The organism is Nesterenkonia rhizosphaerae (assembly GCF_039544555.1).
Taxonomy (GTDB): domain Bacteria; phylum Actinomycetota; class Actinomycetes; order Actinomycetales; family Micrococcaceae; genus Nesterenkonia; species Nesterenkonia rhizosphaerae.
In genome coordinates this window covers 227,426-285,096 of the sequence record NZ_BAABLW010000001.1, presented here as the reverse complement: position 1 = coordinate 285,096, position 57,671 = coordinate 227,426, and the positions used below count along the sequence as shown (strand labels likewise).

Below are 57,671 nucleotides of genomic sequence, written 5' to 3'. Positions count from 1 at the left end.
GGTGGCGCTCAGACCAGCGAGCCGCGCAGCTCGCCCAGCGTCAGCTCGATCAGCGCTTGGGCAGCTGGGCGGGGCCGGACGTCGCGGGGCCAGGCAATGTGGACCGCGATAGTCGGCGTCGGTGGGTAGATCTCGCGAGTCTGCAGGGGGCGCCCCTCGTTGCTGACATTGTGCGTGAACCGCTGCGCCAGCAAGGTGTAGCCCATCCCGCGTGCCACAAGGGACCGAGTCAGCTCCACATCGTTGGTCCTGAATCGGGTTCGCGGACGCACCGAGGCGGCGGCGAAGACCTCCAGGGTGTGCTCACGGCTGGGCGGGACGTCGAAGAGGATATGGTCCCGCTGCGCCACATCGCTGAGCCTCACCGTGCCTTCGGGGTCCCCCTGACGGGTCGGCGGAGCCTCGTCCTCGGCGAACATGGCGTATACCGAGCGCCGGACGACCAGCCGGGAGTCCAGCTCCTCGTGCAGACCCATGTCGTAGAGCAACGCGACGTCGATCTCTCCGCGTAGCGCCGCGGTCTGCAGCTGGTTCTGATCCCCCACGATGAACTTGGGGCGGATACCAGGATGCGTACGCTCCAGGCCTTGCAGCACAGGGGGCAGCACGCTGGGCGCCAGGGTAACGTAACAACCGATGATGACCTCGCCGGTCAGCTCATGATCACCGTCGGAGGATGCCACCATCTCCAATCCGTTGGCCTCGTGCAGCAGTGCCGAGGCGCTCCTGGCGAAGCGCCGTCCGGCCGCTGTGAGGGTCACTCCGTGGGAGCGGCGTCGGACTGTCAGCTGCACTCCCACCGCGCGCTCCAGCTCGGTCAGCGCTCCCGCCACCGCAGACGGGCTCGAGACCAGCTCCTGGGCGGCACCGCTGATGGTCCCGGAGCGAGCGACGGCTTCGAAGACCTCCAGCTGGCGCAGTGTGAACCGAGGCATGTCGTCCTTTCCGCGAAAGGAGCCTCACCGACTCCTCACTGTGAGCATCATGCCATGTGATCTGCATCATAGGTGTTCTGAGTTGAGTGTGCCGGAGGGGTGTGCGGAGCGCCGAGGCACTCTGCGCACCCCTGTAGCGAGCCCCGCTTACTCAGCCCTGGGCTCAGCGGCTGATCACGTGCGGTTGGCAGACCTCCTTTAGGCCCTCCACCCCGAACTCCACGCCGAACCCGGACTCGCGGGCGCCTCCGAAGGGGATCCGGGGATCCACTGCACCGTGCTTATTGATCCAGGTGGTGCCGGCCACCAGACGGGAGGCGACTTCCTCTGCACGGTCCGGATCGGAGGACCACACGGAGGAGCCCAGCGCCTCATTCAGGGAGTTTGCCCATTCGACGGCCTGATCGAGGTCGGTGTACTTCACAATCGGCAGTACTGGGCCGAACTGCTCCTCCACCACCAACGGGTTCTGCGGATCGATGTCGGCCACCAGCGTGGCGGGGTAGAAGAACCCGGGTGCCTGCCGGTCTGGGTCGCCGCCGATCAGCACCCGCGCCCCGGACTCCTTCGCCGCGGTGACCAGGCGGTCCACCACCTCCCACTGGGCGCGGTTCTGCAGGGGACCCAGCAGATTCTCCTCATCGAGGCCCACACCCATGGGTGTGCTGCGGGCTACCTCCAGCAGGGCGTCGCAGACCTCATCGTAGAGGGACTCTGGGACGTAGAGGCGCTTCATCGCCGCGCAGGTCTGACCGGTGTTGATAAACGCGCCCCAGAAGAGGTCTCCGGCGATGGCCTGCGGGTCTGCGTCGTCCAGCACAATGCCTGCATCGTTGCCGCCGAGCTCCATGGTCATGCGCTTCACGGTGTCGGCTGCTGCCTTAATGATCTTCTTGCCGGTTTCGGTGGAGCCGGTGAACATGATCTTGGCGACGTCGGGATGGCGGCTGAGCTGATCGCCCACATCACCGCGTCCGGGAACCGCGATGAGAACATCTGCTGGCAGTGCGGTGTTGAGCACCTCGGTGAGCGCCAGCACGCTCAGCGGCGTGTAGCCGCTGGGCTTGATCACCACTGTGTTGCCCATGCGCAGCGAGGGCGCGATCTGCCACACCGAGATCATCATGGGCCAGTTCCACGGCCCGATGGCGCCCACCACGCCCAGCGGGCGCCAGTGGAGCACGCTGCGGCCGGACTCGTCGTCGACAAGCACCTCCGGATCCAGCTGGAAGTCAGCGGTGGTCCGCAGCCACGCAGCACACGCTCCCACCTCGAACCTTGCGTTGGGCCCGTTCAGGGGCTTGCCCTGCTCCCGGGAGAGCAACTGCGCTAACTCCTCAGCGTGGGCCTCCACCGCATCTGCAGCAGCATGCAGGGCCTGGCTCCGCTCCTGCGAGCTCAGCGCCGCCCATGCCGGCTGAGCGGACTTGGCCCGGACGACGGCGGCGTGAAGGTCCTCCGGTCCGGCCTGCGGGGTGATCCCCACGAGCTCGCCGGTGGCAGGATCAAAGATCTCCCGGCCGCCTTCAGCGGGCTGGATCCGGCTCAGCAGGTCTGCAGCCTGAGTGGTCCCGGTTTGAGTGGTCCCAAATTGGGTGGTCATCGTCCGACTCCTTGGAGATGTGTGATGTGTATCTCTTCAAGAGTCGTTCAGGTCAGCTTCCCCGGCTTGGCCGGCGGTGCACAGATGTTTGCACGGTGTGCAGGCGTGCCGCACACTGTGCCGTCAGCCCGTATCTGTGCTGTCAGGCAGGTTCCGCCAGCTGGTCCAGGCCTGTGGCGATGCGGCCCTGCTCGGTCATCCAGGCCCGTAGGCAATGGCGCACCACGCTCCACTGCCGCGACGGCTGCGCCACCGGGGTATGGAGAACATGTTCCACCTGATAGCCGGTGGTGAGCACCAGCAGTGTGTCAGCGATGTCATCGGCCGGGGTGCCCGGCAGCAACTCGCCGGAGGCCGCAGCCTCCGTCAGCATCCCCGTGATGGTCTGGTGCCATTGGCGCTCGATGCTCAGCTGCGATTCACGCAGCTGCGGCCTCCCTGGAACACGCCCCCAGAACCCCAGCGCCACATAGGCCTCATCGTGGGTGGTCTTGGACTGAGGGAAGAGCTCCTCCAGCATGGCGATCAGGGCCGCCAGCCCGCTGCGGTCCCCGATCTTGGCCTTGATGCGGGCGTTGGTGTTGGCGAACGATTGCTGAAACGCGCGCAGCAGGACTTCGTCGAAGCCATCGAAGTAGTGCCACAGGGCGCCGGAGGCCACGCCGAGCTCTGCCGCCAGAGCCCGGGAGGACGCCTTCTCAAAGCCGTCCCGGCCGACCAACTGAAGATAGGTGTCGACGATCTCACGGCGACGTTCCTCACGGTCCACAATCTTCGGCATGCGATTAATTCTCTCTCACTGACAGTTGGCCGAGGCTCCGTCGCCTGAGGTCAGAGCGGCAGCGCCAGATCCTGCGGCCAGATCATCCATGCAACGGCTGCTGCACATGCGGCACTTGTCCCCAGGAAGACCAGCAGCCATGCCGGGGCCGGAAGCGGGAGCCCCCGCCACGCCCGGGCGGCCTGGGAGGCATCTGTGCCGGTCACGGCGGCGCGGGCTCGGGGGTCACCGCCCCATGCACGCATATGCACCCGGGCCACATCCAAACTGCCGCGCAGGCCTGCCGCAGCATAAAAAGCGCCCAGCCCCACCACCGTGTAGACGACGACCTCGGGCTGGTTCCACCACCACACCGCGCCAGCGGCGGCGACTGCCAGCAGGCAGGAGAAGATTCCCACCAGATTGCGGGAGAGCAGCAGCGCCAGCACAAGCACCCCTTGGAAGACCGTCAGGGCGGCACCAGCATGGCCGGCTGAGGCCAGCCAGACCAGCAGCACCGCCAGCAGACCCGGTGCCGGATAGCCGGCGAGGAAAGTCAGCAGCAGTCCGGGCCCCTGGCCTTTGCCGCGCGAGACAGTGACACCGGAAGTATCAGAGTGCAGCCGGATGCCGGACACCCGTCGGCCCACCAACCAAGCGGCAAAGACATGCCCCATCTCATGGATGATGGTGGATGCCTGCCGGGCCACCCGCCACACCGCAGGCACCGCAGCCACCAGCACCACGGCAGCGGCCAGTGCTGCCAGCACCAGCGGATCCGGCTCCGCGGCTACCTGCCAGCGCTGGCTGACGGCCTCAAATACGTCGGCGGTGCGCAGGGTTAGCCCCAGCTCAGCCTTCAATGGTGGCCAGCGCTTGGCCAGCCTTTACGCCAGTGCCGGGCTCTACCTTCAGGCCCTTGATCTTTCCGGCCTTATGCGCGGTGATGGGCTGCTCCATCTTCATTGCCTCCAGCACCACCACCAGGTCACCCTCGGCCACGGTCTGCCCGTTCTTGGCTGCAACCTTCACCACGGTGCCCTGCATAGGAGAGGTCAGGGAATCGCCAGAAGCCGCAGCTGCCGCCGTCGTGCGCTTCTTGCGGCGCTTCTTCTGACCTGTGCTTGGGTTGGCGAGAGTGCCGGCTGCCAGCGAAGCGGGAACGGTGACAGTCAGCCGTTTGCCGTTGACCTCCACCACAACTTCTTCACGCGCTGCGGCTTCGGGTCCTGCCGGGTGGGCCGTCAGTGCGTTATACGGCGGAATGTCGTTGCTGAATTCAGTTTCGATCCACCGGGTGTGCACGGAGAACTCAGGGGTCTTCGGACCCGTGCTGGTGAGCTCCGGGGCGAAGGCAGGATCCTCCACCACCTTCTGGTGGAAGGGCAGCACGGTGGGCATTCCCTCCACGCGCATCTCAGCCAGCGCACGCTTAGCGCGCTGCAGCGCTTCACGGCGGTCGGCGCCGGTGACAATCAGCTTGGCAACCATTGAATCGAAGGCACCGGAGATGGTCTCCCCGGCACGCACACCGGAATCCACACGCACACCCGGCCCGGTTGGCAGGTCAAAACGCTCAAGGGTGCCAGGCGCTGGCATGAAGTTCCGGCCGGCGTCCTCGCCGTTGATCCTGAACTCGAAACTGTGGCCGCGCAGCTCGGGATCGTCATAGCCGAGCTTCTCACCGCGGGCAATGCGGAACTGCTCCCGGACCAGATCGATGCCGGTGACCTCCTCGGTGACCGGATGCTCCACCTGCAGTCGGGTGTTGACCTCCAGGAAGCTGATAGTGCCGTCCTGGCCGATCAGGAACTCACAGGTGCCCGCGCCGGTGTAGCCGGCCTCCTTCAGGATGGCCTTCGACGCCCGGTACAGCTGACGGACCTGCGCGCGGCTCAGATAGGGGGCCGGGGCCTCCTCCACGAGCTTCTGGTTACGCCGCTGCAGTGAGCAGTCACGGGTGGAGACCACGACGACGTTGCCGTGTGCATCTGCCAGGCACTGGGTTTCCACGTGGCGTGGACGGTCCAGGAACTTCTCGATGAAGCACTCTCCGCGGCCGAAGGCGGCAGTGGCTTCTCGCACCGCGGATTCGTAGAGCTCCACGATCTCGTCATACTCACGCACTACTTTGATGCCGCGTCCACCGCCGCCATAGGCCGCCTTGATAGCCAGGGGCAGGCCCTGCTTCTCAGCGAATCTCAGGACCTCTTTGGCGTCCTTGACTGGCTGTTTCGTGCCCGGGGCCAGAGGAGCGCCCACCTTCTCGGCCAGCTGGCGGGCGGAGACCTTATCTCCGAGGGTCTCAATAGCCGCCGGGCTGGGGCCGATCCACACCAGGCCAGCGTCGATGACCGCGCGAGCGAAGTCCGCATTCTCGGAGAGGAACCCGTAGCCGGGGTGCACAGCGTCTGCGCCGGTGGCTGCGGCGGCTTCCAGCAGCTTATCGATGACCAGGTAGCTCTCAGCGGCGGTCTGCCCACCCAAGGCGAAGGCCTCATCGGCCAGTCCCACATGGACGGCGTCGCGGTCGGGTTCGGCGTACACAGCCACCGTGCGCAGGCCCTCATCCCTGGCGGCGCGGATCACGCGTACAGCGATCTCACCGCGGTTGGCGATCAGCACCTTTGAAAACTCGGTCATCTCTTCTCTCCTTCGCGTTCGGTGGCGCAGTCTGACGGTTTTTCTTTGCGAAGCGGGGCGCAGATACCGTCAAACTGCGCCACCGAACAAAGCGGTTCTAGGCTTGGCTGCCCTCTGGTGCGGCTCGATAGGTACTGAGGTCATGGCCCAGCCGCTGCAGGAGCCGACCCAAGGCAGCGGGGGAGACCCCGATGACAGCGTCGCGGTCGCCGTCGACTCTCTCAATGAACTCCGCAGCCCCGCCCTCCAGCGTGAAAGCTCCCGCGCAGTGCAGGGGCTCACCGGATTCGCAGTAACTGCGGATCTGCTCATCAGTGGGAGTGCCGAAATGCACGGTGGAGGAGACGGTCTCTGCGGCTGCTTCCAGATCGCGAGTGGAGTCTGGCACTGAGCCGAGTATCGCCTCCATCCCGCCACTCATCCACCGGCCCAGCTTCTGGGCCGGGCGTTCAGTGGATTCGACCAGCCAATGCCCGGTGTGCAGGACTCCGGCCTTGCCGCGCATCTGCTGCCAGCGCTCCACAGCGATATCCACCTCATAGGGCTTCCCATACGCGGTGCCGTCCAGCTCGAAGACCGAATCGCAGCCGAGCACCAGGGCACCACGGGCCTGCGGGCGGGAAGCGACATCCTCCGCCTTGGCCTGGGCCAGCAGCTGAGCCTCCTCCGCGGGAGTCAGTGGCCCGGAGACTTCCTCGGCCTGCTCCACGAGCATCCGCTCGTCAACCTCGGAAACCACCACCTCAAACTGGATGCCGGCCTGAGTCAGGATCTCACGGCGACTGGGTGAAGCCGAGGCCAATATCAGCCGCGGCGCGCTGCTGGACCGCGGACCACGATGACGCTGCCGGCTCATCGCAGACCTCCCGCGGCCAGTCTCCAGGAGCTGCCACCGGGGCGCCCCCAGAGACCATGATGATCCTGGGCCAGGCGGCGGTGCCGCTGAAGAGTCCGATCAGAAGGACCAGCCGCTCCGGCGTCGTCATCAGCGCGGGCCGCCTGGGCGGCACGAAGCTGTGTGATCACAGCAACGACGGCGGCGGTCTCCTCCGCTGTCAGCTCAGTGCCTACAATGTCAAGGACAGCGGCATCAGCGGTGACCTGTTCTGGGCTTTCGGATAAGGCTGTGCCGGTGGCGGTCCCCACAACCGACTCGGCCGTCCGCGTGGCGGCATCAAACAGCGCACTCACAGCGGAATGTTCCCATGCTCGGTGCTGGTTCCGCCGGCGCGTGCACGCCGCGCTCGGCTCTCGGCCGCGTAGCCGCGGCCATCACGCCTGAAGACGTTAACAGCGTAGTACTTAGTCATCGGTCTCATAGCGGAATGTTCCCGTGCTTCTTGGCGGGCAGAGCCTCGCGCTTGTGGTGGGTGGCGCGCAGGGCCTGAGTGATATGCCAGCGCGTCTCCGCCGGCTCGATCACTGCGTCGATATAACCCAGCTCGGCGGCCTGATACGGGTTCAGCAGGGCTGCCTCATAATCAGCGATCAGCTCTGCGCGGCGGGCCTCGACGTCGCCACCGTCCTTCTCCACCGCCGCCAGATCCCGCCGGTAGAGGATGTTCACTGCTCCCTGAGCGCCCATGACCCCGATCTGAGCGGTGGGCCAGGCCAGGTTCACATCGGCGCCCAGCTTCTTGGAGCCCATCACAATGTAGGCGCCGCCGAAGGCCTTACGCGTAATCACCGTGACCTTCGGGACGGTGGCTTCAGCGTAGGCGTAGAGCAGCTTGGCCCCGCGCCGAATGATGCCGCCGAACTCCTGATCAGTGCCGGGCAGGAAGCCGGGGACATCCACCAGAGTCAGAATGGGGATATTGAAGGCATCGCAGAAGCGCACAAACCGAGCAGCCTTCTCCGAGGCCGAAATGTCCAGGGTCCCGGCGAACTGGCTGGGCTGGTTGGCCACCACGCCCACACTGCGGCCTTCAACCCGGCCGAAGCCGATGATGATGTTCGGAGCGTAGAGGGACTGCAGCTCCAGGAAATGCCCGTCATCGAGAAGCTGCTCGATGAGCACCTTCATGTCATAGGGAGCCGAAGCTGAGTCCGGGATCAGCTGATTGAGCGCCTCATCCTCGAGCTCGATCTTCGGGCGAGCCTCAGCCGGCTCCACCGGGGCTTCGGCAAGGTTGTTCAGCGGCAGGAACTCCAAGAGCTCCTTGGCGAACTCAATGGCATCCTCTTCATCTGATGCCATATAGCTGGCGGTACCGGTGGTGGTGGAGTGCGAGCGTGCACCACCGAGGGTCTCCATATCCACATCCTCACCGGTCACGGACTTGATCACATCCGGTCCGGTGATGAACATGTGCGAGGTCTTATCCACCATGATGATGAAGTCGGTCAGCGCCGGAGAATACGCAGCACCGCCGGCTGAAGGACCCATGATCAGGGTGATCTGCGGGATTACGCCGGAAGAGTGGACGTTATTGCGGAAGATATCAGCGAACATGGCAAGCGAGGCCACGCCCTCCTGAATGCGCGCGCCGCCGCCGTCGTTGATGCCAATCACTGGGCAGCCGTTGCGTGCGGCGAACTCCTGGACCTTGACGATCTTCTCGCCGTTGACCGCCGAGAGCGAACCGCCAAAAACAGTGAAGTCCTGGGAGTACACCGCCACCAGCCGGCCGTCGACGGTGCCGTAGCCGGAGACCAGCCCGTCACCGAGCAGTTTTTTCTTCTCCATCCCGAAGGCATGGGTGCGGTGAACCGCCAGAGCGTCGAACTCCACGAACGAGTCCTCATCCAGAAGCATCTCGATACGTTCGCGGGCGGTGTGCTTTCCGCGGTTGTGCTGCTTCTCTACGGCGGCTTCCCCAGCGGGGGCCAGGGTCTCATCACGACGACGCCGGAACTCGGCGAGCTTGCCAGCGGTGGTGGTCATGTCAGCGTCTGAGCTCATAGGTTCTTCAGCGGCACTTTCTCGCGTGGACGTCATCGGACACGGTGAAGTCGCCAGATTCTCACGATTCTGGAGGAACTCCACAAACTGAGCGTCAGTCTAATGAGGCTTCATCGCAGATCGGATGTAGAAACCCTACAAGGAGCGCAGCTGCGGGCGTGAAGACCTCCCCTTACTGACCAGTAGCGTGCGCATAGAGTAGGGACTATGACGCAGACCACTTCACCGCAGGGCCACTCAGCCTCAGAAGCAACGCTGTCAGGACGGACCGTGCTGATCTCCGGAGGCAGCCGCGGCATCGGCCATTCCATCGCCGTGAGGCTCGCCCGTGCCGGTGCCAATCTGGTGCTGCTGGCCAAAACTGACACCCCGCACCCGAAGCTGGAAGGCACCGTCCACACAGCTGTGGCAGACGTCGAGGCCGCCGGAGGGCAGGGACTGGCGGTGGTGGGGGATATTCGCCACGACGAAGATGTTGAAGCCGCCGTGACCGCAGCTGTGGAACGTTTCGGCGGAATCGACGTCGTCATCAATAATGCTTCCGCCATTGATCTGCGGCCCACTGAGGCACTGGATATGAAGCGCTATGACCTGATGCAGGACATCAACGCCAGGGGCAGTTTCGCGCTCTCCAAGGCGGCCATCCCGCATCTGCGAACCAGCGCATCCCAAGAGGGCTGGACTCCGAGGATCCTGACTCTGTCCCCACCGCTGAACCTGGACCCGAAATGGTTTGGCCGGCACCTGGGCTACACCATGAGCAAGTATGCGATGTCCATGACTACTCTCGGGCTGGCCGCGGAGCTTGGGCCTGAGGGGATCACCGTGAACTCGCTGTGGCCGGCCACCCTCATTGAAACGGCAGCCATCGCGAACCTTCCGGGCGGGGAGAAGATGCTGGCTGGGAGCCGCAAGCCCCAGATCATGGCCGATGCTGCTTATGCGCTGATCAGCGGCAGTGCGGACTTTGGTGGGGAGCTCTCCAGTCCATTCCTGACCGATGAGCAGGTGCTTGCCGCTGCAGGTATTACCGATCTCAGCTCCTATGCGGTGACCCCGGGTACCGAGCTGGTTCCGGATATCTTCCTATAGATGACCCATTACCTGGCACCCTTGGACGCGCACCGGCTGAACCAGCAGCTGGTGCGCCCCGGCCTGGTCTCGCGTCTGGTCCGGCACGAATCCGCCACTTCCACCAACGCTGAACTGGTGGCCGCGGCGCAGGCGCCGGACTTCGCTGCGCGCTGGCCGCATTTCGCTGTGCTCACGACAGAAGAACAAACCGGCGGGCGCGGCAGACTGGGTCGCAGCTGGGCCTCACCCAAGGGTGCTTCGCTGTCCACCTCCGTGGTCCTGCGCAGCACTCTTCCACGGCAGCAGTGGCATTGGTTGACCATGCTGGCTGGGCGGGCATTGGTGCGAACACTGCGGGAGCTCGGACTGGATGCGGAACTGAAATGGCCCAATGATGTCCACGTCCAGGGACGCAAGATCGCCGGGTTACTGGCAGTAGTGCCTCCCGGGGACCCCCAGGCACTAGTGCTGGGAGCCGGTATCAATGTGCTGCTGACCCAGGAGGAACTGCCGACGACGACGGCGACCTCGGTGCTGCTGGAACTGCAGCGGGCCTGGATGCCAGCTCCCGATCTGGGCACCTCGCAAGGGGTGGCCGAAGCTGCCACCCTGCGCACCCAGGTGCTCTGCAGCTGGCTTCAGCACACCCACGATCTCTACTCACAGGCGCACAGTGCTGGAGACATCGCAGCAGTGCGGGAGGCCATTGTCGAAGCCATCAGCACTGTGGGGCAGCAGGTGCGCCTGGAGCTTCCCGACGGTACCGGGGTTCGCGGCACCGCGGTCGGGATCCAGCAGGACGGCGCATTGGTGGTTGAGGTGACCAGCCGCCGTCGCAGTGTCCTGGATCCGGAAGCCGGGGGAGGCGATGAGCAGCTGTGGGAGCAGGTGCCCGCCAGTGTGGAGGAATTCACTGCTGGCGATGTCGTTCACCTTCGTCCGCTTCAATGACTGGACCCATGATGCGCTCACCAGGCCTGCAGACCAGGCGAGCGCAGCCTGGCGAGGTTTCAGTAGACTAGAAAGCTGAGCCCGAGAATCTGACCCGGGAGGTGCCGGCTCGTGCTGTTGAAGCTGGTTGACGGTGAGCAAGTGGTGGTGCGTACGCGCGCCCATCATCGGGCCCTGCTGCCTGCGGTGATCAACCTATTGGTGACCATCGGGCTGATGAGTTTCCTGCTCGGTTATGTCTCACGCCCCACCCAACCGGCCTTTATTGAGCACTACCGCCACATCCTGGTTTTCCTGATCTGGGCGGCGGGTCTGATCTCCCTGGCCTTCGGGTCGCTTAAACCAGCGCTGGTGTGGCTGAACCGCTTCACCTACCTGACCACAGAACGCGTGGTGCAGAAGAACCTGATCGGGGCTGCACAGGCCACTGTGGTGCCGCTGGCGCTGCTCTCTCAGGCGGAACTGCGCATCTCGAGTATGCAGGGTATGTCAGGGGCGGGGGACTTGCTGCTCATTCACGGCGCCTATGGCCAGCACCAGCGAACCAGATTGAAGGACATGCCTGACGCTGAACGGTTCAACACGCTTATTGCTGAGCAGCTGACCGAGTATCGACGCCGGGCTGCCCGTGCTGCCTACGCTGCTGGCCCGCAGCCCTATGCCGCGCCCGGGGATGTGTATGGATCCGCGTTCGGACGCTGAGCCGGGGCCTGGGTCCGGGCCCGATCAAGCCGCTGAGCAGTCGGACCAGGCGGAGAGCACCGATGACAAGCGTCACGGAAGTGAGGCCTGGGAGCGAGCCCGCCGTCGCGGCTTCGGGGGAATCGGTGACTATATGGCCGATGAGACCCAGGAGATCCCCCGCCCCGGTGACGAGGGCGGTTACACCTCTGAGGAACTCGCCGCGGCTCGCTCTGATTGGACAGACTTTCCTTCCATCGCCTCCGGGACAGTCGCGCGCGCAGACACCTTGCCGGCCGCGCCGCCGCAGGCCACTGAAGAGGCCCGGGCCTTCGCTGCCGAGCACCCAGGGATGGAGCTGGACTCCGCTTCGGCCGAGCGTCACCCGCATACTGCGGCGATTCCGATTCCGACGATGGAGCAGCGCGAATGGCACCGGAACATCCGGCAGCTGGAGCGCCGGCTCCTGGGTGCTGAGCGCACTCTGACATACCGCGAGATGGCCTCCCGCATGGGGGTGTCCACGCATTCAGCCCGCAAACTCTGGCGTGCCCTGGGATTTCCCAACCTGGAGGACGATGTCACTGCCTTCACCGAGGCAGATGCGCAGGCGCTGGCCACCATGGTTGGTCTGGTGCGCGAGGGCTACCTGAATGAGGAGACAGCGATCTCACTGACCCGCTCGGTGGGACAGATGACTGACCGCATGGTGGTCTGGCAGATCGAGGCCCTGGTGGAGGACAAAATCACCAATGAGGGGTACGACGACGCCGAGGCCCGCAGTCACGTGGTGGAATCACTGCCGCAGCTCATTGAACCGCTGCAGCAGCTGATGGGCTACGCCTGGCGGCGTCAGCTCTCCGCGGCCCTGCAGCGACTCACCGTCCGTGTGGAGTCCGGGCTTGCCGCGGTCAGCCGTGGGCGCGATGCGGGGGGCTCCGATGCGCCGCTGCCACTGGCCCGGGCAGTGGGCTTTGCCGACTTGGTCTCCTATACCTCGCTCTCGCGCCAGATGAGCGAGCGCACCTTGGCGCAGATGGTGCAGCGTTTTGAGTCCAAATGTGCGGAGATCATCTCCATCGGTGGTGGCCGGCTGGTCAAGACCGTGGGAGATGAGGTGCTCTACAACGCCGAAACCCCTGAGGCCGGTGCGGAGATTGCGCTGGCACTTGCTGAGACCATTGCGGCAGATGACGTGCTGCCGCAGGCCAGGGTTTCTGTGGTGTGGGGCCGAGTGCTCTCCCGGATGGGTGATATCTACGGGCCCACCGTGAACCTGGCGGCGCGGCTGACGTCGCTGGCTGATCCGGGCACCATCCTGGTGGATGCTGATACAGCTGCGGCCCTGGAACGCAGTGAGGATTACCTTCTGGTGCCCCAGCCGCCGCGGATTGTGCGCGGCTTCGGAGAAGTCGCCCCCAGCATGCTGCTACGGGCCAGCGGCACCGGCATTGTGCTGGATCAAAGCTGAACAGTGAGTAACCAACAGTGAGTCACTGCGGTGCATTCTCAGTCACTGCCGTGCATTGAGGACGAAGATCTCATGCACACCGGTGAGTTCGCATTCTTCGATGAGCTGCTGCGGCAGCACCTCGGCTAGTTGCAGGGAACCGCCGCCCACACTGAACGGTTTATCCAGAGCCATGAAGCCGCCGTCGGGAAGTTCCACGCCGTGCTCAGTGGGGACAGCACCGTAGGGAAATCTGATCGCCGTTCGTTCTTGGGTGCCGTCGTGCTCTGAGAGCAGGCATCCGGACGGGCCGGCAGTGAGGGTCCCGGAGACCAAAGCATCCATTTCAACCGGGTAGGTGGGGGCAGCGGCCGCCGCGATGATCGCGTGGGTCCCGTCAGTCAGCAGCGCAGTGTCGTCCTCGAACGCCGTGGTGCTCAGATGCGCAGAAGCGGCGGCGGGCTCGCCAGGGTCTGCGGCGGAGGTGCCACAGGCAAGAAGCGGTGCGGCTGCAATCACCAGAACCAGGGCAAGTCCTGATGCTCTGATCACGAGACCTCCAAGAACCGTTCGGTGCAGGAGGGGGTGCTCCACTGCTTACAGCAGAGTTCACCGCACCCGCCCAACGTCGTCAAGATCACGTTTCCATATCATCCGTGCAAAGATGGTGACGTGGTCTCCAGCGCGCATACTCCCGATTCGCCGGACGAACCGTATGTCGATTACGGATACGGTTCGCATGTAGGCCTGCGCCGCCAGCTCAATGAAGACTCTTACGTCGTCACTGACACGCTGTTCGCAGTAGCTGACGGGATGGGCGGTCATGAGGCTGGCGAGGTCGCCTCCTCGCTTGCCGTTCAGGCGCTGGCCGAGGGCTGGGAGGCCGCCGGCGGGCAGGTCACCGAGCGGGATATCCAGCATTACCTCGATGACGCCGACCGACGCATCCGGGAAGCCACAGACTCCAAAGCTGGAACCACGCTCTCCGGGGCCGTGGTGATCCCCGCCCCCAGCGGGGAGGGGCAGGGCCAATGGCAGTGGCTGGTCTTCAACATCGGAGATTCGCGCACCTACCTGCTCCATGACGGCGCACTCATCCGGCTGACCCGGGACCACTCCCAGGTGCAGGAACTCTTTGACTCCGGCATGATCACCGCCGAAGAGATCCACACCCACCCCAACCGCAATGTCATCACCCGCGCCCTGGGTGCCGGTGAGGTATGGGCAGCGGATTTCTTCACTGCCACCATCACCCCTGGTCAGCGCCTGCTGATCTGTTCAGATGGACTTACCGGCGAACTGACTGATGATGAGATCGCGGCAATCCTCAATGCCGGGCGTAACGCCCAGGAGACCGTGGACTGGTTGATTCACCAGTCCCTGCGCGCCGGGGGCCGCGATAATGTCACCGTCGTTCTAGTGGACGTCAAGGGCGACTGAGCCCCCGGGCGTTCAGCCCGCACTAGACTGAGTCTTTGAGAACCCCACCCCCTACCCAAGGGAGCTGCATGTCTGAGATCTCGCGCGCCGACGTCGAGCATCTTGCCAAACTGGCCCATATCGCCATGACCGAGGCTGAGCTGGAGAAGATGGCCGGCGAGCTGGCCGTCATCGTCGATTCAGTGAAAACCGTCCAGGGAGCAGCCGGCGACGACGTCCCGGCCACCAGCCACCCGCTGCCGCTGACCAATGTCTTCCGTGAAGACGTAGTCGGTGAGGTCTTCACCTCCGAGCAGTCGCTGAGCAATGCCCCCGACGCCGAAGACGGACGCTTCAAAGTCCCGGCAATCCTGGATGAGGAGTAAGAGATGACGACGACGCCCCATAGCCTCATTCGCCTGAGCGCGGCAGAAATGGCCGCGAAACTGCGTGCCGGTGAGATCACCTCGGTGAAGCTCACCCAGGCGCACCTGGATCGCATCACTGAGGTCGACGGCCAGATCAACGCTTTCCTGCATGTCTCCGCTGAAGAAGCGCTGGCTACTGCCGCTGAGGTAGACGCCATCCGCACAGCCGGTGGAGATGAAGCTGAGAATCTGCACCCGCTGGCCGGTGTGCCGATCGCCATCAAGGACCTGATCGTCACCAAGGGACAGCCCACCACGGCAGGCTCCAAGATGCTGCAGGGTTGGATGAGCCCCTACGACGCCACGGTGATCACCAAGATCCGTGCCGCTAAGCTGCCGATCCTGGGCAAGACCAACCTGGATGAGTTCGCCATGGGTTCATCCACTGAGCACTCTGCCTATGGTCCTACCCGCAACCCCTGGGATACCTCGCGTATCCCGGGTGGTTCCGGTGGCGGTTCCGCTGCAGCGGTGGCCGCCTTTGAGGCACCGCTGGCGCTGGGTACTGATACCGGCGGTTCCATCCGCCAGCCCGGCGCGGTCACCGGCACTGTCGGCACCAAGCCCACGTACGGCTCCGTATCGCGCTACGGTGCGATCGCCATGGCCTCCTCATTGGATCAGATCGGTCCGGTGACGCGCACGGTGGAGGACGCTGCGCTGCTGCACGAGCTGATCGCTGGCCACGATCCCAAGGACTCCACCTCCTTGAACGAACCCGTGCCCGCCTTTGCGCAGGCTGCCGCGGATACCGATGTCGCTGGTCTGCGTATCGGCGTCATCAAGCAGCTTCAGGGCGAGGGTTATCAGTCCGGTGTGCTCGAGCGTTTTAATGAGTCGCTCCAGAAGCTGCGCCAGGCCGGAGCAGAGATCGTGGAAGTGGATTGCCCCAGCTTTGACTACGCGCTGGGCGCCTACTACCTGATCATGCCCTCTGAGGCATCCTCGAACCTGGCGAAGTTCGACGGCGTGCGCTACGGCACCCGTGTGGTGCCTGAGGATGGCTCGCTCACTATCGAGCGCGTCATGGGTGCCACTCGAGCCGCAGGCTTCGGTGAGGAGGTCAAGCGCCGCATCATCTTGGGTACATACGCGCTCTCAGCAGGCTACTACGACGCCTACTACGGCTCGGCTCAGAAGATCCGCACCCTGATTCAGCGTGACTTCGACGCCGCATTCGAGAAGGCCGATGTGCTGATCTCCCCGACGGCGCCTACCGTGGCGTTCCCGCTGGGCGAGAAGCTTGATGACCCGCTGGCCATGTACCTCAATGACGTGGCAACCATCCCGGCGAACCTGGCAGGTGTTCCCGGCATTTCGGTCCCGGGTGGCCTCTCTGAGGGGCTGCCGGTGGGCATCCAGTTCCTTGCTCCGGTGCGCGAGGATGCTCGTATCTACCGTGCAGGTGCGGCACTGGAGAAGCTGCTGCAGGAGGACGCCGAGCCGCTGTGGGCTCGCATCCCGGACTTGGAGGGAGCCAAGTGAATCAGACACTGACTGAACCCGCACCGCTGAGCTTTGACGAGGCGCTGGAGCGCTTCGAGCCGGTCATGGGCTTTGAGGTCCACGTGGAGCTGAACACCAAGACCAAGATGTTCTCCTCGGCGCCGAATGCCTTTGGTGATGAGCCCAACACCAATGTCAACGAGGTGGACCTGGGTCTGCCCGGCACTTTGCCGGTGGTCAATAAGACTGCCGTGGAGTACGCCATCAAGCTGGGCCTGGCGCTGAACTGCTCCATTGCGGAGACCTGCCGCTTCGCCCGCAAGCAGTACTTCTACCCGGATACCCCGAAGAACTGGCAGACCTCCCAGTACGACGAGCCCATCGCCTTCGATGGCTACCTGGATGTGGAGCTCGACGACGGCGAGATCTTCCGCGTGGAGATCGAGCGGGCGCATATGGAAGAGGACGCCGGCAAACTGACCCACGCCGGTGGTTCCGGGCGTATTCAGGGTGCGGACTACTCGCTGGTGGATTATAACCGTGCGGGTGTGCCGCTCATTGAGATCGTCACCAAACCCATTACTGGTGCCGGCGAGCGCGCCCCGGAGATCGCCCGGGCCTATGTGACCGCTGTCCGCGACATCGTGAAGGCTCTGGGCATCTCCGATGCCCGTATGGAGCGCGGCAATGTCCGTTGCGATGCCAATGTCTCCCTCATGGAGAAGGGGGCCGGGAAGTTCGGTACCCGCTCGGAGACGAAGAACGTCAACTCCCTGCGCGCAGTGGAGCACGCTGTGCACTACGAGATCCGCCGACACGCGGGCATTCTGGCTGCCGGTGGTTCCATCGTGCAGGAGACCCGGCACTGGAAGGAGGACACCCGCACCACGTCCTCCGGACGGCCGAAATCCGATGCTGATGACTACCGGTACTTCCCGGAGCCGGACCTGCTGCCGATCGTCACCGATCAGGAGTGGATCGAGCGGCTGCGCGCTGAGCTGCCGGAGCCGCCGGCGGAGCGCCGTCGTCGTCTGCGTGAGGCCTGGGGCTACTCGGATAAGGAATTCCGCGACGTGCTCGCGGCGGGTCTGATGGACCAGATCGAGGAGACTGTCGCCTCGGGCGCTTCACCGGCAGTGGCTCGCAAGTGGTGGATGGGCGAGATCTCCCGGGTGGCCAATGCCCGTGAGGTGGAGCCGGCCGCACTCGGCGTGGAGCCAGCGACCATCGTGGAGCTGAACAAGCTGATCGAGGAGGGTCGTATCAATGACAAGATCGCCCGCCAGGTACTGGAGTACCACCTCGACGGCGAGGGCGCTCCGAGCAAGATTGTTGCTGACCGCGGCCTTGAAGTGGTCTCCGACGACGGCGCGCTGACTGCCGCAGTGGAGAAGGCCATGGCAGAGAACCCGGATGTGGTGGAGAAGGTCGCTGCGGGCAAACTTAAGGCCATCGGGGCTCTCATCGGGCCGGTGATGAAAGAAACTCGCGGCCAGGCGGATGCCGGTAAGGTCCGCGAGATCGTGCTGAACAAACTCGGCATCGAGGGCTGACCCGCCTCCAGTCGCCAGCTGATTAAGCGCCCGTCCCTTCCCTGACCAGGGGAAAGGGCGGGCGCTTTGCTGTCTTTGAACGCAAGTCCATGATGTGGATGCTCTAGCGCAATTTTCCGGAGTCTGGAAACATGACTGTTACATTTTCATTGCGTGGCGCAAAGCGATCGAAACAGACTAGGCGTAGATTATTGCGCAATCGGGGTCTACCCCGGCTGCAATGAGTATGCAATTACTCGCATCGGAACATCCACACGAGGGGATGAACAACATGAGTCCACTGGGACTGTTAGCTGCTGCGGAGGCCGAAGAAGAGGTCTCCGGTATTCAGCAGTTCGCTGACACTATCGATGAAGCTTTCGGTGAAGCCACCGGCTTCTTCGTGAACCTGATCTTCGGTACACAGGTCACCATTCCACTGGGTAACCCCTTCCCGGAGGACTCAGTTCTCTGGGACGGTTCTCTGGTGGTGCTGTGGGCGATCGTGGCCGCCATCGGTTTCACCATTTACTTCAAGGCCGTACAGTTCCGCGGCTTCAAGGTCGCCCTTGAGGTGGTCCGCGGCAAGTGGTCCCGCAAGGATGATCCCGGTGAGGTCAATCACTTCCAGGCACTGACCGCGGCGGTTTCCGGCACGGTGGGCCTGGGCAATATTGCAGGTGTGGCAGCAGCTGTCTCGCTTGGCGGTCCCGGCGCGACCTTCTGGATGATTCTGGCGGGCCTCTTCGGCATGTGCACCAAGTTCGTCGAATGTACTCTGGGCGTTCGCTACCGCGAGATCGACCCGGTGACCGGCGAGGTCCACGGTGGTCCCTTCAAGTATCTGCCGGTGGCTTTCCGCCGTCTTGGGCGTATCCCGGTGGCGATCATCACCGGTGTCTTCGCGATCTCTGTGATGCTCTTCGGCATCATCGGCGGCGGCATGTTCCAGGCCAACTCGGCCTTCTCCGGCGTTCAGGACGCAGTGGCCACTGTGGTTGGCAACGAGGACACCTTCCTGCACTCCGAGGTGGGTTCCCTGGTCTTCGGCATCATCTTTGCTGGTCTGGTCGCGCTGGTGATCATCGGCGGCATCAAGTCCATCGGCCGCGTGACCGGTGCTCTGGTGCCGGCCATGGCGATCGTCTACGTGGTGTCCTGCTTGATCGTGATCATCGCCAATATCGGCAATATCGGTCCGGCCTTCAGCGCGATCATCGTGGGCGCATTCTCCCCTGAGGGTGTGGCCGGTGGTGTGATCGGTGTCATCATCATCGGTGTCCAGCGCGCAGCCTTCTCCAACGAGGCCGGCATCGGTTCGGCTCCGATCGCTCACTCCGCAGTGAAGACCCGCCGCCCGGTTTCTGAAGGCTTCGTGGCAGCACTGGAGCCCTTCATCGATACCGTGGTCATCTGCACGATGACTGCTCTGGTCATCATCTTCGCCTGGGAGCCCACCTGGAATGAAGCAGTCGAGGCTCACTCCGCAGCTCCGATCGGCCTGACCTTCGGCGCCTTTGACGAGTTCTTCAGCGGCTTCTCTGTGATCCTGGCGATCGCTGTGTTCCTGTTCGCCTTCTCCACGCTGATTACCTGGAGCTACTACGGCATCCAGGCCTGGCGGCATCTGTTCGGCCAGTCCCAGACCTCTGACACTATCTTCCGTGTAATTGTCCTGGTGTTCATCGTGATCGGCTGCCTGGTCTCCTTCGGCAACATCATTGACTTTGCCGACTCGGCACTGTTCTTGTGCATCTTCATCAACGTCATCGGCCTGGTTGTTCTGGCTCCGGTGGTGAAGAAGGAGATGGAGCAGTACTTCGCAGATCGCAAGGCTGGTCGTCTGATGGATGACCCGGAGTACATCGAAGGTCCCGAGGACATGGTGACCGTCTCGAAGTCCCAGGTGCAGGACACCGCAGGGGTTTAAACCAGAACCTACTGATTAACCGAGCTGGAACCTGCCGAATAGCGGAAAATCCGCGCTATTTGGCAGGTTCCAGCTCTATTAGGACCGCGCGATTGCGCCGCGGGCAGCGAGCAGCTGCGCCAGCCGGCGAATCAGCAACCCGAAATTCTGGCGAAGGTCAACGCGGTTGACCATAATGACGGTCCACCCAGCTGCTTCAAAGGCGGCATTGCGCCGCTGATCCGCCGCCTGCTGTTCTGGGGTGAAGTGGTGGACGCCCTCATACTGCAGGGCAATCTTCACCTCCGGATAGCCGAGATCTGCGGTATACCGGCAGCCCGGCCAGGCCGATACCTGTAGGACCGGCTCGGGAAGCCCCATATCAATAATTGCTAGTCGCAGCTGGGTCTCCGGTGCCGAATCGGCACCTACCCGGATAAGCCTCAGTGCTTCCCTCGCCGCCGGGACACCTGGCGTGTGGGGATGGGCGCTGACGAAATCCCGTAGCGCATTGATGCTGGTCCAGGGAAGTCCCCGGGGCTCATAGGCCTTCTTGGGGATCCGGACTAATTGGTCCCCGGCAGCGTTAAGGGCCGGTACGGGAATAATGACCGCCAGTTCTAGGAACGTCCTCTCAGGGGAGGAGACCTGGATCCCATCGAGGTCGATGACTTCGGTGTCACCGACTTTCATAGGCCGGTGCACGACGGCGTTGGGTAGTTTCGCTAGCGACGTGCTGTACAAAGCGCTGATATGAATTGGCGAAGGTCCGACCAGCTTTCTCTCGCCGGTGGGAAGGTGATAGAGACCGGCCGCGGTGGTATGCGAATACCAGGTACCGGGAACCATCCGCTGGAATGACCGGAGCTGGTCAGTGTCCTCCTCGGGGGAGAGGACCGGGGCCTGCAGACACCGATACACTCCGCGACTGATGCGCTCAATGTCTGGGGCCCTCAGCCGGCGGTCAGAGATCCCTAAAGCGCGGGCTTCCTGGCGGGTGAAGGTCTTGCCGAGCAGTGGGGGCGGTAACGGGCGGCGAATGCGCATAGCTACAGCCAATAAGAAAAAGCAGCAGTTCCGTGGTTGTAAGACCGACGCTGTGGAGTCCGAGCGGGTTACCGCGAAAGCCGCTGAACCGGGGAAAACTCCCCTCCCCGCCCGTTGACCGTGCTGAAACCTGCCGAATGGCGGCAATACCTCACTATTCGGCAGGTTTCAGCCCTATCAGAGGCCGGTGGGGGTGGGCAGTAGCTGGCTGTGCTCCATGCCCAGGTGGCCCACCACGCACCAGTCGGGGGCCTCTGCGCTATTGGCGGCCGCCGGGCGGCGCACTGGGACACCAGCTTCCTCAGCGATCACCGCAGCTGCCGCCCAATCGTGCTCCCAGATGCCGTACTCGGCGTAGGCATCCAGGGTGCCATCGGCCACCATGCAAATATCCAGTGCCGCGGCACCGAGTCGGCGAAGATTGCCGAAGCCGGTCAGCATATCTGCCACAGTGGCGGTCTGCTGCTCGCGGCGGGCCGGGTCATAGCCGAAGCCGGTGGCCAGCAGTCCCGCGTGCGGATCCCCGGTGGGCCCGACCAGCCGCACCGGCTCATTGGTTCCGCGCGAGGTGAAGGATCCGTGGCCCTTCACGCCCCACCAGATGCGGTTCAGCGCAGGGGCATTGACCACGCCCACCAGCCACGTGCCGTCAGGACCCTGCAGTCCAACGGAGGTGCCGTAATAGGCGATACCGCGCACGAAGTTGGTGGTGCCATCCAGCGGATCGATGGACCATCGGTAGCCGCTGGGATTATCCACCTCGGTGGTGCCGTATTCCTCGCCAGAGATGGTGTCCTGAGGCCGACGGCGGCTGATTGCTTCGCGCACGGCCTCCTCGGCCCTGCGATCGAAGTCAGTGACCAGGTCGGATTCTGATGATTTGGTCTTCACTCCGGACTGGTCTTCGGTCAGCACTGTGCCGGTGGGAGCAACCTCGTCACGTTCTGCCAGTACGGCAGCGCCCGCGGCAGCGGCCTCCTGGGCGATCTCCAGCAGTTCAGTGATTCGTGCTTCAGTCATTGTGATACTCCCTCAGGACCTTTTTCCAGCAGTGCAACGAACTCGTCCTCATCCAGTACCGGAACGCCCAGCGTCTCAGCCTTGGTGAGTTTGGAACCGGCATTCTCACCGGCCACCACATAATCGGTCTTCTTCGAGACTGAGCCGGAGGCCCGACCGCCGCGACTGATGATGGCTTCTTTGGATTCATCCCGGGAGAAGTTCTCCAAAGAGCCGGTGACCACAACGGTCAGCCCCTCCAAGGTGCGGGGGGTGGACTCATCCACCTCGTCTTCCATCCGCACTCCGGCCGCGGCCCAGCTCTCCAGAATCTGACAGTGCCAGTCCACGCTGAACCATTCGCGGATGGAGGCGGCAATCGTTGGGCCTACACCGTCGATCCCCGCCAGCTCCTCCTCGCTGGCCGCCCGAATCTTCTGCATCGATCCATAGGCGCTGGCCAGAGCGCGTGAGGCGGTGGGGCCCACGTGTCGGATGGACAGGGCCACCAGCACCCGCCACAGGGGTTGCTCTTTGGCTTTCTCCAGCTCGGAGAACAGCTTGACCGTGTTCTCGCGCGGCTTGGAGGCTTCCTTCAGCTCACCTTTGACGTACTGCGGTTTGGTCCAGAAATACAGCACGGGGGCGAATCGGCCAGTGCCTTCGAACTTGCCGGTCTCGGGGCTCTTCTCCAGCACCTCACGCCACCGGTACACGCCTTTGAGGTCTTCAGGGGTTATGTCGAACAGCGAGGCCTCATTGCGCAGCACCGGTTTCTGCGCCAGCGGCTGGCCCTCGTCGTCGTACTCCACCGTAGCCCCGGATTCTGCAGTCTTGTCCACGTCGATGAGTTCCTTGGGCGGGCGCACCTCTTCCGGGTCCGGATTGGTCAGCGCGAGTCCGGCTTCTTCACCCAGGGCCTCGATGTCCAATGCCCCGCGCGAACCGACATGGATGACTCGTTCGGCCAGCTGGGCCGGGCAAGTCTGAGCATTGGGGCAGCGGTAATCGACGTCGCCCTCTTTGGCCGGTGCCAGCTCGGCACCGCAGGCCGGGCAATGACTGGGGAACACGAACTCTTTCAGCTTGCCGGACTCTTTCTCGCGCTTCTCCCGTTCGGCAAGTACCGGCCCCAGTACCTCAGGGATCACGTCCCCGGCTTTGCGGACCAGCACGCGGTCGCCGATCATCAGGTTCTTCAGCTTCACCACGTCCTGGTTGTGCAGGGTGGCTTTGGAGACCTCGGAGCCGGCCACCTTCACCGGCTCCAGAACCGCAAACGGTGTGACGCGGCCGGTGCGGCCCACCTGCACGCGGATGTCCAGGAGTTCGGTGGATTTCTCCTCCGGCGGGTACTTATAGGCCGCAGCCCAGCGCGGTACCCGGGAGGTATGTCCCAGGGCTCGCTGCAGGTCAAAGCTGTCCACCTTGATGACCACGCCGTCGATCTCGTGGACCAGGCTGTGCCGGTTCTTCAGATGCTCATCGAGATAGTCATCGATCTGCTCATAGCTTTCCAGCAGCTGGGTATAGGGGCTCACCGGCAGGCCCCAGGCCGCCAGCTGGTCATAGACCTCGTGCTGGGAAGTCAGGGTGATGCCCTCCCGGGCGCCGATGCCGTGCACGAACATGGACAGCGGGCGCTCAGCGGTTTTGGCGGGATCCTTCTGTCGCAGGGAGCCAGCGGCGGCATTGCGCGGATTGGCCAACGGTGCCTTGCCCTGTGCAGTCAGCTGCTCGTTGAAGGCGTGAAAGTCGGCGGTGGGCATGAAGATCTCGCCGCGGACTTCCAGCTCCGCCGGATGATTCTCACCGCTGAGCTGCTGCGGAATATCCCCGATGGTGAGCACATTGTGTGTCACGTCTTCACCGGTGATGCCGTCGCCGCGGGTCGCAGCTCGCACCAGTTTGCCCTCGCGGTAGAGCAGATTGATGGCCAGACCGTCGATCTTCACCTCAGCGAGCCATTTCAGCCCCTGCGAGACGGCCTCGGGCCGCAGTTGGGTCAGGCTCGCCATCGCGCGGTCGTACCAGGTGCGCAGCTCGCTGCGGGAGAACAGGTCTTCCAGTGAGTAGAGCCGCTGTATGTGTTTGACCGGGGAAAATGCTTCCGAGACCTCGCCGCCTACCTCCTGGGTGGGGGAGTCGGCAGCGACCAGCTCTGGGTGCTCGGCTTCGATCTGCTGCAGACGCTCGTAGAGTTCGTCGAACTCCGCATCCGAGATCAGCGGCTGGTCCTCCTGGTAGTAGGCGATCCGGTGTTTGCGGACCTCTTCTACCAGCTGCGCGTACTCTTCACGCAGGTCACGGCCAGGTGTGGCGTCCTCGTTTTGGCCGGTTGCCGGCGCTGTTTCCTCAGGCACTGTTTCGCTCACTGCTCCAGTCTAGTAGCGGCCGCTGATGTGGAACCTGAGCGGAGTCAGGGTGAGCACGTCGTCAGCTCAGCACCTCAGGGCTCCCTCACGAGGTCGCCCCGCCGGCCGCCGACAGGCGGTTCCGGCGGGGCATACGGTCCCAGCCCCTGCGGAGCAGGTGCCTGCAGGGACCCTAGGGGTTGACGTCCATCTGGTCCACGGGGGCCTCGTAGCGCAGAATGGCCGCGGCATGATCGGTGATGCTGGTGCCCACCAGGGCGACCGCGGCATCCACGCTCGCGGCAGCGTACAGCAGCTGCTCTTCATCGTCTGCCTGCTGGTCATAGCGCAGCAGCAGGGTATCGATGGCGCCGAGCTGGGCCGCCCGGCGGATATCTTCTGCGCCTTCCACAGTGAGGTTGCCGGCCTTGGACTCCTGATAACGATCTGTCTGTGTCCGGGCTTTCTCGATGGTCAGTGTTCGGGCCAGGGCCTCCAGATCCTCCTGGAGGGCGCGCTCGCCACCTTCATCAGCGGATCCGGAGGGGATGCCTCCGCCGGATTCCACCTCCCGGGCGATGCCCTGCAAGTCAGCAGGCAACTGTTCATGCAGCAGCTTCCGGCCCTGAGTCTCTCCGGCGAGCACCAGTACGTCTGGTTTCCAGGACTTGGCGGCCTTGGTCACGGAGACGACGACGTCGCGGATATTCTGCTTGGCGGCTTCATCCGCAGTGTTCTGGATCTGCCGGTGTGAGAGCGCATTGCCGCGCGGTTTGTGCACAGATTCCACGGCGCTGCCTTCCACAGAACTCTCCGGTCCGGTCTCATGGACTTCCGAGGAGGTCATGACCACCCGGCGCAGCACAGCACCTTCCTGATCAGCGATGGCCACCAGCATCCGCAGTGACCGCGCACGTTCCCGGATGTAGTTTCCCAGCTGGGGCAGAGGGCCGACGACGGCGAGATCGCCCGCTCCGTGGGCGGCGTCGAAGTTCTCTTCCAGCAGCAGACCCTCCCGGTTGGCCACCAGGACACGGCCTTCGGACTGCACTGCCTGGGCTTTGCCCGCAGAGAGCGCTTGGTCTAGGGCGTCAATGGCTTGATCGTCGGCTCCGGCGTCGGCGAGTTGGCTGCGCAGCTGGTCCCAGCGCAGCCGGACCTGCTGTTCGGCGTCGGCACCGGCTTCACCGGCTTGGAGGTACACGGTGGCGAAGGGCCCCTCGGCGTCATAGATGTGACGTAGATCGGCGAGCTGCATGGTGGATCACCTTCCTTTGAAGGATCGGGTTGCTGTTGGCTCGTCCAACACCCATCACGCTAAAAACCGCAGGTCACCGCTACCAGGAAGAAAGCTGAAGAGTTCCTTAACAGTTCAAGGGCGGATCAGTTGTCCAGCATCCGGGCGGCCACAGCGCGGGCATCCGGGATGACACGGGCCAGCCCGGTGCCGGCGAACCAGGAGCCAGCAGTCCATATCTTGGTGCCCGCTTCGCCCTGAGGTAACTGGCGCAGCTGGCTGAGCGCCTGCCGGAGTTGTTGAACCCGCTGCAGATGCCCAGCGGAGGCAGCTGGCAGGGCCCGCTCCCAGCGCACGACGTCTGCATCAAGGATCTGCTCCGGACCAATGGGGACGCCGGTCAGCTGGGGGAGGTCCGCTGCCGCGGCTGCCAGCAGCTGCTCGTCGCTGGACTGGAAGCCCAGTGTGGGCGAATCAGTGGTGTCGGTGATGCGGCCGTAGGAGAGACGCACCAGGTGGTGCCCGGGCCCGAGCACGGCGGTCAGAGCGTCGGCGGCCCAAGCCCATTTGGCGGAGGCATGGGTCATGGCCTTCGCGCCGATCTCCGTCACCGAGGGAGCCACCAGCATCCCGGTACCGCGCGGGTGTGCATCCAATTCCGGGGCGTGCACCACCATCGACACCAAGGCGACGCCGCCTGTGCCGCCGTCGCTGAACCCTTCGCCTTCCAGCTGAGGCAGTACCGGCCCAAGAAGCTCCAGCGCCGCGAGACCGTCCACTGCCAGCAGCAGGTGATCAGCTTCCAAGCCGCGCAGATCGGTGACCCGGTGATTCAGATGGATGGTCACACCGGCCTGACGCAGCGCTGCTTCCAACGCATCCACCAGAGTGGCCATCCCGCCATGCAGGGACTGCACCGCCGAACCCGCTGGGGCCTGGGCTTTCAGCCGCTGGACGGCGCGAGCCAGCGAGCCCTCTTCCAGCATGGCCCTGAAGAGTCCGGGAGCAGCGGTGTTCATATCCAGTTCGTCGGGATCTGCGGAATGAACTCCAGAGGTGATGGGGGAGACCAGAGCGTCGACGACGACGTCGCCCATTCGGTCCCGGGCCACCTGGCCCACCGTGGGGGAGGAGACTCCCCGCCACTGGTCCACCGGGCGGTGGAGGTCCTGCGCCGCGCGGACTGCAGCTTCTGCGCCGATGAGCCGACGAACGTCCTCTGCCTGCGGGTCACCGGGGATGCCCAGTAGGCCGGTAGCAGGCAAGGGGGCGGCAAGACCCGGGATCTGCAGCCAGGCCCCGGCCGGATTGGGGCTGACGACCTGCTCGGCCAAGCCGAGGTCCTCAATGAGCTGGCGTACTGCTGTGGTGCGGGTGGCGAAGGCCTCCGCGCCAGCATCACAGCGAACACCGGCTAAGACATGCGGCGCCACCGCACCGCCGAGTCGGCTGCCGGCTTCGTACACGGTGACCTCAGCCCCGCGGCGAGCAAGGTCCCAGGCGGCGGTCAATCCGGCGATTCCGCCGCCGACGACGGCGACTCGACTGGTGCGGGGGGCCGGCGCCACGATCTCAGTCCTGTCCGGGGTGGGTCTCCACGGAATGGATCTGCTCCACCACGCGGGTCAGCACCTCTGGGTTGGTCTCTGGTGGCACGCCATGACCGAGGTTGACCACGTGCCCGCCGGCCGAGGCGCCGTCGGCAAGCACCGCCTGCACGTGCTGATGAAGAGTCTCTGCATCTGCAAAAAGCATGGCTGGGTCGATGTTGCCCTGCAGCGGGGTACGCCGTCCGTTGGTTCCTGCGCCGAGCTGATCGGCCGCCTCGCGCAAGTTCATGCGGTAGTCCACACCCAGCACCGGGTAGGTGGTCAGGGAGGCGGGATCGTGTGCGGTGCGGCCCTCCTCCTTCGCGGCTAGGGCCTCGCCCATGGCCTGCAGGACGCTGGGTCCGGACTCCACCGGCTCCTGCGGGGCGATGCGTGCGAACTCGACAACAGCGCGCATCACATCCAGGATCTGGGAGGTTCCGGTGCCGAAGTGGATCACGGGCACGCCTAGGTCAGCCACATGGCTCAGGGCGGCCTGGGAGAAGGGCGCTACATACTCCAGGTAGTCGGCGCGGCTCAGTGAGCCCGCCCAGGAATCAAAGAGCTGGGCGGCGGAAGCCCCGGCCATCACCTGGGCTCGCATGAAAGCTCCCGAAGCGCGGGCGGCCCAGGCTGCCAGCTCGTTCCAGGTCTCTGTATTGGCCTTCATCATGGTGCGCACCGCCAGGTGCTCCTTGGAGGGCTTGCCCTCCACCATGTAGGCGGCCAGGGTGAACGGCGCTCCGGCGAAGCCGATCAGCGGGGTGACCCAGTCGCGGTCGGCCTCAGCGGCCATATCCTTCAGGCCAGAAGTGGTCAGCTCAACGGCCTCCACAATAGGGGCGAACGCCGCCTCGTCCAGTTCCGGCAGGGCCCGCACATCCTCCAGGGTGCGTACCGGGGAGCCGAGCACTGGGCCGACGCCGGGCTTGATCTCCACATCCACGCCGGCCAGGCGCAGCGGAATCACGATGTCTGAGAAGAAGATCGCGGCGTCTACATCATGGCGTCGCACCGGCTGCAGAGTGATCTCCGAGGCCATCTCCGGGTTCAGGCAGGAGTCCAGCATGGTGGTGCCTTCACGCAGCTTGCGATACTCCGGTAGCGAACGCCCGGCCTGTCGCATGAACCACACCGGCTGGCGGGCCGGCGCTGCCGGATTCCCCGCGGCATCGCGGCCTCCGCGGTACTGATTGAGCAGTGGAGCCTCGGTGGTGAGGCCGGTGACCAGGGGGTGATCAGCGGGCAGGGATGGGGCCGGCGTCGTCGAAGTCATAGTCACCATTCTGCCGCGAACTTCGACGCGCGGTAGAATCGTGCCGCCGTGGTTCTTTTCTCACTTGTCGCAACCCACACGGATCTCGATCTCGAGACGGTGGGAACCCTCTCCTCAGGAGCAGCCGATGTCGCTGCTTCTGTCGATCTGCCTGCCGTCACGCTGGCCACCTGCAACCGGCTGGAGATCTACGCAGAGACCCCTTCTTCGAGTGTCGAAGCGGTGCGTGAGAGCCGTGAACGTCTGCTTGACGCAGTGGCGGAGGCCTCCGGCTTGGATCGCGAGACCGTGGCCCGTTCGTTCAAAACCCTGGTTGAGGACGACGCCGTCTCGCACCTCTTCGAGGTCGGCGCAGGTCTGGATTCCGCCGTGATCGGCGAGCGGGAAATCGCCGGACAGGTTCGGCGGTCCCTGAATGAGGCGCAGTCTGCCGGGACCGTCTCCGGAGGTCTGACCAAGCTCTTTGAAACCGCTACCCGCACGGCTAAAGAAGTCGGAGCTAAAACCGCTCTGGGTTCGCGTGGGCGGTCCATTGTCTCTGTGGCCCTGGATATTGCCGGCGATATGCGCGGCGACGGCGCCGCGTTCTACCGTGATGCCAATGTGGTGCTCATCGGTACAGGGGCGTATGCCGGTACCACCTTGGCGCAGCTGGCCGAGCGCGAGGTTCCGGCGATCTCGGTCTTCTCCGGCTCCGGACGTGCTGAGTCCTTCCTTGATGAGCGCCGTCGATTCCTCGGTGAACGTGCGGAGAATGTGCGTGCGCTGAGTATGGGCGAACTGGCCGAGGCCTTCCGGAACGCAGACGTGATCATCGGCTGCTCCGGTGGAAACCGTCAGATCACCGCCGCGGAGATCCGCTCCCTGGCCGGTCTGGAAGAGCACGGCAGGTCATTGACGGTCATCGACTTAGCGCTGACACATGACTTCACCCCGGATGTGGCTGAACTTCCCGGGGTTGAGCTGATCACTTTGGAATCGGTGAAGGTCGCCGCCCCCGAGGAGACCGAGGACTCTGTGGATCAGGCCCGCGCCGTCGTGGCGGAGTCTGTGCAGCAATACCTCACAGAGCGTCGGGAGCGCAGTGCCGATGACGCCATTGTGGCGCTGCGCCGGCACACCCAGCAGGTGCTGGATGAGGAGATGGAGCGGGTCCGCAAGGCACATGGGTGCACGGCCGCGGCTGAAGAGGTGGAGTTCGCGATGCGACGGATTGTGCGCAAGCTGCTGCACACTCCTACCGTGCGGGCTCGTGAGCTTGCCGCGCAGGGGCGCACTGAGGACTATGTGGCCGCCCTGGAGGCTGTCTTCGGTCTGGAGGTGGCTCCACGTGAGCAGGAAGGTGTGCGCGAGAAGCCCGCTCGGCGTCGTCGTGCCGAGGAGTTCTCCGCCGCTGAGCTGGCACAGATGGCCGCATATTTGCAGCAGGTTCCCGACGGCGGGTTCTGCCGTCACCATAAGCCGGGAGAGTTCAGCATCGAGCGCCTGCCGGCGGTGGCACAGCTGCGCCAGAGTGCCTGAGACCAGTGCTCCACGCCACTTCTACAACCTGTAGAAATACTCTCCGCACAGGTTAGACTGCTTAATACGAACTCTTAAGAATTAGAAGAGGAGCCCGATGTGAGCGAAGGTTACGGCCGCAATCCCCAGCGCAGCGCCGAGGAGGTCAACACTTCCGGCAAGGACTGGTTCACCCTCTTCACTGTTCTTAAGCGCAGCCCTGCTCAGAGCTACTGGGACCGGGTGGTGCGCAGCGAACCCGCCGAGGGCCGCAGCGCCAAGAAGCTCACCAGTGAGTTCGACGACGCCGTAGCCGAACTGCGCGGCGCCGGTCTGGGGCATGACGAGAACGCCGTGGAGCTGCGCGGAGCCTATGACGTCTCCGGAATGCGCTCTGAGGCTGACATCATGCTCTGGCTCACCGGGCATAAGGCCGAGAACCTGCAGGCGGCACTGCGCACGCTGCATCGCACCGGTCTGCTCAACCAGACCGAAATCGCTTTCTCCGCCATGGGCGTGCACCGCACCGCAGAGTTCGCTCGCGGCCATGTGCCTGCCTTCGCCCGCGGGGTCGAAGCCGAGGACTGGCTGGTGGTTTACCCGTTCAACCGCAGCTACGACTGGTACCTGCTGGAACCGGCTGAGCGCGGCAAGATGCTGCGTGAGCATGGCATGCTCGGCCAGGAGTTCCCCTCGGTTCTGGCCAACACCACCAGCGCCTTCGCCCTCAATGACTGGGAGTGGCTGCTCGCGCTGGAATCCCCTCAGCTCACGGATCTTGTGGACATGATGCGCAAACTGCGTGAGTCCGAGACCCGTTACCACGTCCGTGACGAGACCCCGTTCTACACCGGACGTCGCCTTGCCCACACTGACGAGATCCACGAGGTGCTTGCCTGATGACCACCACCCCCGAAGCCCCGATGCCCGCAGAGTACATCGCCCAGCAGCCGCTGGAGGGTGAGCGGATGAACTATGACGCCATCCTGCTGGCCAGCTTCGGCGGCCCTGAGGGGCAGGATCACGTGATTCCCTTCCTGCGCAACGTCACTGCTGGCCGTGGAATCCCGGATGAGCGCCTCGAGGAAGTGGCCACCCACTACCGCGCCAATGGCGGAGTGAGCCCGATCAATGCCCAGAACCTGGAGCTGAAGGCAGCCCTGGAAGCAGAGCTGGCCAAGCGGCAGATCGAGATTCCGATGTACTGGGGCAACCGCAACTGGGACCCATACTTCAATGACACTTTCCGGGAAATGCATGAGGTCGGCCACCGCAAGGTCCTGGTGCTGGTCACCTCCGCTTATGCCGGTTACTCCAGCAATGACCAGTATCTGGAGGACTTCGAGCGTTCGCTGAAGGAAACCGGGCTTGAGGGAGAGTTGAAGCTGGTGAAAATTCGCCAGTTCTTCTACGACAAGGCCTTCACCAGCCCCAATGAGGAGTTCCTGGCCGCTGGCATCAAGGATGTGCAGTCCCAGCTGCAGGACAAGGGGAAGACTGAGGGCAAGATCAAGGTCCTCTTTGTCACCCACTCCATCCCGACTTCTGTGGCTGAAGCTCAGGGTCCGCAGCGCATTAAGGATCTTTTCGGCACCGATGTCTACACTGCCCAGCACAAGGCAGTCGCCGATTACCTGATGTCTGCGGTTTCTGAGGCAGATGGTATTGACTACCAGGTGGTCTTCCAGTCCCGCTCCGGTGACCCCCGCACCCCCTGGCTGGAGCCGGATATCAACGACCAGATCGAGGAGGACGCTGCAGGCGGCTATGCAGGCGTCGTCGTTGTGCCCTTCGGCTTCATCTCCGATCACATGGAGGTCATCTGGGATCTGGACACCGAGGCGAAGGAAACCGCTGAGGAGTTGGGCCTGGCCTTCCATCGCGCGCCGACCACCGGCGTGCACCCGGAGTTCATCTCCGGCCTGGTGGACGTCATGGGTGAGTACATCACTGGCGTAAACGCCGAGCCGCTTGCCAACGGTGAACAGACTGTTCCCGGCGACTGGTCCGATCTGACCAGAGAGGGCGGCTGGGGCACCCCGCTCTGATCCGCTCCCGGTGCGCGCCGGGTGGCCGCGGCGTCGACCACTTCAATCCAACCCAAGGAGCTGCTTGATGGACGCTTTCCGAGTAGGTACCCGAGGCAGCAAGCTGGCGCTGACCCAGACGACGACGGCGGCTGAGGCGCTGGCCGAGCGTTCCGGGTTGGACTATGAGCTGGTCACCATTAAATCCGAAGGCGATGTGCTCACCGGTCCGCTTTCTCAGCTGGGCGGTACCGGTGTCTTCGCCACTGCGCTGCGCCAAGCGCTCTTTGATGAGCGGGTGGATGTGGCGGTGCATTCGCTGAAAGACCTGCCGGCGAAGGACCTGGAGGGTCTGACTATTGCAGCAGTGCCGATGCGCGAGGATGTGCGCGACGCACTGTGCTCTGCCGATGACCTGACGTTGGAGGAGCTGCCTGAGGGCGCGAAGGTGGGCACTGGCTCTCCGCGTCGTGCCGCTCAGCTGCTGGCGGCTCGACCGGATCTGCAGATTGTTGATATCCGTGGCAATGTGGGCACCCGCCTGGCTCGGGTGCGTGGACGCGAAGCGGCTGCGGAGGCCTCCAGTCAGGCGCCCGATGCTGCACGCGGGGATCTCGATGCGGTGGTGCTGGCCGGTGCTGGTCTGCGCCGGTTGGGGTTGGAAGAGCATATTTCGGAGCTGCTGGACCCGGCGGTGATGCTGCCTGCGCCCGGACAGGGTGCCCTGGCGGTTGAAGTACGGTCCGCTGATGCCGCGCCTGTGTCGGCGCTGGGTATTGCGCTGGCTCAGTATGAGAGCATCCCCACGCGCCTGGAAGTAACTGCGGAGCGGGCTCTGCTGGCGCGTCTTAATGCTGGCTGCGCGGCACCGATCGGCGGCATTGCCCGATGTGAGGATGAGCCCGACGGCGGAGTGCGGCTGCGTCTTGACGCCACTGTCTGTGCCCCTGATGGCTCCGAGGTCCAGCAGGCTGGCCAGGAGCTGACATTAGAGGCCGGGGTCACCCGCGAGGCGGGCATGGAGGCTGCTGAAGAGCTCGGCCGAGCGGTGGCCGAGACTCTGCTGGAGGAAGACACCGGTCTGCTCAAGCACGTGGTGGATTCCTAGGCGTCATTAGCGCACGTTCGGGAGGGCGTGCCGTTGGTTCCTTGAGGTCAAGCGGCGAGGGTGTACCGGACCGGGGCGTCGCGCCATATGAAGTCCGGCGCAAAGCGTCCGGCAGTACCTGCCCCAGCGCATGTGCTTGTGCCGCCGTCAGTATCACCGTCAGGGCTGCTGTCGGTGTCTGTGCCCCTGCCGGTTTCTGAACCTGCGTCTGTGTTTTCGGTTTGTGGTGGGTGGAGGAAGCCGTGGGATTTCATCCGGTGATGACGCCGACACAGTGCCCAGAGGTTCTCTGCGGTGGTTTCTCCGCCGTGCTCCCAGGGGGTCTGGTGATCAACATCGCAGCGCTCGGCGCTGATGGTGCATCCTTCTGCTTGGCAGGTCCCGTCTCGGAAGATCAGTGCGTCGCGTAGGTGCGTTGGTGGGTACCGGCCGATATACCGGGCACTGAGTAAGTCGTGCTCCGCGTTGCGGTCATCCCGTCGTGTGCTGCCCTGGTACCAGTGATGCTGGGCCTCTGGGTTGGCGGCGAGGTGGCGTGCTTGGTGGGCGGGGATCATCCATGACCGATCTGCAGCCATCGCCGGCTCGTCTGCTTCACCGGTGAGGGTGGCCTCCGGGATCATGATCATGATCTTGGCATCAACCGCGGCGTCATAGACCCGTCCATCACGTAGCCATGCGGTGAGGAGGTCTGCTTCCCGCTGAGCCAGAGTACGGGGATCCGCTGCTTGAGGATTGGTGGTGCTGGGGTCCGAAGTTTGAGGATCGGAGGCAGGGCCCTCAGCGGTGTGAGGTTCAGCGGTGCTGGAACCTGCAGTGTGCGCGCCCGGGGTGGCTGGTTCTGAGTTGGCCTGGCCTGCGCTGGGCTGGTCCATGCCGCGGGCTGCGGCTTTGAGGCGCTTCTCGATCGCAGCGGCTTCCAGCGTAGGGATATACGCCTGCAGATAACTCATCCCGTGGGACTGGTGCTGAAACCGCACGAACCGGGCTTGGGTTTCCTTCTCACAAGCCCGTGCATAGGCCTCTGGGTCTAGTGAGGCGGTGTAGCGGGTGAGCCAGTGATGAAACTCCGAGAGACTACGACGCTGGGCTTGCTCGGCCGCGGCCTGATCTAACTGTTGAAGCAGGTCCGCGGGGAGGCTACTGGTGGTGCCGGCGTCGACGGTTTTCCGCACCCGGGGCAGGTCAATAAGACCCTCACAGAATGCCCGCCACGTGTGGGGGAGAAGGCACTTAGCCTCCTGTGTGGTGTTCAGGATGCTAGTGGCGGTGCGGTCGCTGGTCCCGAGGATCCGAGCGGCATCACGAACCGCGGCACGATCTGCCTCAGACCGGACGACCAGGGGTTCCTGGGCATAATGCGCGGCAGTCCGTGAACGGTAGTCCAAAAGTGCGGTGATGGTGGCTGCTTCACCTCGCCGTGCAGCGACCTGCTGCTCCCAGGCTGCAGCGAGTTCTGGTTCCCCGGCGAGGGCTCTCAGGTGCTCAGGCATGGGAGGGGTGCTGCTGGTGGAAGCTGCCATAGTGATCACCCCTGTCCCTGTGCCGGCCTTGCCGTCTGCTTTTGTGCCTGTCTGCGTGGTTGTCTTCGTGCTCGCCTGCGTGCCGGTTTTCGTGCCTGTCTTCCAGGTCTCTCGACTAGTCCTGAGGACCTGTCCATCTATCGAATCTATGTTCTATTGTTTCATCTTGTCTGGTACCTGTCGAGGGTTTTTGGATACTTTTTCTGACGGGGGGGCGCCGGGTTGAAGGAGACTGGTCCGTTCGCCCCGCGACAGGCGGTCCGTACCGACAGCTAAATGTGACATCGCTGCCCCAGGGTCTGGTCTCCCTCGATTGCCATTAGTCTGCATTTACCCCCTTCCTATCGAATATAGGTTCGACTACTGTGGGTGTGGTCACCACAGGAAGGAATCGCCATGAGCATCAGTGGACCTTCGAGTTCTCCCTCCCACATCACTTTCGGGGCCTGGAACGTGCAGGCTGAGGACCCGGATCGATTAGCCACGTTCTGGGCAGAGTTTCTGCAGGTCACTCCGCAGCTGTCCATTGATTCGGCGTATCTGCCGGCGGCTGGTGCCGGGGGTGTGCCCATGATGTTCCAGTTGAGATCGGATCCACGACCCCAGTACCAGGTGGCCCATCTTGATCTGACCGTGCCCTGGGGCAGGCGAGAGACAGAAGTGCGGCGCGCCCTACGCCTGGGTGCCCTGCATGAATGGGATGTGCTGGACGAATATCCGCATGTGCAGTGGTCCACTCTCTCCGACCCCGAAGGCAACCTGTTCTGCCTTGCCGAACATCCCCCTGTCCAGCCGAAGCAGCGGTAATGCCTCAAGCAGATGAACTGATCAGCACGCAGACCGCTGAGACACTCACTCGACAGCTAGCTGCCATCACCGGCAGCCATATGCCAGCACTCACCGCCGCATCGCGCGCTTTTGACGGGTTGAGTCTGCGGGAACGCTCAGATCATCTGCGCGATGCTCTCCTGGAGGACATCCCGGGCGACTACGAGCAGCTAGCAGCGGTGATCCGAGCAGCCGCCGAGTCAGCCGAGTTCACCGGGTGGCTCATCTGGCCGGTGACCAGCGCCGTTGCTGCACGCGCCCGCACGGAAGCAACCCACCAGGCTTTTGCCGACGCCCTTCACCTGCTGGCGGAATTGACCCACCGGCTGACTGCAGAATTCGCCATCCGCGCCCTGCTGCGGCATGACCTCGACGCAGCGCTGAGCATCATCACAGAATGGACCACATCGCCCGATGAACATGTGCGTCGTCTAGCCAGCGAAGGAACACGCCCTTACCTTCCATGGGCGGTGCGTATCCCGCAGCTGACCAAGCAGCCAGGTATCACCATCCCCATCCTCAACACGCTGTACAAGGACAAGAGCGAATACGTTCGCCGTTCAGTGGCTAATCACCTCAACGACCTCAGCCGGGACATACCGGACGTAGTAGTGGAGACCGCCCGCAGCTGGCTGGCGGACCCTGACGAAACAACGCCGTGGGTAGTTCGACACGGCCTGCGCACCCTGATCAAGAAGGGCCACCCCTCGGCTCTAGAACTGCTGGGCTTTGGGCCGGCAGAAATTGAAGTGTCCGGCCCGTATCTGGAGCGCACCGAGGTGCCGTGGGGAGGAGCCCTGACGTTTCGAGCTGAACTGCACAACACCGGCGAAGAACCTGCGCAGTTGGCTATCGACTACGTCATCCACCACCGCAAGGCCAACGGAACCACCACAGCTAAGACTTTTAAGCTGACCACCGGAGTACTCGGGCCAGGGGAGTGCCTGAGCGTGCAGCGTAAGCACTCCTTCAGGATGATCACCACCAGGCGCTACTACCCGGGAGCCCACGCTGTGGCCCTGCAGATTAACGGCATCGCCACGGAACAGCGGTCTTTTGAGCTACTGCCCGAGGAGCGGGGGAGGCCCCCTTTGGATGATCTGATCACCGCAGCCTCATCCTGAGGTCTGAGGCCAGGTTCAGCCTCCACGCCGATGTATTGAGCAGGGGTTTCGCGGGACTCTGGAGATATGACCCACCCTGTCCTCATCGCAGAGAATCTCACCAAGACCTACGGATCAGCTACAGCTCTCCACCATGCATCCTTGACCGTGCACGCCGGAGAGTCGGTGGCCATTATGGGGCCCTCCGGATCAGGCAAGACCACGCTGATGCACGTCCTCTCCGGAATCCTGACCCCAGACCAGGGCCAAGTGCGGATGCTGGCTGGAGGACACGACGTCGTCGTCTCGTCCCTGTCCGCAGAAAAGCGCGCCCGATTACGTCGTCGGCACATTGGCTTCGTCTTCCAAGAAGGCCTGCTGCTGCCGGAACTCACCGCACGGGAGAACGTGGCGGTGGCGCTGATGATGTCCGGTGCCACCCGGGCTCACGCCGAAACCACCGCTGATGGTTGGCTCCAGCACCTTGGCCTGGCTGGTATGGAGGACCGACGCCCTGCCGAACTCTCCGGTGGGCAGGCCCAGCGGGTAGCCATTGCTCGCGCCCAGGTGGCCAGCCCGGATGTGGTCTTCGCCGATGAACCCACTGGTGCCCTGGACTCGACCACCTCAGCCAGCGTGCTGGATGCGCTGCTGGACTCCACCGTTGGTCGCGGTGCACCGCTGGTGATGGTGACCCATGACCCCGCCGTGGCAGCTCGTTGCACGCGGCTGATCCGGTTGGCCGATGGTCAGATTATTGAAGATTCCGCCGCAGTGTCGGGAGCTCCCCGATGATCCGCCTCTTTCTAGGAAAACTCTTTCAAGAACACAGTATCTGGCTGCTGCCGGTGGCCGCCTTCACACTGACCAGCGGTATCGCGTTCATGGTCATCGGAGGCTCGATGTTCTTCTTCACCATGGAGAACCCCGAAGCTGAGTTCTACGCAATTCTGGCCGCCTTGGCCCTGGTGCTGCTTGCCGTACCGATGTTCTCCCTGATGACTTCCGCAGCCCGGCTGATGGCACGACGTCGCGATGAACGCCTCTCCAGTCTGCGGCTGATCGGCGCCTCCACCGCACAGCTGCGCCGACTGGCAGTTGCCGAAGCGGCCGTTCTCGCCCTGGCCGGCCTTCTGGGAGGCTCACTGCTCTACACCGCCCTGATGCCGGCAGTCGGCCTACTGCCATTCGGCGGTTCTCCTATGGGAGTCCAGGGACTCTGGATGGGACTCGACATATGGGCGCTGTCCTTCCTGGGACTGCTGGCGGCGGCCACCGCTGCTGCTCTGCTGGGGATGCGCCGGATCCAGGTGACGCCTCTTGGAGTGCGGACCCTGCAAAGCCCGGCTCGTGTCCACTGGGTCCGAGTAGTGCTGGCCGTACTCGGTGTGATCGCAGCGCAGGTCCTGGCGCGATTGAGCGGCTTCGGCAGTGTGGCCATGGCGGTGACCGTCTCGCTGATCGCAGTAGCTGTGCCGCTGGTGGTGGTCCAGGTGGTGGGGCCGTGGGTGCTGAAAGTGGTGACCCGGCGGCACCTGAAGAAGGCCCGCAGCGTGGAACGGCTGATTGCCGCCCGCAGCGTCCTGGAATCTCCACAGCAGATGTGGAAGCAGATCGGCGGGGTGTCCATCACCACATACGTGGGCGTCATCGCAGGCTGTGGACTCGGCATTTTCGCTGCCGGCGACGGCGGGGTGAGCACTCAGGAGCAGATCCTGATGGCAGATGTGCAGCGCGGTGTGTGGTTGACACTGGCGGTGGCCTTCCTGATGGCTGCCTGCTCAGTGGGCGTGAACCAGACCGCGCAGGTTCTGGATCGCAAACATCTCTACTCCTCATTGACCAAAATGGGGATGGACGTTCAACAGCTGCAGCGCATCCGCACCCTGTCAGTGATGCGCTCACTGGGCATAGTGGTGACCATTGCCCTGATCACCGCAGCGGTGACAGCATTCCCGATTATCGGTATCGCGGTGGTGACAGCCCCGGCCACAGTCGTCACCGCGCTGGTGGTGCTGGGACTGGGCATGCTGGCGGTCTACGCCGGTGCCCAGGTCACCCGGCCCACTATGCGCCGGGTCGCCTTCGCCCACTAGCCACCACTGATGGGCTGCCCGCCGCAAGAGGGCCGGACAGCCCATCAGTGGTGATCCCAAGAGGTGAAGGTTGCCTCAGCGAGTGGAGAACGCGGCGTCGAAGGCCGCCTCAGAAGGTTCGAAGGCGTGGGTACGGACGAACTCCAGGGCCTGGGGCGCGCCCACCAGACGGTCCATTCCTGCGTCCTCCCACTCCACTGACAACGGGCCCTGATAACCGATGGCGTTGAGCATCCGGAAGGCATCCTCCCAGGGAACGTCTCCGCGACCGGTGGAGATAAAATCCCAGCCCCGCCGCGGGTCCGCCCAGCTCAGATGCGAAGAGAGCCGTCCGCTGCGCCCATCAGTCAGTCGCTTCTTCGTGTCCTTGCAGTGCACGTGGTAGATCCGGTCCTGGAAATCCCAGAGGAACCCCACCGGGTCGATGTCCTGCCACACCATATGGGAAGGATCCCAGTTCAGCCCGAAAGCCTCACGGTGGCCGATGGCTTCCAGCGCTCGCACCGTGGTCCAGTAGTCATAGGCTATTTCCGAGGGGTGTACCTCATGAGCGAAGCGCACCCCCACCTCGTCGAAAACATCCAGAATAGGGTTCCAGCGCTCAGCGAAGTCCCGGTAGCCGGCCTCGATGAGGTCCTCGGAGACGGGCGGGAACATCGCCACGTACTTCCATATAGCAGACCCGGTAAAACCGGTGACCGTTCGCACCCCAAGCCGAGCCGCAGCATGGGCAGTGGCCTTGAGCTCCTCCGCTGCGCGCTGACGGACCCCTTCAGCCTCGCCATCTCCCCAAATCCGGTCCGGCAGGATGTCCCGGTGACGGGCATCAATAGGGTCATCGCAGACAGCCTGACCCTTTAAGTGGTTGGAGATGGCGTAGACGCTCAGACCGTTGCGCTCCAGGATGTCCAGCCTGTCCTGCACATACGCGTCATCCTCGGCAGCACGCCAGGGATCCAGGTGATCTCCCCAGCAGGCAATCTCCAGGCCGTCATAGCCCCACTCGCCGGCTCGTCTGGCCACTTCCTCAAAGGGCAGATCAGCCCATTGGCCGGTAAAAAGCGTGACTGGACGTGGCATAGCTTTACTCTCCATTCCTCAGACAGCGGTATTTGAGGGCACTTCGGTCCATCTGTTTCCCGAATCACTGGAGCGTTCGACGGCGTCCAGGACACGTTGGACATGCAGACCTTGGGCGAAACTGGGCTCGGGGTTCTCCCCATTAGCGACGGCGCGGATAAGGTCCACTGCCTGGTGGGTGAAACCGTGCTCGTAACCCAGCCCATGACCTGGAGGCCACCAGGCCTCCAGGAACGGATGATCCGGCTCGGTGACCAACACCCTGCGGAATCCTGCGGTGCGCGCCGGTTCTTCAGCGTCGAAGAGCTCAAGGACGTTCATGTCCTCGAAGTCAAAGGCCAAGGCACCTATGGAGCCGGTGACTTCAATGCGCATCGCATTCTTCCGACCCCACGCGAACCGGGAAGCCTCCAGGATCACCGGAGCCCCTGAGGAGAGACGGCCGGTGACGAATGCGGCGTCATCCACAGTGACTGGACCGCGCTGAGAACCGGCACTGGCGCGCAGCCCGTCAGCGGTCTCCGCCACGGGGCGCTCGTGGACGAAGGTCTGCAGCATTCCGGAGACCCCGGCAAAGCGTTGACCCGTGAGGAAGCAGGTCAGATCCACAATATGAGCGCCAATATCTCCCAGCGCCCCGGACCCGGCCTTGGACTTATCCAACCGCCAGGTCAGAGGTGCGTCCGGGTCAGCCAGCCAATCCTGCAGATACTGCGCACGGACCTGCCGGACAGTGCCGATACGTCCCTCTGCGATCAGCTGCTGCGCCAACTGCAGAGCCGGTACCCGCCGGTAGGTGAAGCCCACCATGGACCGCACGCCGCGCGAAGCAGCTTCACGCGCGGCGGCGGTCATAGCCTCAGCCTCATGTACCGAGTTCGCTAGCGGCTTCTCCACCAGCACGTGCTTACCTGCTTGCAGCGCAGCTTCGGCGATCTCCGCGTGACTGTCTCCAGGTGTGCAGATATCCACCAGATCTACATCGTCACGTTCGATCACCCTGCGCCAGTCGGTCTCAGCTGCCGCCCAGCCCAGTGTGTGAGCTGCGGCTGTGACCCGCTCCGGTGAACGCCCTGCTACAACGGTGAGCTCCGGTTCCAGTGGCAGGTCAAAGAACCGAGGTGCAGTGCGCCATGCGTGAGAGTGGGCCCGGCCCATGAAGGCGTAGCCGATCATGGCGATGCCCAGTCTTGGCTTCGGTGTCTGAACCATCTGCGGGCCTAGGATTCAAAGGCCGAGTCGATGTACTGATCCACATTGTCTGCGGTGACCACCGGGGCGTAGAGCTGAATTTCCCGGGGAACCTCCACCTGGACCAGGTCACCCATGGCGCGGCCCTGGGCCAGCAGGCGGGCGAGTCGAATGCCATCTGCTGCCTGGGTGGACGGGTAGATCACGGTGGCTTCAACTACAGATTCCCCGGACTCGATCTCACGCATCATATTGGCTGACCCGGCACCGCCGACCATGAAGAACTCGTCGCGTCCGGCATTCTCAATAGCAGCCAGGACGCCCACACCCTGGTCGTCGTCGTGATTCCAGATCGCGTCAATCTCCGGGGCGGCCTGCAGCAGGTTGGAGGCCGCAGCCTCGCCTCCTTGCACGGTGAAGTCGGCAGCGACACGGTTCGAGACTTCCAAGTCGCAGTCAGAGAGCGCATCCTCAAAGCCCTGGCTGCGTTCCTGGGTCAGCGGCAGTGAATCGATGCCGGCAATCTCGGCGACGACGGCATCGGGGGTGTCTGCTAGCCGTTCACAGATGTAGGTGCCGGCGGAGACGCCCATGCCGTAGTTATCACCGAGGATGGTGGTCCGGGCGGCGAACGGGCTGGAGAATTCGCGGTCGACGTTGACCACCGGAATGCCGGCGTTCATCGCTTCGATTGCGACCTCAGTCAGCGCCGCGCCGTCGAAGGGCAGCACCACAATGGCGTCGACCTCGTCATTGATGAACTGTTCCACCTGGCTGATCTGCAGGTTCACGTCATCGGTGCCTTCGGAGACGCGCAGGTCCACGTCTTCGAACTCATCGCCCTGTGCCTGTGCGGCCTGGGTAATGGCGCCCATCCAGCCGTGACCGGCGGCGGGCCCTGAGAAGCCGATGACAACGTCATCACCGGGCTCTGCGTTATCGCCTGCGGGAGCTGCCGCGGGAGCTTCGGCATCGTCGTCGGCATTAACAGTGTCAGGGTCATTGGACAGGCAACCGGTGAGCAGCAGCGCGGTGGTGCCTAGTGCTGCTGCTGAGAGCCACCACTGTGAGGTGCGAGAGCGGGACATGATTCCTCCTTGAATCGGATATGAAGTGGGTCAAGCATTGAACGGGGAGTCAGGTGCGCCGTCGTGCGCCTTGGCGCTCGCGGGCAAATCGCTGCTGCAGAAGCACAGCGAGGACGAGGATGGCGCCACGGGCCAGTGCCTGCACGGACTGGTCGAGGTTGTTCTGGACGAAGACGTTGGTGAGCACCGCAAAGACCAGGACGCCTAGAACTGTGCCGACGATGCTGCCGCGGCCGCCGGCCAGCAGCGTGCCACCGATGACGACGGCGGCGATGGCATCAAGTTCGTAGAGGTAGCCGTTGGTGGAGGTGCCGGCGGTGGTGCGGCTGAGCATCAGCACAGCGGCGATTCCGGCGCACAGGCCAGCGAGAGCGAAGACCATCACCTGGTGTCGCTGAACCTTGATGCCGGCCAACCGGGCCGCCTCTGGGTTGCCTCCGATGGCCACTGTGCGGCGGCCGAATGTGGTGCGGTTGAGCAGGAACCACCCGGCCACTGCTACAGCGGCGAAGAGCCAGACGATCACCGGAATGCCGAGGAACTCACCGCGGAAGGTGGCGAGGAAATCCCGGTTGTTGACGATCTGGGTGCGTCGGCCTGAGATCACTTCGGCGAAGCCGCGTGCCGCCACGAGCATGGCGAGGGTCGCAATGAAGGACACCACTTTGCCGTAGGCGATGATGATGCCGTTGATCAGGCCCGCACCTGCACCCACAGCCAGGGCGGTGAAGACGATGACCGACCAGTGGGTATCGGCAGCCAGGGCTTGGGTGCCCAGCGTGGTGGCCCAGACGGTCGCCAGTCCCATCACGGAGCCCACGGAGAGGTCGATGCCCCCGGAGGTGATCACGAAGGTCACCCCGATGCTGATCACCCCGACCACCGCGGCCTGACGCAGAATCACCATCAGGTTGTCGAGGCTGAGGAACCGGTCCCCACCGGTGATCACGCCAATGGCAATCAGTGCAGCCAGTGCTAGGACCAGGCCGAGGCTGTGGCCCAGGCTCAGTTTTGTGCCGCTGCTGGTCTTCTCCGCAGCCTCTGGTTGCTGGCTGAGGTCGCGGCCGACGTCGGGTTCTGTGGAGCTGGGCTGTGTGGCGCCGGGGTGTGTGGTGTTGGGATCTGTGGTGCTGGTGCGGCCCGCAGTAGTTTCAGCGGAGTTCTCAGTGCTCATGAGTGGGTTCCTTCCATGACCAGGTCGAGCACTTTGTGCTCATCGATTTCGGCCGCAGGTCCCTGATGAACCACCCGGCCCTCCGCCACCACCAGCACCCGGTCTGCCAGACCGAGGACTTCTTCGATTTCGCTGGAGACCAGAAGCACCGCAGTGCCCTGGCGGGTGAGTTCACGGATCAGTGCATAGATATCTGCTCGGGCGCCGACGTCGACGCCGCGGGTCGGCTCATCCAGCAGCAGGATCCGACAGCCGTGGACCAGCCAGCGGGCCAGCATGGCCTTCTGCTGATTGCCGCCGGAGAGGGTGCGGATGGGGCGCTGCACATCCGCCGGCGAGAGCTGCAGAGCTTCGGCCTTCTGCTGGGCGGCCTGTGCCTCACCGCGCTCGTTGAGCAGGCCACCGCGGGAGAAGCGCGAGAAGCTGGAGAGTGTGATGTTGCGGTAGATCGGTTCATTCAGCAGCAGCCCCTGGCTTTTACGCTCCTCAGGGGCTAGGCCCATCCCGCTGCGCACCGCGTCGCTTATAGAACCCGCCCGCAGGGGGCGTCCTGCCACCCGCACGGTGCCGCTGCTGCGCCGTCGTGCTCCGTAGACCGCCTCAAGAATCTCAGAGCGGCCGGCGCCGACGAGTCCGGCAAGTCCGACCACCTCTCCAGGGCTGACGGTGAAGCTGACCGGCTCAGCTATCCCTTCGGCAGTGAGGTCCTCGACCTCCAGGATCGGCTCGTCCTGAGTGGGGCCGCTGGGCGCGCCGCCAAAATTGGTGACGACTTCCCGGCCGGTCATTAAGGAGATCAACTCGCTGGTGGGAGTCTCGGACACCGGCAGGCCCGTGGCTACGGTCCTGCCGTCTTTCAGTACGGTGATGCGGTCACCGATCTGGCGGATCTCCTCCAACCGGTGGGAGATGTACACGATAGCCACCCCCTGCTCAGTCAGGGAGTGGACTACCCGGAAGAGGTTCTCCACTTCTTCAGGGTCCAGGACGGCGGAGGGTTCATCCATGATGATCAGCTGAGCGTCATAGGAGAGCGCCCGCGCCATGGAGACCACCTGTTTGCCTGCAGCCGGTAGGCGGCCAACCTCTCGGTTCGGCGGGATCTCTGGATGCCCTAGCCGGCGCATGAGCTCGCGGGTGCGCCGGTGAGCTTCCTGACGGCGCAGGACCCCGCCCGCGGAGAGTTCATGGCCGAGGAAGATGTTCTCAGCGACAGTGAGGCCATCTACGACGTCGAGTTCTTGATACATCGCGGCGACGCCTAGCTCCAGAGCAGCTTGGGTGGAGCCGATGCGTACGGTCTCTCCGCGCCAGCTGATCTGCCCGGCATCGGGCTGGTGCGCTCCCGCGAGAACCTTGATCAGCGTGGATTTGCCGGCGCCGTTCTGGCCCAGTAGGCAGTGCACCTCTCCGGCCCGGATATCGAGGTCCACGCCGTCGAGCGCCTTGGCGCCGGGGAAGTGCTTGATGATCCCCGTCATGCGGAGCAGCTCGGGATGCGAGCTTTCTGTGATCATGATCACACTGTAGATCTACTTTTGACGAGTGGCAAGCAAAAGTTCCAAGGAATGTGTCAGATGTTGCCGTTTCTCCTGTCAGAAGTGATTTACTGTCCTCTATGTCCCCCCTGACAGTCGGTGAGAAGGCAGGGCTCGGGGTACCCCCTCGGGGTGCCTTGCCCAGCAGCCCGGGCGCACTTTTTCAGCTGCTGCGCGATGGCGTTCCGCGCACCAAAGCAGACCTTGCAGCAGAGACAGGCTTCGCCCGGTCCACTATCGCGACACGCGTGGAGGAACTGCTGGCCTCCGAGTTGGTGACACCCGCCGGTGAAAGCACCTCCACCGGTGGACGGCCACCGGCAACATTCGCCTTCAACCCCGCAGCGCGCTGTGTGCTGGCGGTGGATCTGGGCGGTACCCACGCGCGCATTGCAGTCACCAATCTCTTCAGTGAGGTCTTGGCCGAAGAGGAGCAGGAGCTGGCCATTGCGCTGGGACCGGCCACAGTGCTCGACGCCGTCTGTGCCACCGGAGAACGGCTGCTGGCCCAGACCGAGATGGGCCACGAGCAGCTGATCGGCATCGGCATCGGCCTGCCGGGGCCGGTGGAGTTCGCCACCGGACGTCCGGTCAGCCCGCCGATCATGCCCGGCTGGGACGGCTTCGATGTGCCCGGCTATCTGCGTCAGACCTTTGATGTGCCCATCCTTGTGGACAATGACGTCAATGCCATGGCGCTGGGGGAGCACCACCTGATTTACCCCGACGTCGCCAACATGATGTTCGTCAAGATCGGCACCGGCATCGGCGCCGGAATCATCAGCGATGCTCAACTGCAGCACGGTGCCCAGGGCGCGGCTGGGGACTTGGGGCATGTGGCAGTGCCCGATGGCGACCAGACCCCGTGTACCTGTGGCAACCGTGGATGTCTGGAAGCGGTGGCTTCTGGTCCGGCGATCGCCGCCTACCTGCGCAGCCAGGGCGTGGAAGTGCCGAACCTTTCGGCGCTGCTGCAGCTGGTCCGGGACGGGCACCCTGAGGCGATCCAGGCCACGCGCGGGGCGGGCCGCCAGGTAGGGGCGGTGCTGGCCAGCTGTGTGAATCTGCTGAACCCTTCGGTGATCGTCATCGGTGGCCTGGTCTCCACCGCCGGCGAGCATTTCCTGGCAGGCATCAGGGAAACGGTGTACTCGCGATCGCTGCCGCTGGCCACCCAGCATCTGCGAATTCTCGGCACACTCACCAGCGGACGCGCCGGGATGCTGGGTGCATCCGCCCTGGTGACAGCACATACGCTCTCCGCTGAGCATGTGAACTTACTGCTTGCCGGTACCAGCGCCGCCGGCCAAGGAAGCTGAGAACCTCAATAGGCAAAGTGCGCTCCGAGACAAAGAAGCTCAGTAGCCATAGCGGCTCAGTAGGCTTAGGGCTATGCCGCTGATCCTCACCCGTCATCCCGCCCAGTCCGGCGATCTTGAAGCACGGCTGCGGCAGGCGGGGGTGCAGATTCGGTTCATGGCGCTGACCGCACAGGTGCTGCCAGTGAACACCGCGGAGCTGACGACGGCGGCCGAGCAGCTCAGCGCGGGGGAGTTCGACTGGGTGCTTTTCACCAGTGGGGCCACCGTGCGGGCCTTGCTGGCTGCGGGCTGGTCCGGTGAGGTTCCGGCCCACACTCAGGTGGGCGTCGTCGGACCAGGGACGGCCGGGGTGCTTGAATCGCTCACCGGGATTGCTGAGGTCTGGATGCCGCAGGCCGAGCACAGCGCTGCGGGAATCCTGAAGGAGCTGAACCCGCCGGTGCACGGTGGCAGGCTGCTGCTGCCGCAGTCAGCCCAAGCCCGACCGCTGCTGGTGGAGGGGCTGCGCGCTCAAGGCTGGACGGTGGTCCATGTGCAGGCCTATCAGACGGTTTCTGCGGAGGCTGGCCAAGCGCCGCAGGGCCGCCGGAGCATCTATCCGGCGGTGGATCCGTCGGAGTTGATGCGGCCTGAGGACTTGGGTCCCGGCGACGTCGTACTGGTCACCGCATCCTCGGCAGCGCAGGAACTGCTGCCACGACTGCAACAGGATGGCGTTCGACTGCTGGCCATTGGGGAGCCCACCGCAGCAACGTTGGCCGCCGCCGGGCGACCGGCCGATGCGGTGTTGAAAGCGCCGACCGCCGACGGTGTCCTCGCTGCTCTGAACTAGTGCCCCAGCAGTGAACAGCCTCGCGGGCTGAAGCGCCCGGCACTAGACTGAATCACATGTCTTTCCCCGCCCAGCGTCCGCGCCGTCTGCGGCGCAGCCCGGCCCTCCGGCGGCTGGTGGCCGAAACCCGGTTGCACCCGGCAGACTTCATCCTTCCGCTCTTTGTCCGCGAGGGAATTGACGCCCCCGCGCCCATCAGTTCCATGCCCGGGGTCTTCCAGCACACCGAGACCAGCCTGCTTGACGCTGCCGAAGAAGCCCGTGACCTGGGACTGGGCGGCATCATGCTCTTCGGCATTCCGGCCCAGCGCGATGCCCACGGTTCAGCTGGACTGGACCCGCAGGGCATCCTGAACCGCAGTATCCGTGCGGTGAAAGAACGCGTAGGCGATGACCTTCTGGTGATGAGCGATCTCTGCCTGGATGAGTTCACCGACCACGGTCACTGCGGGGTGCTCGATGGCACCGGCAGTGTGGACAATGACCGCACCCTGGAGATCTACGCGCAGATGGGCGTAGTCCAGGCTGAGGCTGGCGCGGACGTTGTTGCTCCCTCCGGAATGATGGACGGGCAGGTCGCAGTGATCCGCCAGGCACTCGACGACGCCGGGCACCATAATGTGCCCATTCTGGCTTACGCCGCTAAATACGCTTCAGCCTTCTACGGGCCCTTCCGCGAGGCCGTGGATTCACAGCTCTCCGGCGACCGTCGCCAGTACCAGATGGATGCCACCAACCGGACCGAAGCGCTGCGCGAAGTGGAACTCGACCTCTCCGAGGGCGCGGATATGGTGATGGTCAAGCCCGCAAGCGCCTATCTGGACATCCTCTCCGATGTCGCGCAGATCAGCGACGTTCCGGTGGCCGCATACCAGGTCAGCGGTGAGTACGCGATGATCGAGGCAGCTGCGGCCAATGGCTGGGTGGACCGCCGCGCCGTGGTGCTGGAATCGCTGATCGCCATCCGCCGGGCTGGGGCGACCAATGTGCTCACCTACTATGCGGCAGAGGTGGCCCGGTGGCTGCAGAACAAGGACACCACGGCCCCGTCGTCGTCGGCACCGCATTCCTCAGTGGAGCAGCCGGAGTACCCCCGGACGGCCGACTCCCAGCCGCAGGATGACGCCGGCTACCCTCCGGTGAGCTGACCCCAACGGGCCATAAGACCCCCTAGTGACTTTCAAACGGACCTCCTACAGACCAAAAGGACTGCGCTGCTGTGATGACCACCAACCAGGACCTCTACGAGACTGCCCGCGATCTGATGCCCGGTGGGGTGAACTCCCCGGTGCGGGCCTTTGGCTCAGTCGGTGGTGTGCCGGTGTCGATGGTCGGCGGTGAGGGCGCGTACCTCACCGATGCTGAAGGTCAGCAGTACGTGGATCTTGTGGGCTCTTGGGGCCCGGCGCTGCTGGGGCATAAGCACCCGGCGGTGATTGAGGCGGTCCACCGGGCGGTTGACGCAGGGCTGGGTTTCGGCACGTCGCATCCGGCTGAGGCGAAGCTGGCACAGCTGGTGCGCCAGCGGGTTCCCGGAGCGCAGATGATCCGCATGGTCTCGACCGGCACTGAGGCGACCATGACCGCGATCCGGCTGTCCCGCGGTGCCACGGGGAAGAACATTGTGGTGAAGTTCGCCGGGTGCTACCACGGTCATTCTGACGGCCTGCTGGCTGCAGCCGGCTCCGGCGTCGCCACCTTGGGCCTGCCGGGCTCTGCCGGTGTCACTGCCGCGCAGGCCTCCGAGACCATTGTCATCGAGTACAACGATCGTTCAGCCCTGGAACAGGTTTTCGCCGAACACGGTGAGAACATCGCCGCGGTGATCACCGAGGCCACTCCGGCGAATATGGGTGTGGTGCCACCGCAGGAGGGCTTTAACGCCTTTATTCGGGAGATCACCACGCGGCACGGGGCCCTGATGATCTTTGACGAGGTCATGACTGGTTTCCGCATCACCGACGCCGGCTACTGGGGCGCATCGGGCCGAGTGGAGGGCTGGGAACCGGATATCTTCACCTTCGGCAAGGTCATCGGCGGTGGCCTGCCCACTGCTGCGCTGGCTGGCCGACGCGAGATCATGGAGCACCTGGCACCGACCGGGCCGGTCTACCACGCCGGCACCCTCTCCGGTAACCCGGTGGCCATGGCCGCAGGTATCGCGACCCTGGAGAACGCGGACGCCGCGGTCTACCAGCACATCGACGAGAAGTCCCAGGTGGTCGCTGATGCGTTGAGCGCAGCTCTCACCGACGCTGGAGTGGACCACACCCTGCAGAAGGTCGGTTCGCTGTTCTCGGTGGCCTTCGGCACATCCCAGACGGGGGTGCACAACTACGCTGAGGCCCAGGCGCAGGAGTCCTTCCGCTACGGCCCGTTCTTCCACTCCATGTTGGAGCAGGGCGTGTACTTGCCTCCGAGCGTCTTTGAGGCGTGGTTCCTCTCCGCAGCCCACGACGACGCCGCCATCGGCCGCATCTTAGAAGCGCTGCCGGCTGCCGCTGAGGCTGCCGCCCAGGCCCAGCCGGCGTAGGCGCTACTGCTGAGGACTTGAGCGACGTCGAGAAGAGGCGTTCTTCGCTCATCAGCCCAATAGCGAGCCCAGCTGCAGCAGCGGCGAAACCTCAACGAAGCTGAAGGTCCCCGAATAATCCACGTACTGGCCCCGCCACTGGCGGAAGAGCCAGAAGCCCAAAGCGAATAATGCCAGGCACACCAGCACGATCCACACCGGCAGGCCACCGCGCCTATTGCGCGGAATCTCCGGGGTGGGCTCTTCCTCCGGGTTGTAATGCGGGGTGCGGTTCATAAGGCCTCAGTCTAGGGCTCATGTGAGTCGGTGATGTTTCATTCCCGCTGCAGACTCAGGAGAACCCACCCCAGAAAGCAGAGTTCAGGCCCCGGAAACGAAAGCTGGGACAATCGGCCAGGCCGGATCTATGACGGCGTCGGGTTTGGTCCGGCGAAGGAACTCTTGGAAGTCTGCAGCCTGCTCAGCTTTCCACTGCACCTGCAGCTCATGAAGCTCCTCTGCCGGGATCTGCAGTTGCGGGTACTTCTCCGCCAGACAGCAGGCCACCTCCACACCGGCCTGGGCATCCGGAGCCGCCGAGTGGGCCTCATTAAGGAGCACCCCGTAGACCCCGCACAGATCCCCCAACCGGCGCTTGCCCCGCCGGTATTTATCGACCTGCTTATCAATGACCAGCGGGTCGATCACCGGATGCGGTTCAGGAAAGCCCACCCCGTACCGCTCAGCCTCGTGGCGCAGCACCGTGAGGTCATATGGAGCGTTCATGATGACGATGGCGGATCCGGCCTCGAACTCCTTAGTCAGCTCCACCACAATCTGCCGGATGGCCTCTGCTGCCTGCTGGCCCTCAGACCGGGCATATTCGGTGCTGATCCCATGAATCGCGGTGGTCTCCGCAGGGATCTCCACGCCCGGATCCACTAACCATTCACGAACCCGAGGGGCATCCCCTTCGGCCGGATCGAAGACCACCAGGGCAGCAGAGACGATCCGGGCCTCACTGGGAAACCGGGACGTGGTTTCAAGATCGAAGCCCACCCGACGGCGGGTGTGCCAGGACTCTGCGCTGACCGGCATCTCGAATAGTGGGGGAATTTCCATGCCCGTCACATTACCGCCCGCCACTGACACAGATGAGCTGCACAAGCAGTGTGTGCCGTCAGGGATGTCAGTGGCGCTTAGTAGTCTGATCTGCATGTCGAATTCTCCGCAGCACCAGGAGCCCGCGCTGGGCGTGGAATGGGACGCATATCAGCGGCGGGTGCTGGAACTGCTCAACGACGACGTCGGACCCACGCTTGTCTACGGGGCACCCGGCAGCGGCAAAACGGCGCTGACAGTGCGGCTCGCGGTGGATTTCATCACTGCTGGAAATGACGCGTCGCGGCTGCTGATCCTATCGCCCAGCCGCTCCGCGGCGGCCACCCTGCGCAGCCGGATTGAACGTGCCCTGGCCTCGGCGGCAGCAGAACACGGACATTTCACCGCTCAACCCTCTCGCTCGTTCTCCGCCTTCGCCTTCTGGATACTGAACCAGGCCCGAGAGTTCGGGGTCCCGGGAGCACCACTGAGCCCCCGGCTGCTGGCAGGCGCTGAACAGGACAAAGTCATCGGTGAGGAGCTGCAGAAATTCGCTGATCAGGCTGAGGATGAGAACTCCCCCTGGCACCGGCTCCAAGGTGCCTTCGAAGCCCCTAAATCACTGCGCAAACAGATTCGAGACTTCTTCGACCGCTGCCGTGAATACCAGGTCAGCGCCGCAGAGCTGAAAGCGCACAGCCCAGATGGACCCCTCGCAGGAGTCAACCGGCCAGAATGGCATGCACTCGGTGAACTCTTGGGGGCCTACTCCTCCAGACTCGAAAACGATATGCCCGGGGTCTTCGATCCCTCAGCCTTGGTGGCCGAAGCCGAGCAGATGCTCACCGGCCGCACTGCCGATGGAAACGGCCCGCGGCTGGACGATGTCCTACGCTCCCGCCTGGACCTGATTCTGGTAGATGACATCCAGGAAGCCACCCCCGGTGTATTCAGGCTGCTGCGCGCGCTGGGAATGGGGCAGAAAGTCATCGCCTTCGGCAATCCCGACGCCGCCGTCCAAGGTTTCCGCGGTGCACGTCCTGACAAGCTCGCCAACTGGACAGTGACGGCACGCGATGCCACCAGCCCGGATATGACCGGCAGCATGGCCGCTGAACTCGCTTCCGGGTCCGCATCCGTACCGGGTCGGCAGCCGCAGGTGTTGAGCCTTCCCGTCTCCTACCGGCTCTGTGGGGAGACCCTGGCCTTCTATTTCAGAACTGTTGAACGCATCGGTGCGGTGGCCACTCTGCTGCGCCGTCCCCAGGGTCTGCCAGAACCAGAAGCAACTGAGGCGGACGTGGCCCAGGCAATGCCAGCGGATACTCCTCAGCGCACCAGCAGCGTCAGCTCCGAAGTTCTCAGCAGCCACCACCTGGCCGATCAGTTCATCCTGCAGCAGGTACTTCAGGCGCGGTTCGAAGGCGTACCGTGGGGCAGAATCGCCGTCGTGGTCCGTAATGGTGAGCGCATTACCCGGCTGGGCCGGCTCTTCGCCGCCCACGGAGTACAGGTCCAGCGCTCGGTCAGCGAACTGGTGCTGCACGAGGAAGACGCAGTATGGCCACTGCTGCGGATCATGGAACACGCCGCAGCAGCCGCCCACGCTGCAGAGCCGGCGGGATCACCTGACGGTGACGTGCCGGCCCGAGAGGCTCAGACCGCAGCCGCCGAGACATCCCCGCAGCTGCTGCAGCTGCAAGACATCCTCGATCTGCTTGGAAGCGTCTACACCGGAGCCGATGCCCAGCAGATCCGCACTATCCGGCAGCTGCTCATCCGCGCTTACCGTGACCAGAATGCCACTGAAAACCTGGAACTGCCGATGCCCGCTGACAAGGATCCGGCCGTCCCCTACAGCACCTCAGACCTGCTGCTGATCCATGCAGTCCGTGACCACCCGCTGCTCGAGCAGGTTCTGGATGCTTTGGATCAGCGCAACGGGGCAGAGTCGGAGATCCTGCGGCCGCTGCTGGTGCTGCGCCAGATGGTGCGTGCCGCCACCGCCGCCCAAGCAGACCCTCAGCGCAGCAGCGCAGAGTCCGTGCTGTGGGCAGCCTGGGACGCCTCGGCGGTCGCTGAAGCCTGGCAGGAGACCGCCCTCAGCGCCGGGACCGGATCCGACCGGGCACACCGTCGCCTGGATGCCGTCATGGGGCTCTTCCAGGTCGCTCGACGGTTCCTGGGGACCGAGAGCGGAAGCGATGCCGCCGAATTTGTCGACTATGTGGAGGAACTGGACTTACCCATGGACGGGCTGGTGGATACCGGCACCGCAGAAGGCGGCGTCGAGATTCTCACCCCGGCAGCGGCGGCGGGACAAGAATTCCACACCGTCATCCTCTCTGACCTGCAGGACGGAGAATGGCCCAAAGTCCGGCCCCAGGGGGAGCTGCTGGGGGCCTCAGACCTGATCGCCGTGAAAGAAGCCGGTGCCGGTCAACCGCTGCTGGATCTGATGGCCAAGCGTCAGGAATCCCTGATGGATGAATACCGGGTCTTCGCTTCTGCGGCCTCACGGGCCAGTGATCGGCTGGTGCTGGTGGCCGTCCAGGGCGACGGCGAGGTGCCCAGCTCGCTGTACAACCTGCACCATCCAGCCACGCAGCAGGGCCCGGGCGGAAAAACCCTGAAACGACAGCCGGTCCACCAGATTCCACGGCTCATCCAGGACCGCGCACTGGTTGCTGAGCTGCGGACCACCCTTGAAACACAGCTGCGCCGGGAACAACCCCAGCAGGAGCTCGTCGCGGCAGCGGCGGCCCAACTGGCGGAGCTGGCCGCCGCCGGGGTACCAGGTGCCCATCCTGAGCAGTGGTGGGGTGCAGCGGCGTTGAGCAGCACAGATCCGATTCTGGCTGAGGACGCGCCGTTGTCCATCTCGCCCTCCGCCGTCGGCACCGCACAAGAGCAGCCTCTGCAGTGGTTCACCAGTCAGGCCGGGGGAGACCGGCCCCGGCCCTTCGCCACAGAACTGGGCACCTTCATCCATGATGAGCTGCACGAACCCCATCCCGACGCCGAAGAGGACGTCCTGCTGGCGGTGCTGGAAGAGAAATGGCCCGAATTTGTCACCACCAGAACCTGGTCCAGCGAACGGGAGAAAGCCGAAACCGTGGAACTGGTCCGCTGCCTCGGTCGGTACTACCAGAGCTTGCAGAGCAGGAAGCGGCGACGCTGGGTTGAAGAACTTCACCTGCGCCAGGAATTCGACTTAGACCTCAATGACTACCTGCCCCCAGGCAGTCCGGTACCAGCCAGGCGAAAAGCCGTGGTCTCCGGCACGGCCGACCGGATCGAGCTGCCAGCCAGCAAGGACGCACCCCAGGGGCTGTACGTGGTGGACCTGAAAACCACCAAGAATCCGCCCAAGGACGAGGACGTGTGGGACGAGTACCCGCAGATCGGGGTCTACCAGCTGATGATCGCCTCGGGTGCCGTCACCGAAGCCATCGCCCGGCGCAATGAACGCATCACGGAGCAGCTGAACGAGCCGAGTCTCACCGAAGCCGAACGCACAGCGCTGCAGCGCAAGATCATCGACCCCGCCCAGCTGGAGGGCGAAACCCTGGACCTCGCGGCAAGTGCCGGAGCCGCTCTGCTGCAGCTGCGCCGCACCAAGACCGGGGCACGTGCCAAAGACCCAGTCCAACCACAGGAAGCGCTGCGCCCGCCGCAAGGTGCAGGTCCGGACTGGTGGCAGGACAGCTGGCCCATGAACCATCTCCGCCGGGCCGCAGCAAAAATGCTGCACCCGCAGTACGAGGCCACCCACGCACCGGGAACCGGAATAGGAAGCAGCTGCTACGTCGGACCGCTGTGCCCGCTGTGCGAAGACAACAGCTCCCCAGTCCAGCGGCAGTGGAGGAGAGAACCATGAGCACAGACTTCCCCGAACTCATCAGCCCAGAAGCACTGGCAGAGAAACTCGGAACCTTCCCACCCACCCCTGAACAGATCAAAGTCATTCGCGGAGGAAAGCTTGATGACCAGGGTGTTGTCCGCGGGGGCCTGGACCCCATGCTGGTGATTGCCGGAGCTGGTTCTGGCAAGACGCAGACCATGGCCGACCGCGTGGTCTACCTGGTGGCCAACCTGGTGGTGCGCCCGGATCAGATTCTCGGTGTGACCTTCACCAATAAAGCCGCCGGTGAGCTGAAATCCCGCGTCACAGCACAATTAATGCAGCTGGTGGAGAAGGACGTCATCTCCGTAGAAGAGATTCTCAGTGGCTCGGCCTACCCCGCCGAGGACGCCGAGGAACGCCGGAAGAACGCCTCCCGCGCCGGCTTGGAAGACCTGCTCACACCGGCGGTCTCCACCTACCATTCCTACGCCAACACCTTGGTGCGCAAATATGGAGTCCATATCGGTGTTGAGCCTGAAGCGGTGCAGCTCAGCGAAGCCCACGCCTATCAGCTGGCTCGAGACATGATCGAGGGCCTCACCCCGGACCCCCAGCAGGACCCTGTGCAGGATCCTGCACAGAGCGATTCGGAAGACGCTGAACTGGTGGAATGGCTGTTGCGCAGCGGGGAGACCTCCTCTTCGCTGGCCGCCGATGTCCTCACTATGGATTCCCAGCTCTCTGAGCACCTGAAGTCCCCGCAGGAGGTCATCGAGTGGATCGCCGAGTTCCTGCGCAGCAGCGAAGCCGCCTACGGGCCGATGCCTTCCAAACCCCAGTACATCCAGGCGCTGGCTGAGACCGTGAGATTCCGCGTCGCCGTCGCCCAGCTCACCGCCCGATTCCAGGCGCTGAAGGTCCAGCACAACTACCTGGACTTCGGGGACCTGCTGGTGATGGGTGAACGTATCGCACAGCAGGCTGAAGTCCAGCGCGCTGAACGCGAGCAGTACAAGGTGGTGCTGCTTGATGAATTCCAGGACACCTCCCATGCGCAGCTGGAGATCTTCCGGCACCTCTACAGTGGTGGACACTCGGTCACAGCCGTGGGGGATCCCAACCAGTCCATCTACGGTTTCCGCGGTGCCTCGGCCGGACAGCTCTTTGTCTTCCCACGGAAGTTCCGCACCGTCAGCGGAGAGCAGGCCAACCGGCGGCTGCTCACCGTGGCCTGGCGCAATAAGCCCCGCATCCTTGCCGTAGCCAACCAGCTGATCACCCCCTTTACCTGGGATCCCAGCGGCACCGCCGAACCGCCTCGGATGACCCAGGACTGGCACCGCGGCATGAAAGCGCAGCTGCGCGAGATCACCGCTGAAGCCATTGACGACGCCCAGCGTGCCCTTCAGCAGGCCACAGAACACAACGACCCCGAGGCCCACGCCCGCTGGGACGCTGAACTGCGGCGGCTACAGGCCCAGGGTGTTCAGCTGCGGCCGGGCCCCGCCGCCCGGGGCACCACAGAGAGAGTGACACTGCGGTGGTGTGCTGACGCTCAGGCAGAAGCACAGACCCTGGCTGATGAACTTGAAGCCGCCTACCGCAGACTCGGTGGAGATATCCGTGAAGCAGGTTCCCAGACAGGCCGCCGCAGCCTGACCTCTGCAGTACTGGCCACCAAACGCAGCCTGCTCACACCGCTGGCTGCTGAACTGCATGCCCGGGGCATTCCTCATGAATTCGTCGGCCTGGCCGGGCTGCTGAGCACCCCGGAAGTCCGCGAGATCCTGGCCTATCTGCAGATCTTGGCCGACCCCGCCCGCTCAGACTCCACTATCCGGCTGCTGGCTGGCGCCCAGTTCCGTCTCGGAGTCCGGGACCTCTACCTGCTGGGCCAATACGTCTCGGGGAAAAACCGCAGGCTGCGCGGCAGCAAAGCCGAACAGGCCGAACACGCCACCCTGCTGGATGCCGTCAGGCACTACGCCGCCCACCCAGGACGTGCCCATCAGGATGGACTCAGCGATGCCGCCGTCACCAGGCTGCAGTCCTTCGTTCCCATTCTTGACGGGCTGGGACACGACGGCGCGGCCAGGCCCTCCCAAGCCATCGAACAGATCATTGCAGCCACCGGGCTGAACACTGAACTGGCGGTGAAGACAGCAGGTCGCTCCAGTGCAGACCACCAGCTGCGGATGCTTATCGACTATGCCCAACAATTCGAGTCAGAACACCAGAGCAGCAGCCTCAGCGCTTTCCTTGCCTGGCTCGACGCCGCTCAGGACCACGAAAAGGGACTGAAGCTCGCCGAAGTGGAACCGAACCCGCATGCCGTTCAGCTGATGACCATCCACGCCTCCAAGGGCCTGGAGTGGAACATCGTGGCGGTCATGGGCCTGCAGGAAGGCACTCTGCCCAATCCGGCAGATATCTCTGACCGTTGGACCAGCGACGACGGGGCGCTTCCCTCACCCATGCGCGGAGACAGCGACAGCCTCCCGCAATGGCGGGCACTGGAGCAGGGCGACTGGAAGGCTTGGGCAAAATCAGCCACCGCATCCAAGGACGAAGACATCATCCAAGGTCAGCCCTATCCGCTGGCATTGCGGGCCTTTCGCGAAGAAGAGGAGCGGCGCTTGGCCTATGTGGCGGTGACTCGTGCTGAGGATGAGCTCATCCTCACCGGGGCGCGGTTCGTCAGCACTAATAAGTCACCGCGTGAGCCTTCCCGCTACTTGCTAGAAGCCGCCGAATCCCTAGGGCTGCAACAGCAACTGCAGCAACAGATTGAAGCCGCTCAAGCGCAGGAAAGTAACGACGCCGCCCATACCTACTATGTGGCGACCTGGCCCTATGAGCATCTGGATGGCCCCCGCATCGACCGGGAGATCCGCGACGAGGAAGGGGAAGTGGTTCAGCCCAGGCAGCCCGCTGTTGCAGAGCCGACTCACCAGCAGCCTCCCAGCGCCGTCATCCGGCAGGCTGCTGAGCTGGTCACCGCCGGCCTCCACGGAAACGGAGAGCCAGAGAAGCCCGCGCCGTCGTCCTCTGCGGTTCAAGAACAGATCAGCCTCTGGAAACAAGAGGCTGACTTCATCCTGGGCCGACGCCGCATGGCCGCAGCACCCTCAGATGAACTGACCGCATCACAGCTGACCGCCACCCATCTTGTGGGACTGGCGGAGAATCCCGAACGCATCAGTCGGCAGCTGCGCCGCCCCATCCCGCAGGAGCCAAAAACCGCGCTGCGCCGCGGAACCGCAGTGCACGCCTGGCTGGAGGAACGATTCGGCAGCACTGAGAAGACACTGCCGGGGTTCGAAGACCTTGGCCTGGATGACTCCCTGGTGCAAACCTTCGAGCTGGACAGACTGCGTGAACTCTTCGCTGCGTCATCGAACCCCTGGGCTGAGCGCAACGCCTTTGATGTTGAGCTCTCCTTTGCGGTGCCCTTGGCCGGGCGGACCATCCGCGGACAGATCGACGCGATCTTCGGGCTGGCAGCAGATGGTCGGGAACTGACTGTCAATGATCGCAAGGACTGGTACGGTCGCCCCACCGCA

General features: G+C 64.0%; 46 protein-coding genes (1 of these 46 cut by a window edge). 23 read left to right on the top strand and 23 right to left on the bottom strand.

Going from position 1 to position 57,671, the window contains the following annotated elements; translation table 11 throughout:
* Positions 1-8: 8 nt before the first annotated feature.
* From ABEA23_RS01230 to ABEA23_RS01195, 8 genes are all read right to left on the bottom strand, one after another.
* Positions 9-935, bottom strand: a complete 927-nt coding sequence (locus ABEA23_RS01230) for a LysR substrate-binding domain-containing protein (RefSeq protein ID WP_345476306.1) — start codon at positions 933-935, stop codon at positions 9-11.
* A gap of 163 nt (positions 936-1,098) precedes the next feature.
* The gene (locus ABEA23_RS01225; protein ID WP_345476305.1) at positions 1,099-2,538 is read right to left on the bottom strand and encodes an aldehyde dehydrogenase family protein; all 1,440 of its coding nucleotides are present in this window, start codon (positions 2,536-2,538) and stop codon (positions 1,099-1,101) included.
* A gap of 142 nt (positions 2,539-2,680) precedes the next feature.
* Complete coding sequence (locus ABEA23_RS01220) at positions 2,681-3,319, bottom strand: TetR/AcrR family transcriptional regulator (RefSeq protein WP_345476304.1); 639 nt, start codon at positions 3,317-3,319, stop codon at positions 2,681-2,683.
* A gap of 50 nt (positions 3,320-3,369) precedes the next feature.
* The gene (locus tag ABEA23_RS01215; RefSeq protein WP_345476303.1) at positions 3,370-4,161 is read right to left on the bottom strand and encodes a M50 family metallopeptidase; all 792 of its coding nucleotides are present in this window, start codon (positions 4,159-4,161) and stop codon (positions 3,370-3,372) included.
* Positions 4,151-5,941, bottom strand: coding sequence for an acetyl/propionyl/methylcrotonyl-CoA carboxylase subunit alpha (locus ABEA23_RS01210; protein WP_345476302.1), 1,791 nt, complete (start codon positions 5,939-5,941; stop codon positions 4,151-4,153). The genes ABEA23_RS01215 and ABEA23_RS01210 overlap by 11 nt, the downstream gene beginning before the upstream one ends.
* Positions 5,942-6,038: 97 nt before the next feature.
* Positions 6,039-6,797 (bottom strand): Maf family protein, encoded by a 759-nt coding sequence (locus ABEA23_RS01205; RefSeq protein ID WP_345476301.1) that lies wholly within the window; start codon positions 6,795-6,797, stop codon positions 6,039-6,041.
* On the bottom strand, positions 6,794-7,132 hold the full coding sequence (locus ABEA23_RS01200; RefSeq protein ID WP_345476300.1) for a hypothetical protein: 339 nt from the start codon (positions 7,130-7,132) through the stop codon (positions 6,794-6,796). Before ABEA23_RS01200 ends, ABEA23_RS01205 begins: the two co-directional genes overlap by 4 nt.
* Positions 7,133-7,256: 124 nt before the next feature.
* A complete protein-coding gene (locus ABEA23_RS01195) occupies positions 7,257-8,846 on the bottom strand; it encodes an acyl-CoA carboxylase subunit beta (protein ID WP_044494015.1) in 1,590 nt (529 codons plus the stop codon).
* Between the two features lie 207 nt (positions 8,847-9,053).
* Here ABEA23_RS01195 and ABEA23_RS01190 point away from each other — a divergent pair, with 207 nt between their 5' ends.
* From ABEA23_RS01190 to ABEA23_RS01175, 4 genes are all read left to right on the top strand, one after another.
* The gene (locus tag ABEA23_RS01190; protein ID WP_345476299.1) at positions 9,054-9,938 is read left to right on the top strand and encodes an SDR family oxidoreductase; all 885 of its coding nucleotides are present in this window, start codon (positions 9,054-9,056) and stop codon (positions 9,936-9,938) included.
* The gene (locus tag ABEA23_RS01185) at positions 9,939-10,871 is read left to right on the top strand and encodes a biotin--[acetyl-CoA-carboxylase] ligase (protein WP_345476298.1); all 933 of its coding nucleotides are present in this window, start codon (positions 9,939-9,941) and stop codon (positions 10,869-10,871) included. It begins immediately after the preceding gene.
* Between the two features lie 111 nt (positions 10,872-10,982).
* Entirely contained in the window at positions 10,983-11,573 is a 591-nt protein-coding gene (locus tag ABEA23_RS01180) for a hypothetical protein (RefSeq protein WP_044494018.1), read from the top strand.
* A gap of 394 nt (positions 11,574-11,967) precedes the next feature.
* The gene (locus tag ABEA23_RS01175) at positions 11,968-13,023 is read left to right on the top strand and encodes an adenylate/guanylate cyclase domain-containing protein (protein WP_345476363.1); all 1,056 of its coding nucleotides are present in this window, start codon (positions 11,968-11,970) and stop codon (positions 13,021-13,023) included.
* A gap of 42 nt (positions 13,024-13,065) precedes the next feature.
* Here the strand turns inward: ABEA23_RS01175 and ABEA23_RS01170 are convergent, their stop codons facing one another.
* Entirely contained in the window at positions 13,066-13,554 is a 489-nt protein-coding gene (locus tag ABEA23_RS01170) for a hypothetical protein (RefSeq protein ID WP_345476297.1), read from the bottom strand.
* Between the two features lie 120 nt (positions 13,555-13,674).
* Between ABEA23_RS01170 and ABEA23_RS01165 the strand changes: the two genes are divergently transcribed.
* From ABEA23_RS01165 to ABEA23_RS01145, 5 genes are all read left to right on the top strand, one after another.
* Positions 13,675-14,442, top strand: a complete 768-nt coding sequence (locus ABEA23_RS01165; RefSeq protein ID WP_345476296.1) for a PP2C family protein-serine/threonine phosphatase — start codon at positions 13,675-13,677, stop codon at positions 14,440-14,442.
* A 68-nt stretch (positions 14,443-14,510) separates the two neighbouring features.
* On the top strand, positions 14,511-14,807 hold the full coding sequence (gene gatC / locus ABEA23_RS01160; protein WP_260073299.1) for an Asp-tRNA(Asn)/Glu-tRNA(Gln) amidotransferase subunit GatC: 297 nt from the start codon (positions 14,511-14,513) through the stop codon (positions 14,805-14,807).
* Positions 14,808-14,810: 3 nt separating this feature from the next.
* Positions 14,811-16,334 (top strand): Asp-tRNA(Asn)/Glu-tRNA(Gln) amidotransferase subunit GatA, encoded by a 1,524-nt coding sequence (gene gatA, locus ABEA23_RS01155; RefSeq protein ID WP_345476295.1) that lies wholly within the window; start codon positions 14,811-14,813, stop codon positions 16,332-16,334.
* On the top strand, positions 16,331-17,848 hold the full coding sequence (gatB, locus tag ABEA23_RS01150) for an Asp-tRNA(Asn)/Glu-tRNA(Gln) amidotransferase subunit GatB (RefSeq protein WP_425577074.1): 1,518 nt from the start codon (positions 16,331-16,333) through the stop codon (positions 17,846-17,848). Before gatA ends, gatB begins: the two co-directional genes overlap by 4 nt.
* A gap of 271 nt (positions 17,849-18,119) precedes the next feature.
* On the top strand, positions 18,120-19,757 hold the full coding sequence (locus ABEA23_RS01145; protein WP_345476294.1) for an alanine/glycine:cation symporter family protein: 1,638 nt from the start codon (positions 18,120-18,122) through the stop codon (positions 19,755-19,757).
* Between the two features lie 78 nt (positions 19,758-19,835).
* Here the strand turns inward: ABEA23_RS01145 and ABEA23_RS01140 are convergent, their stop codons facing one another.
* The 6 genes from ABEA23_RS01140 to ABEA23_RS01115 form a co-directional block, all read right to left on the bottom strand.
* Positions 19,836-20,783, bottom strand: a complete 948-nt coding sequence (locus tag ABEA23_RS01140; protein ID WP_345476293.1) for a type IV toxin-antitoxin system AbiEi family antitoxin domain-containing protein — start codon at positions 20,781-20,783, stop codon at positions 19,836-19,838.
* 177 nt (positions 20,784-20,960) lie between these two features.
* Positions 20,961-21,803, bottom strand: a complete 843-nt coding sequence (locus ABEA23_RS01135; protein WP_345476292.1) for an inositol monophosphatase family protein — start codon at positions 21,801-21,803, stop codon at positions 20,961-20,963.
* Positions 21,800-24,157 carry an NAD-dependent DNA ligase LigA gene (gene ligA / locus ABEA23_RS01130; protein ID WP_425577073.1) on the bottom strand — a complete coding sequence of 786 codons (2,358 nt, stop codon included), beginning with the start codon at positions 24,155-24,157 and terminating at the stop codon, positions 21,800-21,802. Before ligA ends, ABEA23_RS01135 begins: the two co-directional genes overlap by 4 nt.
* Before the next feature lie 172 nt (positions 24,158-24,329).
* A complete protein-coding gene (locus ABEA23_RS01125) occupies positions 24,330-25,394 on the bottom strand; it encodes a baeRF2 domain-containing protein (RefSeq protein ID WP_345476291.1) in 1,065 nt (354 codons plus the stop codon).
* 125 nt (positions 25,395-25,519) lie between these two features.
* Positions 25,520-26,941, bottom strand: a complete 1,422-nt coding sequence (gene hemG / locus ABEA23_RS01120) for a protoporphyrinogen oxidase (RefSeq protein ID WP_345476290.1) — start codon at positions 26,939-26,941, stop codon at positions 25,520-25,522.
* Between the two features lie 4 nt (positions 26,942-26,945).
* Positions 26,946-28,247, bottom strand: a complete 1,302-nt coding sequence (locus ABEA23_RS01115) for a uroporphyrinogen decarboxylase (protein ID WP_345476289.1) — start codon at positions 28,245-28,247, stop codon at positions 26,946-26,948.
* A 39-nt stretch (positions 28,248-28,286) separates the two neighbouring features.
* Here ABEA23_RS01115 and ABEA23_RS01110 point away from each other — a divergent pair, with 39 nt between their 5' ends.
* The 4 genes from ABEA23_RS01110 to hemC all read left to right on the top strand — a co-directional run bounded on the left by ABEA23_RS01110 (position 28,287) and on the right by hemC (position 32,873).
* The gene (locus ABEA23_RS01110) at positions 28,287-29,759 is read left to right on the top strand and encodes a glutamyl-tRNA reductase (protein WP_345476288.1); all 1,473 of its coding nucleotides are present in this window, start codon (positions 28,287-28,289) and stop codon (positions 29,757-29,759) included.
* A gap of 99 nt (positions 29,760-29,858) precedes the next feature.
* Positions 29,859-30,638 (top strand): hydrogen peroxide-dependent heme synthase, encoded by a 780-nt coding sequence (hemQ, locus tag ABEA23_RS01105; RefSeq protein ID WP_345476287.1) that lies wholly within the window; start codon positions 29,859-29,861, stop codon positions 30,636-30,638.
* A 23-nt stretch (positions 30,639-30,661) separates the two neighbouring features.
* Positions 30,662-31,786 carry a ferrochelatase gene (locus tag ABEA23_RS01100; RefSeq protein WP_425577078.1) on the top strand — a complete coding sequence of 375 codons (1,125 nt, stop codon included), beginning with the start codon at positions 30,662-30,664 and terminating at the stop codon, positions 31,784-31,786.
* Positions 31,787-31,853: 67 nt separating this feature from the next.
* Entirely contained in the window at positions 31,854-32,873 is a 1,020-nt protein-coding gene (gene hemC / locus ABEA23_RS01095; RefSeq protein WP_345476285.1) for a hydroxymethylbilane synthase, read from the top strand.
* A 47-nt stretch (positions 32,874-32,920) separates the two neighbouring features.
* Here hemC and ABEA23_RS01090 read toward each other — a convergent pair whose 3' ends face one another.
* On the bottom strand, positions 32,921-34,396 hold the full coding sequence (locus tag ABEA23_RS01090) for an HNH endonuclease signature motif containing protein (RefSeq protein ID WP_345476284.1): 1,476 nt from the start codon (positions 34,394-34,396) through the stop codon (positions 32,921-32,923).
* Positions 34,397-34,792: 396 nt separating this feature from the next.
* On the opposite strand from ABEA23_RS01090, the gene ABEA23_RS01085 reads away from it, so the two are divergent.
* From ABEA23_RS01085 to ABEA23_RS01070, 4 genes are all read left to right on the top strand, one after another.
* Positions 34,793-35,203 carry a VOC family protein gene (locus tag ABEA23_RS01085; RefSeq protein WP_345476283.1) on the top strand — a complete coding sequence of 137 codons (411 nt, stop codon included), beginning with the start codon at positions 34,793-34,795 and terminating at the stop codon, positions 35,201-35,203.
* Positions 35,203-36,348: a DNA alkylation repair protein gene (locus ABEA23_RS01080; RefSeq protein WP_345476282.1), complete on the top strand. Its 1,146-nt coding sequence runs from the start codon at positions 35,203-35,205 to the stop codon at positions 36,346-36,348. The genes ABEA23_RS01085 and ABEA23_RS01080 overlap by 1 nt, the downstream gene beginning before the upstream one ends.
* Positions 36,349-36,414: 66 nt before the next feature.
* Positions 36,415-37,122 (top strand): ABC transporter ATP-binding protein, encoded by a 708-nt coding sequence (locus tag ABEA23_RS01075; RefSeq protein WP_345476281.1) that lies wholly within the window; start codon positions 36,415-36,417, stop codon positions 37,120-37,122.
* Entirely contained in the window at positions 37,119-38,423 is a 1,305-nt protein-coding gene (locus ABEA23_RS01070) for an FtsX-like permease family protein (protein WP_345476280.1), read from the top strand. The genes ABEA23_RS01075 and ABEA23_RS01070 overlap by 4 nt, the downstream gene beginning before the upstream one ends.
* A gap of 75 nt (positions 38,424-38,498) precedes the next feature.
* Here the strand turns inward: ABEA23_RS01070 and ABEA23_RS01065 are convergent, their stop codons facing one another.
* From ABEA23_RS01065 to ABEA23_RS01045, 5 genes are read right to left on the bottom strand one after another with little or no spacing between them, the layout of a single operon-like run.
* The gene (locus ABEA23_RS01065) at positions 38,499-39,503 is read right to left on the bottom strand and encodes a sugar phosphate isomerase/epimerase family protein (RefSeq protein ID WP_345476279.1); all 1,005 of its coding nucleotides are present in this window, start codon (positions 39,501-39,503) and stop codon (positions 38,499-38,501) included.
* A gap of 18 nt (positions 39,504-39,521) precedes the next feature.
* Positions 39,522-40,715 (bottom strand): Gfo/Idh/MocA family protein, encoded by a 1,194-nt coding sequence (locus tag ABEA23_RS01060; protein WP_345476278.1) that lies wholly within the window; start codon positions 40,713-40,715, stop codon positions 39,522-39,524.
* A gap of 8 nt (positions 40,716-40,723) precedes the next feature.
* On the bottom strand, positions 40,724-41,782 hold the full coding sequence (locus ABEA23_RS01055; protein WP_345476277.1) for a substrate-binding domain-containing protein: 1,059 nt from the start codon (positions 41,780-41,782) through the stop codon (positions 40,724-40,726).
* 49 nt (positions 41,783-41,831) lie between these two features.
* Entirely contained in the window at positions 41,832-42,956 is a 1,125-nt protein-coding gene (locus ABEA23_RS01050; protein WP_345476276.1) for an ABC transporter permease, read from the bottom strand.
* Positions 42,953-44,473, bottom strand: coding sequence for a sugar ABC transporter ATP-binding protein (locus tag ABEA23_RS01045; RefSeq protein WP_345476275.1), 1,521 nt, complete (start codon positions 44,471-44,473; stop codon positions 42,953-42,955). Before ABEA23_RS01045 ends, ABEA23_RS01050 begins: the two co-directional genes overlap by 4 nt.
* A gap of 101 nt (positions 44,474-44,574) precedes the next feature.
* Here ABEA23_RS01045 and ABEA23_RS01040 point away from each other — a divergent pair, with 101 nt between their 5' ends.
* The 4 genes from ABEA23_RS01040 (at position 44,575) to hemL (ending at position 49,181) form a co-directional block, all read left to right on the top strand.
* Positions 44,575-45,813: an ROK family protein gene (locus ABEA23_RS01040; protein WP_345476274.1), complete on the top strand. Its 1,239-nt coding sequence runs from the start codon at positions 44,575-44,577 to the stop codon at positions 45,811-45,813.
* A gap of 73 nt (positions 45,814-45,886) precedes the next feature.
* Positions 45,887-46,648 carry a uroporphyrinogen-III synthase gene (locus ABEA23_RS01035; RefSeq protein WP_345476273.1) on the top strand — a complete coding sequence of 254 codons (762 nt, stop codon included), beginning with the start codon at positions 45,887-45,889 and terminating at the stop codon, positions 46,646-46,648.
* Between the two features lie 56 nt (positions 46,649-46,704).
* Positions 46,705-47,796: a porphobilinogen synthase gene (hemB, locus tag ABEA23_RS01030; protein ID WP_345476272.1), complete on the top strand. Its 1,092-nt coding sequence runs from the start codon at positions 46,705-46,707 to the stop codon at positions 47,794-47,796.
* A gap of 74 nt (positions 47,797-47,870) precedes the next feature.
* Positions 47,871-49,181, top strand: coding sequence for a glutamate-1-semialdehyde 2,1-aminomutase (gene hemL / locus ABEA23_RS01025; protein WP_345476271.1), 1,311 nt, complete (start codon positions 47,871-47,873; stop codon positions 49,179-49,181).
* A gap of 51 nt (positions 49,182-49,232) precedes the next feature.
* On the opposite strand, the gene ABEA23_RS01020 is transcribed toward hemL, so the two are convergent.
* Positions 49,233-49,457 (bottom strand): hypothetical protein, encoded by a 225-nt coding sequence (locus tag ABEA23_RS01020; protein WP_345476270.1) that lies wholly within the window; start codon positions 49,455-49,457, stop codon positions 49,233-49,235.
* 84 nt (positions 49,458-49,541) lie between these two features.
* Complete coding sequence (locus ABEA23_RS01015) at positions 49,542-50,282, bottom strand: 3'-5' exonuclease (RefSeq protein WP_345476269.1); 741 nt, start codon at positions 50,280-50,282, stop codon at positions 49,542-49,544.
* Between the two features lie 94 nt (positions 50,283-50,376).
* On the opposite strand from ABEA23_RS01015, the gene ABEA23_RS01010 reads away from it, so the two are divergent.
* Together ABEA23_RS01010 and ABEA23_RS01005 are read left to right on the top strand one after the other, a co-directional pair.
* The gene (locus ABEA23_RS01010; RefSeq protein WP_345476268.1) at positions 50,377-54,141 is read left to right on the top strand and encodes a UvrD-helicase domain-containing protein; all 3,765 of its coding nucleotides are present in this window, start codon (positions 50,377-50,379) and stop codon (positions 54,139-54,141) included.
* Positions 54,138-57,671, top strand: the 5' portion of a protein-coding gene (locus ABEA23_RS01005; protein WP_345476267.1) for an ATP-dependent helicase. 363 nt of this gene lie beyond the right edge of the window; the window shows 3,534 of its 3,897 coding nt (coding positions 1-3,534); its start codon is at positions 54,138-54,140; the stop codon falls past the right edge of the window. The genes ABEA23_RS01010 and ABEA23_RS01005 overlap by 4 nt, the downstream gene beginning before the upstream one ends.

Bases quoted from the DNA above. Each gene is read 5' to 3' on its own strand.
- ABEA23_RS01035 (WP_345476273.1), top strand. From the start codon at position 45,887: ATGCCGCTGATCCTCACCCGTCATCCCGCCCAGTCCGGCGATCTTGAA.
- hemL (WP_345476271.1), top strand. From the start codon at position 47,871: ATGACCACCAACCAGGACCTCTACGAGACTGCCCGCGATCTGATGCCC.
- hemC (WP_345476285.1), top strand. From the start codon at position 31,854: ATGGACGCTTTCCGAGTAGGTACCCGAGGCAGCAAGCTGGCGCTGACC.
- ABEA23_RS01055 (WP_345476277.1), bottom strand. From the start codon at position 41,782: ATGTCCCGCTCTCGCACCTCACAGTGGTGGCTCTCAGCAGCAGCACTA.
- ABEA23_RS01210 (WP_345476302.1), bottom strand. From the start codon at position 5,941: ATGACCGAGTTTTCAAAGGTGCTGATCGCCAACCGCGGTGAGATCGCT.
- ABEA23_RS01050 (WP_345476276.1), bottom strand. From the start codon at position 42,956: ATGAGCACTGAGAACTCCGCTGAAACTACTGCGGGCCGCACCAGCACC.
- ABEA23_RS01140 (WP_345476293.1), bottom strand. From the start codon at position 20,783: ATGCGCATTCGCCGCCCGTTACCGCCCCCACTGCTCGGCAAGACCTTC.
- ABEA23_RS01020 (WP_345476270.1), bottom strand. From the start codon at position 49,457: ATGAACCGCACCCCGCATTACAACCCGGAGGAAGAGCCCACCCCGGAG.
- ABEA23_RS01010 (WP_345476268.1), top strand. From the start codon at position 50,377: ATGTCGAATTCTCCGCAGCACCAGGAGCCCGCGCTGGGCGTGGAATGG.
- ABEA23_RS01065 (WP_345476279.1), bottom strand. From the start codon at position 39,503: ATGCCACGTCCAGTCACGCTTTTTACCGGCCAATGGGCTGATCTGCCC.
- ABEA23_RS01085 (WP_345476283.1), top strand. From the start codon at position 34,793: ATGAGCATCAGTGGACCTTCGAGTTCTCCCTCCCACATCACTTTCGGG.
- ABEA23_RS01060 (WP_345476278.1), bottom strand. From the start codon at position 40,715: ATGGTTCAGACACCGAAGCCAAGACTGGGCATCGCCATGATCGGCTAC.
- ABEA23_RS01220 (WP_345476304.1), bottom strand. From the start codon at position 3,319: ATGCCGAAGATTGTGGACCGTGAGGAACGTCGCCGTGAGATCGTCGAC.
- ABEA23_RS01125 (WP_345476291.1), bottom strand. From the start codon at position 25,394: ATGCAGCTCGCCGATCTACGTCACATCTATGACGCCGAGGGGCCCTTC.
- ABEA23_RS01090 (WP_345476284.1), bottom strand. From the start codon at position 34,396: ATGGCAGCTTCCACCAGCAGCACCCCTCCCATGCCTGAGCACCTGAGA.
- ABEA23_RS01145 (WP_345476294.1), top strand. From the start codon at position 18,120: ATGAGTCCACTGGGACTGTTAGCTGCTGCGGAGGCCGAAGAAGAGGTC.
- ABEA23_RS01175 (WP_345476363.1), top strand. From the start codon at position 11,968: ATGGAGCAGCGCGAATGGCACCGGAACATCCGGCAGCTGGAGCGCCGG.
- ABEA23_RS01190 (WP_345476299.1), top strand. From the start codon at position 9,054: ATGACGCAGACCACTTCACCGCAGGGCCACTCAGCCTCAGAAGCAACG.
- hemB (WP_345476272.1), top strand. From the start codon at position 46,705: ATGTCTTTCCCCGCCCAGCGTCCGCGCCGTCTGCGGCGCAGCCCGGCC.
- ABEA23_RS01230 (WP_345476306.1), bottom strand. From the start codon at position 935: ATGCCTCGGTTCACACTGCGCCAGCTGGAGGTCTTCGAAGCCGTCGCT.
- ABEA23_RS01185 (WP_345476298.1), top strand. From the start codon at position 9,939: ATGACCCATTACCTGGCACCCTTGGACGCGCACCGGCTGAACCAGCAG.
- ABEA23_RS01135 (WP_345476292.1), bottom strand. From the start codon at position 21,803: ATGACTGAAGCACGAATCACTGAACTGCTGGAGATCGCCCAGGAGGCC.
- ABEA23_RS01015 (WP_345476269.1), bottom strand. From the start codon at position 50,282: ATGGAAATTCCCCCACTATTCGAGATGCCGGTCAGCGCAGAGTCCTGG.
- ABEA23_RS01080 (WP_345476282.1), top strand. From the start codon at position 35,203: ATGCCTCAAGCAGATGAACTGATCAGCACGCAGACCGCTGAGACACTC.
- ABEA23_RS01040 (WP_345476274.1), top strand. From the start codon at position 44,575: ATGTCCCCCCTGACAGTCGGTGAGAAGGCAGGGCTCGGGGTACCCCCT.
- ABEA23_RS01115 (WP_345476289.1), bottom strand. From the start codon at position 28,247: ATGGTGACTATGACTTCGACGACGCCGGCCCCATCCCTGCCCGCTGAT.
- ABEA23_RS01070 (WP_345476280.1), top strand. From the start codon at position 37,119: ATGATCCGCCTCTTTCTAGGAAAACTCTTTCAAGAACACAGTATCTGG.
- ABEA23_RS01225 (WP_345476305.1), bottom strand. From the start codon at position 2,538: ATGACCACCCAATTTGGGACCACTCAAACCGGGACCACTCAGGCTGCA.
- ABEA23_RS01045 (WP_345476275.1), bottom strand. From the start codon at position 44,473: ATGATCACAGAAAGCTCGCATCCCGAGCTGCTCCGCATGACGGGGATC.
- ABEA23_RS01100 (WP_425577078.1), top strand. From the start codon at position 30,662: ATGCCCGCAGAGTACATCGCCCAGCAGCCGCTGGAGGGTGAGCGGATG.
- ABEA23_RS01205 (WP_345476301.1), bottom strand. From the start codon at position 6,797: ATGAGCCGGCAGCGTCATCGTGGTCCGCGGTCCAGCAGCGCGCCGCGG.
- gatA (WP_345476295.1), top strand. From the start codon at position 14,811: ATGACGACGACGCCCCATAGCCTCATTCGCCTGAGCGCGGCAGAAATG.
- gatC (WP_260073299.1), top strand. From the start codon at position 14,511: ATGTCTGAGATCTCGCGCGCCGACGTCGAGCATCTTGCCAAACTGGCC.
- ABEA23_RS01195 (WP_044494015.1), bottom strand. From the start codon at position 8,846: ATGAGCTCAGACGCTGACATGACCACCACCGCTGGCAAGCTCGCCGAG.
- ABEA23_RS01075 (WP_345476281.1), top strand. From the start codon at position 36,415: ATGACCCACCCTGTCCTCATCGCAGAGAATCTCACCAAGACCTACGGA.